The sequence below is a fragment of the Clostridium nitrophenolicum genome, assembly GCF_055391695.1.
In genome coordinates, this window is record NZ_AP042469.1 from 4,786,571 (window position 1) to 4,844,241 (window position 57,671).

Sequence of the window (57,671 nt, forward strand, 5' to 3'; positions counted from 1 at the left end):
AAAGAAAAGACCTGTAGATTAACGGATACGATCTCAAGAGGACAACCTTGAGATCGTGTATTTTTTATTATATAGGAATTTTCTATTTTTTGACCTAAAAAAATGCCCAAGAGGGCTTGAAGAAACTTATATCAAGTTCAGGATGACAATTCACCTTCACAAGTGTTACTGTCACCCTAACTCATGAGTTTGCTATTGCCACCAGTTTCAAGATCTGTTACTCATGATATTCTGCTTAAATATTATCTTATTATCCTCATTATCGGATTTATAAATCCAATTCTATATGTTATATCTCCATATCTATACTCGCTTTTCTTAACCAAAACACTATTTTCCCTAATGTAGTCGTGTATTTTTTTTATATCACTTGGATCGTACTGATATTTTTCACTAATATGCGCTCCCATACCTCCATTGGATGTATTAGTCCATTCTGTCATTGTAATTCCTGATGGCTCTAGTCCTAAATCCTTGGCAACTTCATTTATTAACCTTTTATTTGGATTATTATTAGTTTTATTATAAATTCCAGCTGCTTTTGCAATGTCTTCTGGAAGAATACCCTCTCCATATTGATATACCTCACACGTTTGTTCTAAATTGTAGTTCTCTCTTTCTATAATTTCCTTGTATTTTTTTCTCATTTCTATACCTCCATATAATTTTTATAAATAGTTACTAAACTTATCTTGTAAACTTATTAGAATTAGCATTTCTACCCTTATACTTCTTAGAATATCGATAATCTTTTTATTTTATTGTATATCTTAAAATAATATATGTCAACATATATATTTTAAGATATTGTATTTGTAAATACGCATTTACAAATATGCATTTACAAATTTGCTATGTTCATATAAAATATTGAAAAAGGAGATGATTTTTTGAAAATACATTTAAAAGAAATATTAGATTCTAAGAACATAAGTGTATACTCATTATCTAAAGAAATAGGTATAGCCCCTAATAATCTTAGCAAAATAGTTAAAGGTGAAACTTCATCTATTCGTTATGATATATTAGAAAACATATGCAATTCATTAAATATAACACCTAATGATATATTTGAAATTGAAAAATCCAATACTTCTTCAGCGTATCAGGCTTGGATGATAAGATTTAAATCAGATAATAAACTTTTCAATCAAATGAAAACTATTGCAACTCAATACAATCCTAATATAGAATTTATGAATTCAGATGAGCAACTAAAATTTGTAATTAATTTTATGCTTAATGAGGAATTTTGATTATAGTATTTGAAACCGCTTAGTATGTTTTTTTCTAATTAAATTCTATTTACGATCTGACTGTCTGAAATAAATGCAGAAAATTAGAAAGTCTGAGCAGAGATGAGGGTTTTCTCATTCATCGCTTTCCAGACTTGACTAAACTTTATTATAACTAAATATTTAGATGTTAAAAATTTAACTCTTTCATAAAACACCATACATTTTTTTACATCTCTAACTTCCATTATGTTCATAATAATAGCCTCCTGTATTTAACTTCAATTAGATTGTATATGTGTGATATTAAGTTGGATTTAAAATGATCTTAAGTTTAGCTATACGACTTAAGCTAAAACTATTCACTTTCAATCACCATCATAAGAAAAAGATAGCAAAACTTTATCACAAAGTTTTTACTATCTTGTTATAGTTATCCTAATTCTATTTTTTGTTATTGGTAACGAACTATACCTCATAAGTGAGGTATATCGAAATAATATCTAACACAAATTTTTCTTTTTCCACTTTTTATGTATACGGTTTATCATACCTTGCTTAATACTATGTTAAATATTTAAACAGTTGTCTCTAGCCAAACCAGCTATTCATTATATGGATAATGGGAAATTTGTAACTTTAGATATTATCTATACCCAATACTCATTTCATGCAGTTTAAACGTTCTTATGTTTCCACTTACAGGATGCCTTGAGTAGACAAAAATGATGTCGTTAAAACTCACTAGTTCCTTGGCAGAAGGGGAATTTCATTTTAGATAACCTTAATATAATTGTCCCACTAAGTGTAACCTATCCAAACATTCAATCGAAGATAAGGGTGTAACAATAATACACCAATTTTAAAAATAATTTTCATAACAATATCCATAAACTTATTCACCAAAAATCAATTCACTTGTGGTATGACAATATGGTTCATATCCAATTTCACTTACTAGCTTATTAAAAATCTCTTTCGATACAAGGAGTTGACTTCCTCTTAATACTGGAGTTCTTTCCTGTTCACCAGTCAAGTGTTTATACGTACACCAGTTTTGATACTTAAGAACGCATTTCCCCTCTGAATCCGTTCCAACTAACCCTTTATCAGTACTTGTCATTGTTATTTCCAATAAGCTAAGAACTTCGAAAGTAAGTGCTAAATAATCATATCGATAATATGTCATAAATGGGTTATATTCTATACTCGCATCCGTAAAAACAACGGTCTTTTTACCCTTAAGACCCATTGGATTACATATATGTTTAGGATATATATGACCAAGAACAGAACCTCTATAGGAATCATGATATAAAGGCAGCCTTTTACTTTTACTGAAACCCACAGCAGAATAGGTCTGGTAGATCTTGCAGTTATCACCAATATGTTTAGATCTCCATAAATCTTCCGCATACATATATTCTCGTTCAATATATGCTAACCTAATCCAGTCTTCTTCATCTACACTAGACACGCTATCCTTTACATCCGTCGGGTGTGGAATTTCATTAGGCCTTGCTATTGCTGAATTACTAATTGCATTTAGTAGTAATACATCTTCTCTAATACTGTGGTAAAAATATTCTTTGTCTTCAAGACTTCTCAATCTTGCAAAAACATTCCCAACTTCTTCTCCCCAACATAAATAATTTTCAACAGCATTCCCAATGGCCTTTAGGTAATCACTATGGATCTGGATATTATCTATCAACAAACTAGATACGTTGTCCATATACGTGTTAGATAAAATTCTCATATTACTTTCAGTATGAATTTCACTGAAAAATCCCAGAATATAATCATCAACCGATACGCCCCTACTTTCAAGCAACTTATATCTTTGATCTAAATTTTTAAACTCTCGAAGAATATAATCATTAAATGCTTGATCAGTATTCTGAACCTTTGGTTTTACTCTTTCCTCGATATCTCCACCCAACAAGAACTTTAATAAGAATTCATCATCTTCATATACATTGATGCAAATGTAATCATCAAGATCTATTAATTGATATTTCTCTCTTTCCTTATAAGAGTACATATCTTCAACCAATTGAATCAACATAACAATGCTCAAACTAATGTACTTAAAATGATTCGTCAAAACCCGCTTAAATGGTCTTATAAACATTGCCCTCTCTGCATCTTGTGTAAGCAGTGTTTCGAGAGAAGCAAAAACTGACTTATGAATATCTGCTGTTCCATAACGCAATCTCGCTAATAACACATGATACAACAACTCTTTAATACAGTATTCTTCAAATTCTCTTTCAATTTTCTCCCATTCAATCTCTACTCTGCAACTCAATCGTAAATTAATAACGTCATAAACTAAGTCCCACAATGCTAGAACTTCCTCTCGCCAATCATCAAGGTCAGATAGCATTTTTATTATGTTATCCGATAGCTCGTTAATCCCTTCAAAAGGCTTATACATACTCCCAAAATAATCAAAGTATGAATCAATAGTCACCTTTTCATCTAGATCAAAAGCCTTCGTGAAAAACTCATAACCACCATATTTATGGTACCAACCGTCCTTTTGAGTAAGATAGATTCGTAGATTGAGATACGCCTTTACACCATCTATAATTTCATCCATTTCCCCAAGACAGATTACTCTCTCTTGAATATTAGAATACTTTCTAGATACAGGACTTTCAAAAGCAAAATCAACAAGTTGATTAATAACAAACATAACATCTTGCGACACTTCTTCGTTATTTACCAGATATGTCTTTACAATACTGTTTACCTCTTCAGAATATCCATATGATTTCATAAAGCCTAAGACTTCATATATATTTTTCTCATCTACACCTTTATCACTAAACGTTTCTGTGATTTGGGCGTGATTATCTTCATCATTAGACGATGTCACTGGATACTCTTTAGATTCAATCAAATTACAATCAATATCATATTTTTCGCATAAATTTGTTACAGTTTCTATAAACCGTTCTTCAACTTCATATGCGTCATCGCTAAATTTAAATTTGCTTATCAGATCAACAACTGAAGTTCTTGCCAAGAGCACCTCTTCTTCCTTTTCTATCACTGCAATATTATTAAGGTAAGCTTGTATAAAATCACTGCTACTTTTATCGGGCATAGTCTTAAGCAGTGCGTTCCCAATTCTTGAGTAACTTGGCGTCAGCCAATTAGTAAGTATTGTCTCTAGTGTATTCTCACATAGCCAAGATCGTTTATAAATTTCCGAATCTACAATGAATTTCTTCAATGCCAGTTCTGGCTCATATTTACACAACAATTGTGACCACTCATTCTCATAATCACTTGTTTCTTTTCCATCAGTTTGTCTTACTACCGCAACGGACATTGCACCTAATCGCTTTATGCACTTTCTGCCTTTTTCAGAATCTATGCCATAAATATCTTCAACTGTATCCATTAACCTGCTAAGTGTTCGATCTCTACGTTGGCCATATGACATTATCATTCTTATAGCATTGCGAAATTCATGGATTCCCTGTTGTTCATTTCTATTCTTATACAAGAAAATGGACTTCTGCATATAATAATCGGCTAAATCCATATGTGTTCTTCTTGTCTTCTGCTCTTCAGTCACATCACCAAAATGCTTTAACACAAAATCATAGTTTTCATTATTAGATATCTCTGTAACCAGTTCAAATAACCTATCAGTCGTTAGTGGCCCCATCATTGCATTTTGAAAAGTTACCATTGTATCACTTGAAGATTCAACAATTATACTAAGGATTTTCTCCCATTCAGTCTTGCATAAAATGATACTTCTTAATGGTTTCTGGATAGTATCATAAATTTCTTGTCTTAGACCATATAAGTCCATGGTGCGTATACCATGATTTGCTACCGCTGTTACCCGGTTTAGATTCGAATAAAGTTCTATTAATTTATCTCCCTTGATTTCGCTTTCTTCTTCAAGCACACTGGCTTGAAATACAAAGATAATCCAATTGTGAAACCAACTTAAATCAGCGATTTCTTCAACCAGTGCATCTACATCACTAGAATATGCTTCATAAATCTTCGTAGCATTTGCAACTAAGTATTTAACTTTCCTTTCTGTATCACCATAAATACTATCAGCGGTTTTGACTGTATTGAGAATATCTTTTACATATTCTTCATTTAACCTCCCTTTGTCAGTCCCCTCTATCAACCCACGCCATTGTTCCATTAATTCCATATCTGTAAGAAGTGAGATGAGTTCATCTAATCTGCCTCTATGGGCATACTCATCCAGTACAATTTTCATGTATTCTATATATTCACTATCAGTTGCATAACGAACTACACCATTTTGGTTTCTATCCATATCAATCGCTGCAGCTGTCAAATATTTCAGTTGTTCTTTTCGTTCATCCGCATTGAGGTTTTTGTGAGATTTATTCTTCTCTAGCAATCCATTTATATATTTTTCCCACGGTGGAGTAACAAAGTTGCGTGAGCAGGAGTAACAAACTCTCAATCCTTCCTTCAAATGCATGCTCGCTTTTCCTTCGTAGATAAGCATTTTACTTAACCATTGAAATCCATGTATTTGTCCAATGCACATTGAGAACTTTTCCTCGTATATCTCATAATAGAATTCTGCATTTAACACTATATTGGATAACTCCGAAAGCACCACCAATTTTGAAAATGACTTTTTCTTAGTCGCCGCTTTCACTAAATAATCCGAATTTTTCTTTATTACATCAAATCCATAACCTCTAAAGAAACTTTCACTAATAAACTCCACATTAGCATATTCCAATAGCCTATCATACTGGCTTGATTCGTATAACAGCCTGAATAAATTGTTGAACGCCTTAATATTGCTATATAAACCAATACTCTCAAGCCACATGATAAGGTCTTTATATATATTGTCATAAATTGAGAGCCCATTCCCATCAAGCAATTCTAGTATATATCGTCGGAAACTTTCATGGTAAATTATGAATCCACCATTTACAGCACTTTCTTTAAGTATGCTGCGTAGTATCTTTATCCTCTTTTCAACATAATTGCCTAAACCAGTTATAGCCTTTAGTTCTCCAATACTCAAATAGAAAGATGCTCCAGATAATACATATACTACTTTATGATCTTCATCAATCTGTTCTAACAAATAGTCGTAGTAACCCTTTAAATCATCATTATAGTCTGGAATTGAAGCAAGCGTATCCACCCATGAATCTAGAAAACTGGACTTTGAAAGTTCATTGACCAAATAAGTAACGTACAGAGGATTACCATTGCTCTTATTAAACAAATAACTACTTAATGATACTTCATCTGCTTCTTCATACATACCAATACATCTAATTTCAAGGTACCTACCAATTGTATTTGTATCCCAGTTTTCAATTTCAATGAGTTTATAGTTTTGCTCACATAATTCTAATACTTCTGAAACCGGTTGTGATACAACGACAATTTTCACGTTTTTAGGAACATTAATCCTCTTGATTATCTCTATGATATCAGTCTTATTTGCCCCGATGGTAGATTCATGAGTTGACTTGATCCTCTCGATGTGATCAAGTCCGTCTATTATTAAGACAATCTCTTTATCAATATGATCAATTAGTGATTGAAGTTCGCTTTCGTCAACACCAAACCTCGATGCCTTTATATCCTTTAAATGCGGACAGACGAGCATAATATCGTTAATCAGATTTGCCAGAAATATATTAGAAGTGATTCTGCCTGTGTAAAATATATCATCCAAACTTGTATAGCAATAGTGCCTAGCAAATAGAACATTTTGTGATTTAAGGTACTTGATAAAATTAGTAACAAACCACGATTTCCCCGATCCTGGCTCACCAATTAATATAGTCTTGTTGTTCTTGCAGATGTTTGAGTAGAACTCTCCAAATGCATTTTCGTCATAGATATTGCTACTTGAATCAACAGGAAATAGTTGCTCTATGTTTCCATAGCCAACAACTAAACCCAAAGCATTAACTACCTGATCCGTTTTTAGTGTTCTCTGGTTAGCCCTTGCATTCTTAACTATATTCATCAACTTCAGAAGAACACCCTCTGGAGATATTTCATGGTTCGGATAAATTCCTACTCCAAAGTCCTTTAGACACTCGACTGCAATCCTTTCCATTTCACCTTTATTTACTATATCTAAACTTGCTTTTGGTAGGCATAGCTCTACTTTCAAATCTTGTAGAAATTCTTTAAAATTATCTCTAGATATGTTTGCCACATTATTTCTTAATCGTCTCCAAGAACTTATGGGCTTTTCTTCGCCCATAACCCAAATTTTATCTATATTAATCCTGTATTGTTTCACATTTGGTGATGTAAAATCATTGCTGGTTCCTACCTCTTGAAAAAAATCAATATCATCATTATAATCCCATGCAAGGAGTATTTTTATTGATACCTCTCTATCGCAATCCAGCTTTTCCCACGAATTGTATAGTACATCTAGTGCAAGGTCATAATCTATAGATGAAAAATCACTTTTTGCTACCGTTTTATCATCACTATACTTTATCTGTCGTTTGACAATCTCATTATTATTAATCACGGTAAGATCATCGAATTTATCATCATCATATTCCTTGATGTCAACCTTGAACTCTGAAGAATTGCCTTTGAGAAGGTCATTAATAATAAAATATGAAGTTAGTAAATCTTGATATTCATACCCCTTATGTGCATCTGATAATCCCATATGATCTCCTCCCCTTTATATTTTCATCTACATTTTTTCTATGTACATATTATCTGCATCAGGATGTTTCAATTTCAGCCGATCTTCATATTTATATCTAACTGAAGAATGATAAAATATGTATTTGCTTTCAGCATTTGCATTATCTATTGGAACTTATTTTATACTTTAGTTGAATTGCATTCTCAAATTCTTTTTTCATTAATCTGTTACTCATTATTTATCCCTCTATACTTCTTAAAGGTATTCATAATTATTAAAGTCTTGGGTCTCTATGAACTTCCCATTATAGACATAATCTACTTCTCCTAAATTATATTAAATACGACAAAATTTTTCTCATTTAATTATACCATATTAAACCATATTAGTATTTTTATTTACAAACAAATTTATATTCCTATAAAATAACACATACACAAACCAGGGTGGACTTGCCTTGTAACCTTGGCTATAAGGACAAGTCACCTTATGGCTTATACTTGAAGCCAAGAGTTAGAAGCATGTCCACCCTTGTGCCGGAGCGGAACTAAAAGTAACTAATTATTAAAAACTCGCTTCGTTGAGTTACCACAAAGGAATACCTCAGCAGGACCTAAGAGCGCTCCCCTAAACGCTTGTTTATTTTGCTAAACAATAGATTTGGCGAAGTCAGACAAGCCTTAATGGCTTGTTTTACTTACGCTAAATCTCCCTTTGTTTAGCGAAGTAGACAAGCGAAAGACCCTAGAGGAATACTACTGGGGTTTGGGATGCTCCCATTATATTTTGCTTTGGACAAGCTTATTATGGATGCACAAAGTTTGATTATAAGATTATATTTTGTGTTAGTTAAGACTTTCATTAACCTTAAAACTACTGCCATTATATGCTTGTCCAAAGCTTCCTTCGACTGTACAGGAGCCATTATAAAGACCCACGAAGCACTACTGCCTGGTTTGGGCGGAGCATCCATTATAATAAATGCCAATGGACCAGCTTTTCTTCTGAGGAAAGGAAGAGGAAAAGCTAGTCCATTGCTTCATTAGATAATGACACCTAAAAACTTCTTACTTACAATTATAATTTATGTTTCTCTAAATAATCTAAACATTCAGCTTCAGCTATAATAAGTTTTGCAATATATTCATCTATAGCATTAATAGCTTCTAAGCTCTTAATTAAGTTTTTAATCTTAGTTCTATTCTCTGCTGTTATACTAATAGGTGTATTTACAATAAATTTATCACTCAAGTTATTACCTCAGCTTAATTATAACCAAAATGCTAAAAATAATAACATTAGATAAGTATGTTTTAAAAATATAAATTCATCTAATATTTCAAAATAATAAGATGAAAGTACATATATCACAAATTTACAGTAGCTGAACTTCTTATTTGAAATGCGACACAAAAACACCACAAAATTCAAACTGAATAATGCGGTGCTCTAATAAATTATTCGTTTTTTCAGTTGTTACGTTAAAGATGAAGATTATGCCATTAAATTATATTAAGGCTATTCATATTTCTTTTCAAAACCCTTCCATCCTGTATACCCCATTAGCATTCCGAACAGAGGTGATACAATGCTAAAAATAATTAGTTTAGTTGTAAATGTTTCTTTGTAAATAAAGTTAAACGTATAACTACTTTCTATAAAAGGGACTAAAAATACCCATGTTAAGAAGAAAGATAATCCGTAGTAAAGTATTCCTGTTTTAAGTATATATGACATTAATCCTTTACTTTTTATTTTTTCCCATTTTGCTAAACGCTTTTCTTGTTTGTCCATATTCCTCCACCTCCATTTTTATCTTTTAAGATTATTTTACCATATATTACAACTTCGAACTAAACATATATAAATCATAACATATTTTCAATATTATTATATGGAAGTTTTCAACAAAGGAATAAGTACTTATTTTTTTACACCGCATTATTCGGTTTTCAAAGACCACTGTTTGTATTTCCATTTTCAGCAGTTACGTCGCAAATTTTTCATAATACCTAGTTATTATAAATTTATAGTAACTAGATATCATCTTGGAAATGCGACAAAAAACACTGCAACATTCAGTTTAGAATAATGCAGTGCTTAAGTAATAAGTACAGTATTAAAATGCTATTTTGTATTATATCTATCCTTTTGATTGAAAAATGTGATATCTGCATATCCAGCATAAATTTTACCATAGTGCTTTACACCCGATGTGATATAATATCTGTCACCTTTTACATAAGTATTCTTTATGCCACCAATAACTAGTTCAATCTTACCTTCAAGAACAATGCCATATTGACTTTCATGTTTATGTTCAGGCAAATCAACATCCTCTTCAAATTCCATAAATAATATTTGTTGATTCTCTCCTTGAGACAAAAAAGCTGTCACCCCTTTCAAAGGAATGTCTGCAAATGGTAAATTTTCAACTACTTCCGGAAAAATTTTTGACATAATCTCACAACTCCTTAATCATTTATTGACCTATACTATATAAGATGCATTAAAATAATTAAAGTTGTGCCATTTTTGTTCTTTTTAAAATATTTTTTTTAAATTTGATAACACATCTTCGTACCATTCATTAGATGGCTTATGGTCAGGCATATTAGCATACAAATATCTTAATTTTTTTTCTACATCTGAATCAATTATTTCTAAAGAACAAGTTAAATTACCTTTTCTATCATTCTTACTTTCCAAAAAATTTTTTTTCATCTTTTCTCTATGATTAGTGAACTCATTCCAAGCTTTGCAACTACATGGATTCTTAACATCTACCAAACTACAATTCCCTCCAAAGAACTTATCTAATTTAACTCTAGCACGATAGAGTAAAGCCTTTGTTGCTGATTCAGTTAAGTTTATTATTTTCGAAACTTCTTCTGTGCTTAAACCAAACATATCAACTAAAGAAAATACTATTCTTTGGTTCTCAGATAATCTATGAACCATTGTTAAGAAACATCCATTTTGAATTTTTTTAATAGTTTCTTCCACTATTATTTCATCTTCAATGCTCGGAATTGAATTATCAATATTTATCAAGTTTCCAAGTTGCTGTAACTCAAGTATTTCGCCGTATGGGATTTCTGCTAATTTTTTCAGCTTCCTCAGATTCATTAAATGAGTATTAAAGCATATTCTTCGAAGCCAAAACCTAATGGAATCTTTATCCCTTAATTGGGATATCTCTTTATATGCTTTAAGAAATGTCTCTTGTGTTAAATCTTCTGCTGATTCTTTATGGTTAGTTAATTTATATGCATAAGAATAAATATACCTATTATACTCTCTGAACACCTCGATAAAATTCAAATTTTCACCCTCTATTTAATATCCATCTATTATGCTTTAATAAATACAATTTTTCCCAACAATTATTGTATGATATTATATTCCTAATTTAATCTTTACAAAAATTATACCACTATATCTATATATTTTCATAGTTTTATGGAAAACATAATAATTTTTGACACCGCATTATTCGATTTTCAAAGGCCATCGTTCGTATTTCCATTTTCAATAGTTATGTCACATTAATTTCATAAAATATATCAATCATTACCTTACAATATATATAAACAATGTCTATATACATGTAAATTTTTTCAATATCATGATATTTGGGATGATATTTACATTAATAACTATTCTAAATTTCCACTCATCCAAGTATTAATTATAATCATAAAGCCTATCTAAACTTTTGCATTCAACTGTCTTTTTATATTTAATATTTAATCGAAATATGATATTATACTTATTAGGAAGTTTTGTATGTTAATGTATAAATTTACAATATTACTCCGAAAAATTAATGATTGAAGTTTTTTATTACCTAGGTTTATTAGATATAAAATTTAATAGGCTAAATATAATAGATTATAGTTTTAAACGTAACTATTTATAACTTGCAGGGTTAACCAGTCTTTACTTTTAGTATTAAGACTTACCCTCATATACATGAATTCTTAGATAAAGAGTGATTTATTAACATATACCATTTGATCTTGAATTCAATGTTTTCGGAGGGATGTTACTATGAAAGATTCAAATTTAACTAAAAATGTAATTTATACATCATTGCTAAGCTTTTTTATAAGTAAAATTGATGTTACTTATAACTTTATATCCAATATTGTAATTTACTAATCAATTTCAGAATAATTAAGATAAGGGCTATGGCTTTTCTTTTTTAAACTCTCTTTGTATTCTCTCCACACCATCTCTATAAATTCATCATATTCATTATGACGTTGGTAATCTGTTCCTCTTATAAATGCTTTTTTAAAGTTTTGATGTTCTTTATCTTTGTATAATTCCATCCTATAGGTTGTTCTTAAAGAAGCATTTGTACATTTATGAAATTTTTCATCATTCAAAAGATACTGATGAAATTCTTCTTTTATTTTTTTGCTTTCTTCTTCTTTTTCAAGTATATATTCTTTTATCAAGTCCTCATTTTTAGAAATAATATTTTCTAATGCATCTTCTGGTAGCATTACTTCGTTTTCTAAGAACCATAAATTAACTTCATATATTCCTATTTGTCGTCCTTGATAAAGGCAAAATATTAATATTGAATCTCATTTATTGGGTAACTTAGCATTTTTTCTACTCCCTCCACCACATCAAAAACATCTTGATCTGCTGCATTGAAGGCTATTTTTCCAAGTGTTGATTTTTTAAGTATTTCTTTGCCTTGTTTATCTACCCCAGTCTCAGTTACAATAACTAAATCAGAAGAAAGGTTCATTGATGATGCTGCCATGATATCCTCTCCTTTCTTTGTATTTACTTATATATATGCTATTTTAGATATTTTCTCAGCTTATTTAGTGCTTCTTTTTTAATTTCTATAGCTTTTCTATAGTTTAAATCACAATGAACAGCGACTTTTTTAGTGTTTTGCCTCCAATATTCAATTAAAGTATCCTGTATTACTGTAAGCTTTAGCAAATAAGACCATGTTAATTTTACAGATAGTGTCTGTAAAATGTTAGAATCATACTTTCTTTATATTAATGCTTATTGCTTTCTTTTACTACATTAAACAATCTATCGTTACAGTAGATTCTTTCTCTGCCAATTTTTTGTGAAGATAAAAATCCATTTTTCTCTAGCTGATTGAGATAACTGACTGCAGTTTTTCTAGTTACCCTCATACCTTTTTCAATATACTGTGTTTTAGTATAAAATTCGTAGAATAATAATTCTATTAGCTCCTTAGAATACAATGCTGGTAACTTTTGTTTCAAATCCTCACTATAATTATTTATTTCATCTACAATTGCTTTCACAAGCTTAAATGTCTCTATAGAAGTTTCTTCAATGCCAGCTAGTATAAATAGCACCCATTCTTCATAATCATCTGGATTATTTTGCAGAGAACCTAAAAGCTTATAATAGGATGCTTTGTTATCTAATATATATCTACTCAAGTAAAGGATTGGACTATCTAATAATCCTTTAAGTACCAAATATAAAACATTTAATATCCTTCCAGTCCTTCCATTGCCATCATAAAATGGATGAATAGCTTCAAATTGATAATGTATTACTGACAATTTTATTAATGGGTCCACCCCATCACTATCATCATTTATATAAAACTCTAGGTTGGATAAATATTCTATAATCTCCTGTTCAGATTGTGGAGGAGTATATACCACTTCTCCTGTTAACGCATTTTTAAGCGCTGTCCCAGGAAGTTTTCTAATTCCTGCTTTATTTTGTTCTATTACTCCCTGAATATCAATCAACATATTAGTAGTTAAAATTTCTCTCTCTTTAACCAATTCATATCCATGCCATAGAGCAGTTCTATAATTCACGACCTCTTTCGCAGCAGGCGTAGCAGCATTTTCATAAGTTAACGCCTTGTATAAATCGTCATGAGTTGTTATTATTTGCTCAATTTCAGAGCTGTCTTTAGCTTCATTTAGATTTATAGCATTAATTAGGATATGTTTATTTGGTATAGTGTCTGCGTAACCTTTGAGCTCTGCAAGCGCTCTATTAGTATTTGCAAGTTGTTTTAATATCCTAATTGTATCGAAATTTACATTTGGTGGTAATATTCTTAACATTCCCATCACCTCTTATAGGTAGTATACTACACATAATTACCTACTTCAATCAAACATAGGTAATTTTTTTAAAATTTTACCCATATTTAAAAATTATATACCCTATATGATATATTTTTACCTATAAGATTTAATTCAATTTCAAGTAACATGTTAAAACAAACCAATACAAAATAAAACATCGTAGATACAACTCATAATATTTAATTTATAGATTCAATTAAGATTGGCTGATTAAATTTTTCTAAATTCAATTTATCATGAGAAATATAATTATTATTACGAATAGCATAAAATCGTACGGTCACAGATGGTAAGACGTCATAATAATGTGTGTAGTATTACTGTACATAAACTACATTTTTTTTAATTAATCGGTAAAATTATTATTATAGAAATATAAAAAAGCACGATCGTGCCTTGTGATTTTTATAAATGAGTGCTTGTATACCTATTTTTCCTACATGACAAAGCATAAGTCTATCTTATATAATAGTAACATACTAAAAATTTTTGAGAGAAGGTTAAAGAGCAGATGAAAAGAATAAATGAAATTTTTAGTGATTATGAGTCAGTGGGTAACATAAATACTGCTATTGTAGAATCTGTAGTCTTAAGTAAAAAAACTAAAACCCTGGAAATGAAAATCAGCTCAGATAAATATATTGAAATAGGAGAATTTGAAAGCCTCAATAAGTTTATAAGAGAAAGATTTGCATTAAAAGATTCTAAGATCGCTGTAAAGTATGCTGATGGAACGGATAAAAAGCCCATAGAAGAGGAACTAAAAAATATTATACTCTTCGTGGCAGATAGCTATCCTGCCTTAAAAGCAGTGCTAAATAATAGTGAATATAAAGTGGTTGAAAACACCATAAATTTCAATTTTAATATGGCAGCATCAGACTTTTTAAAATCCATGGGTTATGATAAAAAAATTCATGATGCCATAAAAAACTTGTACGGCACAGCATATAAAGTAAATTTTGTTGATAATGTAAGCTGTGAAGAATTTATAAGAATGCAAGATGAAACATTTGCGAAGGAACTGCTTATTACTCAAAAGGAAGTTAAGGCCGCTCCAAGCAGTAATACCCCTAAACCGCCTAAGGAAGCAGCAGAAAAGAAACAAGTATGGAAATCGGAAAAGAAACAAGAAGGAAAGGCAGAGACTGCTGATAAAAAAGATGACCCATTCTTGATATTAGGCAGAAGCTCTAAAATTAAGGAACCTATAATAAAAATTACTGACATTACACCGGATGAAGGTAGAATAGTTTTAGAAGGTGAAATATCCAATATGGAAGCAAAGGAATTAAGAAGCGGAAAAACATTAGTTTCCTTTGACTTATATGACGGATCAAGCTCCATGACCTGTAAGTCTTTCTTAAAGCCTGGTGAAGAGGGTGAGGTAACATCTAGGCTTAAAAAGGCTAAGGGTGTTAGGGTTGCTGGAAATGCAGGCTATAGCCAGTTTTCTGGTGAAGTTGAGATGATCGCTAATATTATAATAGAAACAGAAGGTATGAAGAAGACTAAGAGGCAGGATAATGCTGAAGTGAAGAGGGTAGAGCTGCATATGCATACACAAATGAGTCAGATGGATGCTATGACCGGTGCCTCTGATTTGATTAAAAGAGCCATAAGCTGGGGCATGAAAGCTATTGCCATAACGGATCATGGAGTGGTGCAGTCATTCCCTGATGCACATAAGCTCCTAGGAAGAGATAATCCAGATATGAAGATATTGTATGGAGTGGAGGCTTATTTAGCACCAGATAAAAAACCTTCTGTAACAAATCCTAAGGGACAGAGCATCGATACTACTTATTGCGTACTGGATTTGGAAACTACAGGTTTTTCACCAGTAACTGAAAAAATTACTGAAATAGGAATTATGAAGTTTAAGGATGGAAAGGTAATAGACAGCTTTAGCTGTTTTGTAAATCCTGAAAAGCCTATTCCACCAAGGGTTGTGGAGGTTACAAATATAACTAATGATATGGTAAAGGATGCAGAAACCATAGATAAGGTATTCCCTAAAATGCTGGAATTTATTGAGGGAAGTGTCTTGGTAGCTCATAATGCTGGATTTGATATAAACTTCTTAAAGCATAATGCCAAAGTTTTAGGCTATGATTTCGACTTCACATATTTGGATACCTTGACTTTAGCTCAGGAGGTTTTCCCTGAATTTAAAACCTATAAATTAGGAAGAATCGCTAAAAACCTTGGCATAAAGGTGGAGGTTGCACATAGAGCTTTAGATGACGTAGAAACTACCGTTAAGGTCTTTAAGATAATGCTTGAAAAGCTAAAGGAAAGAGGAGCAAAAACTCTTGAAGATATAGACATATATGGTTCTGATGAAGTTGCAAAGAAGGAAGCCTATAAAAAGCTTAGAACTTATCATGCAATAATATTCGCAAAGAATTATGAGGGACTAAAGAATTTATATAGGCTAGTATCTTATTCTAATTTAGATTATTTTTATAAAAAACCTCGTATATTAAAGAGTATGTTAAAAAAATATTCTGAGGGCTTAATTCTTGGAAGTGCCTGCAGTGAGGGGGAATTGTATCAATCAATACTCCTAGGAAAATCCGATGAGGAAATTGAAGCTATTGCTGAGGAATATGATTATTTGGAAATCCAGCCTCTTGGAAACAATGATTATTTAGTAAGGCAAGAGCAGGTACCTAATAAAGAATATCTAAAGGAAATCAATAAAAAAATTGTAGCTCTGGGAGAAAAATTAAATAAACCTGTAGTTGCCACAGGAGACGTTCATTTCATAGACCCTGAGGATGAGATATATAGACGTATACTAGAGGCAGGTCAGGGCTTTAAGGATGCAGATAATCAGGCGCCTTTATATTTAAGAACTACCGAGGAGATGCTTAAGGAATTTGACTATTTAGGAGCAGAAAAGGCCTATGAGGTTGTTGTTACAAATACTAATTTGATAGCAGATATGTGTGAACAGATCAGTCCTATTTCACCAGATAAAGCTACACCACACATAGATGGCTGTGAGCAGACCATTAAGGATATTACCTTTGAAAAGGCTCATGAGCTTTATGGAGATCCACTTCCGGAACTTGTTCAGAAAAGACTAGAGAAGGAGCTGGATTCTATTATAAAAAATGGTTTCTCCGTGATGTACATTATAGCTCAGAAGCTCGTTTGGAAATCAAATGAGGATGGTTATCTGGTAGGTTCCAGAGGATCTGTTGGTTCCTCTGTTGTTGCGTATATGACCGGTATAACGGAAGTAAATGCCCTGCCGCCACATTACAGGTGTCCAAAATGCAAGTATTCAGACTTTGAGGATTACGGCATTAAACTTGGCTTTGATTTGCCTGATAAGGCTTGCCCTGTTTGTGGAGAAAACTTAGCTAAGGACGGCATAGATATTCCTTTCGAAACCTTCTTGGGATTCAATGGAGATAAGGAGCCGGATATAGACTTAAATTTCTCAGGAGAATACCAGGCAAAGGCTCATAAATACACAGAGGTCATCTTTGGAAAGGGCACAACCTTTAAGGCTGGAACCATAGGTACCATAGCAGAAAAAACAGCCTTTGGATATGTGAAAAAGTATTATGATGAAAAAAATATTTCAGTAAACAAGGCAGAAGTCCTCAGAATTTCAAAGGGCTGTACAGGTATAAAAAGAACTTCAGGGCAACACCCTGGTGGAATCATAGTTGTACCTAAGGGAAGAGAAATTTTTGAATTTTGCCCTGTACAGCATCCAGCTGATGATCCAAATTCGGATATTATAACAACACATTTTGACTATCACTCTATTGACCAGAACCTATTGAAGCTAGATATACTGGGCCACGACGATCCTACAGTAATAAGAATGCTGCAGGATTTAACGGGAGTGGATCCTCAAACCATACCTATGGATGATAAGGAGACTATGTCTATATTTTCATCCACGGAAGCTTTGGGAGTAGCGCCAGAGCAGATAAATTCAAAGGTAGGAACCTTTGGTATTCCTGAGTTTGGTACTAAGTTCGTAAGAGGAATGCTTTTAGATACAATGCCAAAAACCTTCATGGATTTAATATGTATATCAGGACTTTCCCACGGTACTGACGTGTGGCTTGGAAATGCTAAGGACTTGATTGATCAAAAAATAGTTACCAGCATAAGTGAAGCGGTATGTACCAGAGATGATATCATGGTTTATCTTATCAAACAAAATCTGCCACCAAATTCAGCCTTTAAGATAATGGAGTTGGTGCGTAAGGGAAAGGCACTAAAAGACCCAAAATTTCCGGAATATGAGGCTTTAATGAGGGAGCACGAGGTGCCAGAGTGGTACATAGGTTCCTGTAAAAAGATAAAATACATGTTTCCTAAGGCCCATGCTGCTGCCTACGTAATGATGGCATTCAGAATAGCTTGGTTTAAGGTTCACATTCCTAAGGCTTATTACTCAGCATATTTCTCTATCAGAGCAAAAGCCTTTGACGCAGAATTTATGATATTCGGCAAAGAAAAGGTTAAGGAAAAGATGAAGGAAATTGAAATGATGGGCAATCAAGCGGGACCTAAGGATAAGGATATGTTCGATGATCTAGAACTGGTTTTGGAAATGTATGAGAGAGGCATTAATTTCTTACCAATTGATTTATATAAATCTCATGCCATAAACTTCTTAATGGAGGAGGATGGCATAAGGCCACCTATAAACAGTATAGCCGGTATGGGAAATGTGGCAGCAGAAGGTATATATAACGCAGTACAAGAAGCAGAACAAGAAGGAAAGCCTATCAGCTCAATAGAAGATCTAAAGAAACGTGCTAAGATAGGAAATGCCGCTGTAGAATCGCTTAAAAAGTTTGGGTGCTTAAACGGTCTTCCGGAAAGTGATCAAGTGAGTTTTTTTGATGTAATCTAACTAGTAAAAGTCCTAGTGTAGGTTGATGGCATAAAGTACATGATTGATTACTAGTTCTCGAGCTTTATCCTAAGATGATTATCTTTGTAATGCCTAATAATATATCTTAGTACAGAAAGCCCTATAGTTAGAAAAAGTTCTAACTATAGGGTTCTATTTAAACATTAAATATTATATGCTACTCTTCACGTAATTCCTACCATTTTCTATTCACAATAGCATGAGTTGGACATTTTTCTATGCAAATTCCACAACCTACACACTTATCATGATTTATAACTGGAAGATTATTAACCATTTCAATCGCTTCTTCAGGACAGTTTCTTGCACAAAGACCACAAGATATGCATCCAACACTGCAGTTATTCTTAACTTCTATTCCTTTTGTTTTCGAATTACATCCTATCTCAACCTTTTTTGATACTGGCAGCAGATCTATAACTTTTTTAGGGCAAGTTTTTACACAAGCACCGCATCCTATGCACTTTTCTTCATCTATTACCGCAATATCATTAATAATATTCAATGCATCAAACTTACAAGCTTCAACACAGCTGCCAAGGCCTAGACATCCAAACTCACAGGCTTTTGAACCACCACCAGGTATATTCACTGCATCAATACAGCTCGCTATACCATAGTAGATCCCTTTTTCCTTAGCTTTATCACAAGTTCCTTTACATTTTACAAAAGCAACATTGGCCTCTCCTGCATTAATAGATACCCCCATTATTTCTGCAATTTTCTCAGCCCCTGCAGCCCCTGCAGCAGCACAACAATTTGTTGCAGCAATTTCATCTGCAACAGCTTGGGCATAGGCATCACAACCTGCATATCCACAACCACCGCAATTAGCTCCAGGTAAACATTCTTTTATTAATGGTACCTTTTCATCTACTTCAACTGCAAATTTCTTAGAGGAATATCCTAAGATTATTCCAAATAATAAGCCAAGTCCACCTAAAGTTATCACTGCTAATAATAATTCTTTCATTCATAGATACCTCCCCTCTTAATGTATTAACCCTTGAAATCCTAAAAATGCTATAGACATTAATCCTGCAGTTATTAATGATAATGGTAATCCCTTTAAAGCTTCAGGTATTTTATCATTAGCTTCCATTCTTTCTCTAAGCCCTGCAAGAAGTACTATCGCAAGCATATATCCAAGACCAGAAGCAGCACCAAAGACTAAGGATTCTACTAAAGTATATTTTTCCTGTACATTAATTAATACCGCTCCAAGAATAGCACAGTTTGTTGTAATTAGCGGAAGAAATATCCCCAGGGCAGAATAAAGAGATGGACTCATCTTCCTTATTACCATTTCAACGAATTGTACCAAAGAAGCAATAACTAAAATATACGCCATAGTAGTTAAATAAGTTATATTTAAAGGTATTAATATAAAATTACTGATTAAATAAGTAATAAGCGATGCAATGGTCATAACAAAAGTAACGGCAAGGCCCATCCCCTTTGCTGTTTCAATTTTTTTAGAAACTCCAAGGAAGGAGCATATCCCTAAAAATCTTGACATTACAAAGTTATTAACAAATAAAGCTCCAATAACTAAATAAAATAGTTTCATTGTTAAACATCCTTTCTTTCAATACACTGCTATTTGATAGAAGAACAAGCGGATTTATTAGGACAGTATGCACAGCCTTCAAATTCAGAAATTCTTTTGTTCCCTTTTCCACTCTTTTTAAGTTTTGAGTAATTAAGAAGGGCCATTAAAATTCCTAATGTAAAGAATGCACCTGGTGCAAGTATCATAATTAAAGCAGGTTCATATGAAATTGGAGCAATTTGAATATCAAATATTTTACCAGTACCCAAAAATTCCCTTATAATTCCTATAACTCCTAAAGCTAATGTAAAACCTATTCCTTGACCAAGTCCATCAAATATTGAAGAAATAGGATCATTTTTAGAAGCATAGGCTTCTGCTCTTCCAAGAATAACGCAGTTAACAACAATAAGTGGTATAAATATACCAAGAGACTTATATAATGAAGGTACAAAACCTTGCATCAAAAATTGAATAAGAGTAACAAATCCGGCTATTACAACTATAAAGCTAGGTATTCGTATTTTATCAGGTATAAATTTTCTAAGAAGGGATATAACAAAATTAGAACCCATTAATACTACTGTTGATGCTAATCCCATTCCTATACCATTTTTTGCACTTGTAGTAACAGCTAAAGTAGGACACATTGCTAAAACTTGTACGAATATTGCATTTTCAGTAAAGATACCATTTTTAAGCCTTTCCTTAATGCTTGCCATTATTTTTGTCCCCCTTTCAACTTGTTTTTGTAAAAATCTACAGCTTCGTTAACTCCAGTAGTAACTGCGTTTGAAGTAATTGTAGCACCTGTCATGGCTTCAATTTCATTCGGTTTTGATACAGCATGTTTTACTACTTCAAGAGCATTGGCTACGGGCTTATTCCTATATTGTCCTGAAAATTTTGGCTGCACAGCATTAGCACCAAGTCCTGGAGTTTCAGATTGAGATAATATTTTAATTCCTGTGATCTCTCCTTTAGTAGAAATACCTACCATAGTTTGTATTTCTCCACTATAGCCTTTGCTGGAAACTTTTATAGTGTATCCTATAGTTTTAGAATCTGCTATTGCTTCATTAACTTCTAAAATATTTTTTTCATTAATACCTTGGACTTTTTTAAAATCTTCTGCATCTGCAATTAGCTCTTTCATAGCCTCTTTATTAGTTTTAATATTTTGATTTTCTATAGGTTCCTTAGTAATTGAATAAGCACCTGCTAGTATAAAGCCTGCCACTGAGGCAATAATTAAAAGAATTAACCCTAATTTAACTATTTCTTTATCCTTCAATTACTTCACCTCCCCAAACACTCTTGGAGTTACATATTTATCTATTAGTGGAACAAACAAGTTCATAATTAATATAGAATAGGACACTCCTTCAGGGTAACCTCCAAAAATACGGATTACTGTAGCTAAAAAACCACAGCCTATTCCAAATACAATTTGTCCATTGGCTGTCATTGGAGATGTAGTATAATCCGTTGCCATAAAGAAAGCGCCTAGCATAAGACCACCAGCAAATAGTTCATAGATGCCGTTCCCAGTCATTAATCCATTTCTACCTACAATAGTTGTAAGTATTAAAACTGTAGCTATATAGGACACTGGTATATGCCACGTAATAATTCTTTTATAAAAAAGATATGCAGCACCAATTAGCAGTGCTAAAGCTGAAGTCTCACCTATACATCCACCTACATGGCCTATAAAAACACTATATAGGCTCGGTAAATTTCCTTGATGTGATTTTAAAATTGCAAGTGGTGTAGCTGAAGTAATTCCATCTATTTTCCATGTAGTCATAGCAACAGGGTAACAAGCAAGTAAAAATGCTCTTCCTGCTAGTGCTGGATTAACTATATTTTGTCCTATGCCTCCAAAAAACTCCTTAACTATAAGTATAGTAAAAACACTTCCTACAACCGCCATCCATAGAGGTAAAGTTGGTGGAACATTAAAGGCAAGTAAAAGACCCGTTACTACCGAACTATAGTTGCCAATAGTAATCGGACGTTTCGTAATCTTTTGCCATGCATACTCTGTGGCAACACAGGATATAACTGTTGTCAATATAACAAATAAAGCTTGAGTTTTAAAGAAATATACCCCCGCTATGGTTGCTGGTATCAAGGCAATTATTACATCCCTCATAATTGATTTTGTAGAATCATTATCACGAATATGTGGGGATGACGATAATGCAAAATTTGTTTTAATCATTATAGTGCCACTCCTTAATCTATTTTTTTCTATTTGCTATAATTCTTCTTTTTGCTGTACGTATAGATTGTACTAGATGACGCTTAGCTGGGCATGAGAAGGTACAGCATCCACATTCAATACAATCCATGCCATGAAGCTTTTCAAAAGCCTCGTCTTCTTTTCTTCTTGAATAAGAATCAAGAAAACTTGGAGTTAATTTCATAGGGCAAACTTGTACACATCTACTGCATCTAATACAACTTGATTCCTCTGGTATTACCGCTTGTTCTTTTGTTAAGCAAAGTATCCCTGAGGTTCCTTTAACAACTGGAACTTCTAAGGAGGATATAGTCATTCCCATCATTGGTCCTCCTCCTATAATCTTTATAGGCTCTTCCTTAAAACCTTCACAGGCTTCTATCAGTTCAGACCAAGATGTACCAAGCTTTACCTTTAAGTTTTTAGGGTTTTTAACAGCTTCCCCCGTTACAGTTACAACTCTTGTCATAACCGGCCTTCCAAGCACTACTGCATTATATATTTCACGAACAGTTGTAATATTTTGCACAATACATCCTACATCTGCTGGTAACTTACCTGAAGGAATTTCTCTTTTAGTAATAGCATATATTAGTTGTTTTTCAGCGCCCTGAGGATATTTTGTCTTTAAAAGAGCTACCTCCATATTAGGTATATCCTTAAGAGTTTTTTTCATTAACTGCACTGCATTCATCTTATTATTTTCAATTCCAACATATATTTTGGCTTGTGGAAATAAGAATGCTAGTACCTTTAACCCCTCAACTATCTCACCAGTTTCTTCAAGCATTAGTCTATGATCACAGGTTAAATAAGGTTCACACTCTGCAGCATTTATCACTATAGAATCAATAGGCTTATCTGGTGGAGGAGTTAGCTTTACATGAGTTGGAAAAGTTGCTCCACCCATTCCTACTACTCCAGCTTCTCTAATAAGACCTATTATTTCTTCTTTAGATAAATTGTGATACTCTTTAGGCTTTGGTATTTCTATTTCTTCATAAAGCTCATCATTATTAACAATTATAGACATAACCTTGCTTCCATTAGATGTAGGCATTTCAATAACTTTTTCCACTGTTCCAGAAACAGAGCTGTGCACTGGAGACGAAACAAAACCCTTTGCCTCACCAATCTTTTGTCCAGCTAATACTCTGTCTCCTTTTTTTACTAAAGGAGTACAAGGAGCACCAATATGTTGTAACATCGGATATATTAATAATCCTTTTGGAAGTAATTCCTCAATAGCTTTATTCTCAGTAAGGTATTTCCCATGTGGTGGGTGGATACCTCTTTTAAAAGTGAATATATTCATAAGTAAACCTCCCTTATATAAAATGTATTTAAGAATTCTTTAGGCCTCCATTTATCTTAATTCTAGAGTATTTTTTTTATTCTCTCCTCTAAAGTTTCAAACTAAATTTTAAATAGTTCTTATATTTAAAAAAATACCTAAAAGAAGAGAAAATTCTCTAAGGAAATATATTTTCCATGGTCTAAAAATACATTTCTTTAGAGAAAAATTTAAAGCACTTAGCAAAACAAATAAAAGAGTAAATTTAAACACTGGGTATTTCAAAAAATAAAAAAATGGGATACTCAAATAAGAGTTTCCCACCCTAGAAACAAATTTCTTGGAATCAAACTTTAGTTTGTCCAACCGATAAAAAATATTACATAAAGACTATACCATAAAATTTATATTAGTTCAATTTTTAAACAAAAAAAGTTCGATAATTACTCCTACCCCAATTCCTATAGCATAAGCTAGTAAGTCACTCCATAAAAATACATATCCTAATACCAACCCTCCTATTGCTGTTTTTCTAATACTATCTATCCAACTTGCATGGTATAACTGACTTAATTCAATAAAATAGCAAAATGCTATTGCTATTAATGCAACTTTCTTTGTTTCTATAGTTCTAAAAATAAAACCGAATGTAAAGAAAATCATTAACGCCCAAAGAGCATCACCTAAATATGTATTTAAAAATCCTGGTATAAGATTACTCATCCTTCTTGAGCATAATCCTAAAATAATTACAACTAGTACCATAAACCCATACAGCAGTCTATTGCGTTTATAAGTCATACTTAAACCTCATCTTAAATTACTTTTTTAAATTAATGAACTGATGATTAATATATAAATTTTTAAGATTTAAATGAACAATCTATTGTACTCATTTAAGCTACAATCTAGCATTTGGCTTGCTAATATCACTTCCGGATCAGTTAAACTGCCCTTTCTATTTATCAAGTCATGCATATAGTCTCTCATCTTTTCTATCCTTTTAATTTTTTCAATTAACTGCTTGTCCACTATAAGCACCTCCATTTTAAATAATAATATTCGATACGAATTACTATAAAGTTATTATTATTTTCTAATTATAATTATATTATACATGATTCAGAACAAACATTCAACCATTTTTTACAAAATTTAAGATATTTTTGAATTAAATCTGTATAAAAAACGGAATTTTATTTTTGGTTAACTACACATTTTAAAAGTACAAAATTTAATTTGATAACAAAATAAGCACCTGAATTTAACAGGTGCTTTACTGTAGTGACATTAAATGTCTATTTTTTATTATCTATTTGTTTTTTGTAATATCGTAATATTAATTTAATATATTTAGCTTAAGGGGGTTTTAGTGTGATGAATTATCATATATTTGCTATAGTAGGTATTCTCACTATGGTATTATTTATTTCGGTAATGGGATTACTTATATATTCGCTTATCCTATTTATTAGATTCGCTAATTTAGGAATAGAGTCATTTACTATTTACATTGCTAAGAATTCTAAAGGTAATGATTTAAACTAGTATATTAATAGTCTATAGGTAAATAAAAAGTCAGAGTTAATTTAACTCTGACTTTCATTTTAGTATATTATTATAAGCCTCTTTCATAAGCTTCTACCATTTTTTTAACCATTTGTCCTCCAACAGAACCATTTTCTCTTGAAGTAAGATCTCCATTATATCCTTCTTTTAGATTTACACCTACTTCTCTAGCTGATTCCATTTTAAATCTATCTAATCCTGCTTTTGCTTGTGGTACTAACACTCTATTTCCTCTACTTGCCATAATCTAGTTCCTCCTTTTAATTTATTAAATGTTTGATTGTAGTATAAGTTTATGTATTTTTCTATTTAATAACCTATTAAATTACATGCAAAAAATCTAGTTACTGTTAAAGGTTGTATTAAAAACTATTAATTAATGTTTGTGGCTTATTAGTATAAAACTTAAAATTTTGGCTAAAATATATAATGCCTTGATAATGTAACACTACCCATAAAATTATGATTAACATCTACTTAAAACATTTAGCCGCAGAATTAAAATAACTCTGATTAAATTCAGAGTTATTTTAATTTAAAATCGTAAAATATTATATCTACTTTCCAACTTACCTTATATAATTTAGTATAAAAACTTTTATTTGAGGTTAAACTGTACTTGAGATTGATAAAGTAATTAATCTCGCTATAATAAATTTCCTTCATTTAAAAAAGAAGCTAGGTTTAAAATCTAGCTTCTTTTAAGTTGTTTTATCTATGCTCAATTAAATCTATAGTTCCTAGTACTATATGGGCTAATCCAAATCCTAATGCAGCTGTTTCTGCCATAGGCAACATTTCTTTTCTCTTTATTCCTCTCTTTTTCATATCCATTGCCCTTAGAGCTACTGCTCCTGTGGTTACTGCAACACCTAAAACTGTAGGTACTAAACCTTCTCTCATATAGCTACCTCCTAAAGATTAAATGTATTATTATTTTTCCTAATACTACTTTACTTTATTCTAGATTTAAGTGCCTTGACTTCCACATTGTTTATTCATTTCTAGGATTATAATAATAATTTGTTATAATTTGAGTAGATATATAAGTATCGTCTCCATATGCTTGACTATCTATATCTGAGTCATTTTGTGGATCTAGACTTTTTACCTGTTTTCTATCAGGTTCTTGTTTTGAATATGTTTTTTTCATATAAACACCCTCTTCTAAACTTATTTTCTTATATAGAAAGTATTTTATACTTTCTAATAATATTTTAAATTAAAATGAATATCCCTGAGGTTAGTAAATATAACCTCAGGAATATTACACTATCTGTTTTGTTCCATGACCATAAAATAATATGTTGTACCAAATTCTTCATTAAACTTTTTTTCTAATTCCATCATTCTTTTTTCTTGATGTTCCTTTAAATCTGCATATTCTAGAACTTTTATGCTATTTATAAACTTATCTTCCATGTAAATACCTCCTAGTGTTCAAATATAATAAGATATTAATCTCTTATTATTTTAATAATTATATTAAACTTTTATACAATAACTTTACATTATAAAAAAAGCCAGATGGTAAATGACCCATCTGACTCTTCTATATATATCTTTATCTTAAGCCTCTTTCATATGACTCAACCATTCTTTTAACCATTTCTCCACCTATTGAGCCATTTTCTCTAGATGTTAAATTTCCTTTATCTATATTCTCATAATTTGGTAATCCAAAATCACTTGCTACTTCTATCTTAAATTGATCTAATGCATATTTAGCTTCTGGTACTAATACTCTATTTCCTCTGCTTGCCATAAAATATTACCTCCTCTTAAACCTTTATAAGTTTTTATGTGGTTGCATATAATATTTACTTGTATTATAAGTTTGCTCCATTACAGATTTATTAATCTATTTAATTAGATGAAAAGCAGCTATTATTTTTCAAAATTGGGACAGAATATTATTATATTAATAAACAAATCTATATATTAAATAAAGAAGGGAGCCTTATATTTATGGTTGGTTTCATAACAAAAATTATAATTTTTCCCGTTATATTATTACTATCTAACTATATATTTACAGATATATCTTATCCATATTTTTATCAATCTATATTTGTTGGTGTTATACTTGCCGCAATAACTCATTTGATAGATTTGGCTCTATTAAGACCAGGCTTTTTAATAATAAATACAATAGGTGAGTTTTTAGTAGCATTTGCGGTTATTTATTCTACACAGTTTTTACTTCCAGGTGCTTCAGTTAACTTGATTGGAACTTCAATAGCCGCAACTATTCTAACAATTTTTGAATTTTTTATTAATAGATATTTATTAGCTAATACTAAATTAAAAAAGCTTGAATAATTAACTCTAGCTTTATATATTAATAAAATAAAAGAGCTTTTCAGCTCTTATTTGTCTTTTATGCCATTTAATTCGTACATAAATGGCTTTATTTCTTCTTCTTTTATTGTTCCATCTTTATTATACCCTGTTTGCATTGTAGGTTTAATTTCTATTGTTTTTATCTCATCTGCAGCTCTATTAGCTTCATTAATATCTTTTATTTCTTTAAGTCTTTCCTCACTTATTTGTTGTCCTATCATATGTCTTTTCATAACATTCACCCTCTTTACAGCTTATATGATTCCTTAGATAGGCATTGAAAACCTCAGTTATATCTTCTGAGGTTTTCAAGTTTTCTTTAATTTATTTACATATCTTTATTTTTTATTCTTAATATTTCTGTATGACTTAACTGGGTTTGTTGTATAGTCTGCGAAATACTATTTCCTTTATCAAGTAATCTTTTTGCATGCCTAATAGCTTGTGCATGCGGAAGCTTTTGATTTTTTTTAACCATAGCATATCCTCCAAACGTAAACTAATGTGGTTTTACATTATCATTTTTCTTTTGTTTTTCTACTCTATCTTTTTCGTGTCTATTTTGACCATTATCCATTGTATCTAATCCTATGGCTGCAGCTTGCTTATTTGTCAATTTACCTTTAGCACTCATAAAAAAACACCTCACTCCCAAATTTATTTTTTCCAAAGCAAAGTGTTTTATGCTTTTATAATTAAAGCATAAATACCAGATGCATGTAACTTTTATATGCATCTGGTATTTTTCATTAATTTAAACTTATAGAACCTGTAATTATGATTATCGAAAGATTGTTCTAGTAAAGTATCATTGATAAATTTCTTTTTATTAATATAATCATCAAAATCGTAAGCACACATTATAGAGATATTCTTCCCTTCAACAGCCTCAGTTAACACCTTTTCGAAATCTAAAAAATCTTCATTTGATACTTTTTTTAATAAATAACTTACTTGATTAACGATTCTTATGCCTAAATAACCTTTATCTTTCGCCTTTCTTTCACAATCAAGAAAATAATCAGCTAAACATTTTATTCCTTCATTATGATAAATTTGCATTAAATGTGGGATATTAAAAGTTTCTATCTGAAAACCTTCTTTATATAAGCTTTCGGAAATAACTTTATGCAACTCTGGTTCTACATGTAAATATACTAATTGTTTCTCTTCACTTCCCTTATTTACATAATCGTAAATATTGACAAGCATATGTTCTATTCCACAGTAATATAAAACACAATGCACTCCGTACACCCCATAATTACCCATAATAGTTATCCTTTTCATAATATAGTTTTAACAAATATATTCTACAATTTATACATATATTCCTTCTAAAACTTAACTATAGTTTATACACTTTTATTTACTTTTTCTATAATATTTTGACAAGTTCTATCTAGATTTACTTGAGGTAATTCATCACATTTAAACCATTTTCCTCCGCATTCTACATCAACATTATAATCATCAGATATCTCAATGTAAATTACATCTGTTTTATATAAAATTCCATTGCTTTCACTTAAAAAAAACCCTATATCATTTGCTAATTTGTTGTTAAGATTTTTAGTATATTTCGATATAAATTGATTTTTTTGAGAAGGTAACTTAAATTGTTGATTTTTTTCGTTATAAAATAATAAACAATACTTAGTTTTGTTTGCTATTTTGCATATAAAAAATTCCTTTTTTTTAATAAACTTATCCGAATTCATAATATTTCTTAATGGAGCTATATCATTATAAGTTATTCTCTCTAAATCACTATCATCATAAAAATCTTTCCACTTAATATCCACTAATCTATAATATTGTTTTAGCTCTGGTTCTGGTTCATATCCAAGCTTAGCCTTTCCCTCAGTAGGATATGCTAAAAAAGTCACTACTCGGTTATACATAGAAGTTTTTATTTGAGGCACCCCTTCTATTTTTATAGGTAAGAGTTTAACCTTTAATCCAGTTTCTTCATATGCCTCTCTTATTGCAGCTTCTTCATCAGTTTCACCAAGCTCCCTTCCCCCTCCAGGAACTCCCCAAAAGTATAAATCTCTTTTTATATCATGATGCTTTAGTAAAATATACTTTCCATTTTCTACAATAAAAATTTGAACTCTTGTATCTCTTTTAAGCATTTCATTCACCGCCTCGTAAGCTTATTCTATAACTCGAAACTATTCTGTTATATTTATTATACAATATTCTTCAAGGTTTATATCATAAATTTACATAAATAGGATTCTAAGCTCTATATTAATAAAAAGTGTTAAACTTAAACTATTTGCCGGTAAATCAACTAGAAAGTTAACTTTCGACCAAGTAACCCTATATAAATTAAAGGCTAATGAATTTATAGTTCATCAGCCTTTAATTATAATTTAAAAGTGTTTTGTTATATCCTTCTGTACTCTTTTTATATCCTTTTCTCTTAGATGTGTTTCCTCTCTAATTTTATCTCCAGTCTCTCCATCTAAAAGCATCTCTCTAGCTCTCTCCTTTAGGTTATCTACTTTATCACTCATAGCTAGACCTCCTTTTATCTGTTACCATTCATTTTATCCTTAGCCTTTATTACATCCTGTTCATTAAGCTCAGTTATTTCTTTTATTTCTCCCATGCCCATTCCTTTGTCAAGCAAATCTTTAGCTGTTTCCATTGCTTCTTCATGATGCCCTTTATTTCTCCATCTTCCCATAAATAAACACCTCTATCTATCTATATTAATTATTTTCCTTGTATCTACCAAATCATCTACTGGAACATAAACGTTTTCTCGCATATCCAAAATTCTAATCTTAACTCTCCCGGTTTTATCATCTACACCATCAAGCCATACTGAATGACGATTATACAGTACTTCTATATTCTCCGGTGAGCTCATTATTTCTTTAACTCTTTCTATATCCATAATAAATTACCTCCACCTTTTGCAAATATATCCAAACAGTTTAATCTGCACTCCAATTTTCCTTAGTATTTTTCCCATTTTTATGCTCTGCCTTATATTTTGCACTTCTTGAATGATATTTCGCACTATTAGGGTCATCTGACCACTTTTTAGGTTGCTTGTTTCTATTTTCCATAAAAACTCTCCTTTTACTCATTATTTATATAAAAATTATATTTCTGTATAATAAATTACTACTCTTCATCTAATCTTACTAATGAGTCCAAATGTTTTTCCGATTGTGTGCCAAACTTTGCTCTTGAACTTTCATCTTGTGGACTGTGATCTATATGTTTTTTTCTAAATCTTCCATCTTCTTTTTTATTATTATTTGTGTACTTCATTTTGTTTTGCATACACATCTCTCCTTTCTAGTACTAGCTTTTCCTCTATGGTTGTTTTTATGCTTAAAGAATAAACCTTCAAGTATAGTTAAAGAATATAATTATATTGGTCATATGTATTAACATTTTATATATTTTATATATTTTATATTTACTACTAAACAGTACTTTGATAAAATTTTATCTACTAGATACTATATTAAATAAGTTAAACACTTAAATTTTTTATATGGAGGTACTTTTATGAGCTTTAAATTACCTGAATATCATTCACCAAATTTTGCAAAAGAACCTTTTATATCAGCTCCTAACGTTAAAACTGAAAGAGTTACATTAAAAGGAATAGCTCCTGATAACTATCACGCAACATCAATATATCCTGAATACTTTAAGATAGATGAAGAGTGGATTCTTGCTTCTGAGAGCCGCATGGATTGTGTTGTAGTTGTTAACGAAAATAAAAAATTAGATATTAAAGAATTTAGGAATTTAAATGTTGGAGACAATGTTGTTATAGGTAGAAGAGAAAATGCTGAAGATGGAATATTTGTATATGTTGATGGTTTTAAACATGATTCAGCCGAAGAACAGTCTTTTGCATTTAGATCTGGCAGAACAAGAGAGAGTTCATATTCAAAGGATTATGATAGTTTGTATGAACTATTAAAATATGAAAAGGATAACGGATACATATTATGGGTTTTAGGACCTGCAGTTATATTTGACCATGATTCAAAAAATGCTATGTCTCAATTAATAGATAATGGTTATGTTGACGCCATTTTTGCAGGAAATGCATTGGCAACACACGATTTAGAAGGTTCAGTATTAAAAACTGCTTTGGGCCAGGACATCTATACACAATATTCAGTTTTCAATGGTCATTATAATCATATCGATATTATTAATAGAGCTAGACGTGCAGGTTCATTAGAAAAATTCGTTGAAAGTGAAAATATTACAGATGGAGTAGTTTATACCTGTATAAAAAACAATATTCCTCTGGTATTAGCTGGCTCAATAAGGGATGATGGGCCTTTGCCTCCTGTCATTGCAAATGTTTATGATGCCCAAGATGCCATGAGGATTCACTGTAAAAAGGCTACCACTGTTATCTGTCTTGCAACACAACTTCACACTATAGCTACAGGAAATATGACACCAATGTATAAAGTTGAAAATGGCAAAATAAGACCAGTTTATATATATACTGTAGATATATCAGAATTTGGAGTAAATAAACTTAGAGATAGAGGAAGTTTGGAAGTAACTTCAGTTGTTACCAATGTTCAAGATTTCCTCGTTAATATAGCTAATAATTTAGTTTAAAGAAAAATAGATTTTAGAGCAATTGAAATATTTAACTCTAAAATCTATTTTTTGTTTAAATTGAATTTTTTAGATTTAGTAATTGACATAAATTAAATTATTGGTTACTATTATAATATAATTAAAAAAAGTCAAAAAATTTTTAACTTAAGTTGCAATATTTAGTATTTATATTATCTTTATAATTAGTCACATTACTGGCGGAAGTGGAGTTTACCATGGGGAGTGTGATTTGTAAAAAAATGCCGACTGCCTGGGCAAAATGTCCAGGTGGTATTACGCTTTTTGATGCCTTCTATACTACTAGTAAACTATTTTTAATAAGAGTTTCAGAATATGCTGTTCACTTCAATAGATTAACTAAAGAACAACAAAAAGAAGTTATAAGCAGAACTTTCCACGAAAAAAATTTAGCCCAAAAATTAAACTTTCCAATCCCCTTCCGGAAAGTTTAATTTAACCTAATAAAACCTAAAACCTAAAAATACATCCTTAAGCTACTTTGTTTAAGGGTGTATTTTTAATTTTAATAATTGGATGTCTGCTTATATGAATTATTATCCACTTGATATATAATAATAGTGATATAAAATGCAACTTTGGGATGTTAAAGTCCTAAATGGACTTTAATGGGTAATTTTGCTAGGTAAAAGTTCTAAATGAACTTTTACGGGTAACTTGTGAGCGGAAGCGAAAATATTAAGTTACCCAGTACCCGAAGGGAAACAAGCAAAATTACCCAGTGTTCCGACTAAAAGGAGGATTCAATATGTTAAAATCAAGTCTTACATCTGAACTGGTTAAGAAGTTTACTAAAGCCTTGGAAAAAATATTAGAGTATAAAAATAATGATAAGAATGAAGAAGCACTTTCCGTAATTGATGACACTTTTAAGGAAATATTCAGACTTAGTTCTAAGTTTTTCAGTTCTTTTTCAGACGAAAACTTAATGGATATGATTAAAACTGATGGAACATTAAATGCAGATAAGTGTATAATGATGGCAAAACTTTTGGAGGAAGAGGGAGAAATCTATGAATCTCAAGGTAACCATAATGAAGCCTTTTATTTAGATTTAAAAGCTTTAAATTTATTATTAGAAGCATACATAAATAAGGATAACAATTGTGATCTTCAAAGCTACTTTTCAGATATAGATTTAATAATAGAAAAGATATCAGATTATAAATTACCAATTTCACTTGAAAATAAAATATTAGATTATTATATTAAAATTGATAAGTATGATAAAGCAGAAGATATGCTTTATGATATTCTTAAACACAATAATTTTGATGAAGATTCTATAAAAAAAGGAATTGCTTTTTATGAGCTTTTACTTACAAAAGACGATGAATCTTTAGATAATAGCAACCTTCCTAGAGAAGAAATAAACGACTCTTTACAACAGCTAAAAAGAAAGCTATAGTGAAATTCACTAGAAAGTTAACTTATACATAGGGATATGTCTCCAAAGCTGAAGTAGATTTAAAAACTTTGTGCCAGTCTTAGTGAAGGGTTTTAAGACAACCTAAGAACTTTAGAATTGTTTGAGCACAGCGAGTTCTCGAAAGTTCTTAGGTTGTCTTGAAACACGCACTCTGTGTAAGCGATTATCACCAAATCAAAGATTTGGGATATCTGCTTAAGCTTTAGATTGGCTAAAAGTTTCTAACGTGCTGAAGCTTGGAAACATATACCGACGTATAAGTTAACTTTCGGTCAAGTAACCCTATACTTCAGTTACTTTTTGTTGTTTTCCTCTGAATGTTATAAACGAGCCTATCAAAATGAATGCTGATAACATAATATATAAATATTCTTTTTTCATAACATATTCCCCCGGTCATAAAAAAACAAAATAAAACCCCACCACGCCGTATCCTGAGCTATGTTTGAACCCGCTCTCGCAGGTGGGCATCTCCTTTTTACTTCTTGTTCTCAGGGAAAACTGCCTGAGCATCACATTCCACAAAAAGAGTCCGATTCCCATTTCAACATTGTTGGGTCAATATAAACTCATTCTACGCACATGGTAGGAACTTTTACATTAATTATATATTTCCTTTGAGAATATTATATCATATTTTTCAGAATTTATCTACAATTCATTCAGTTAAACTATTCATTTTTTTCTTCTATTATGCCTATTCCTAGATCTTTTAATTGTCCTTCATCTACAACATTAGGCGCTTCAGTTAAAGGACAGAATGCATTTTGGTTCTTAGGGAATGCTATAACATCCTTTATGTTGTCTGTGCCAGCAAGGAACATAACCATTCTGTCAAAACCATAAGCAAGACCGCCATGTGGTGGTGGACCAAACTTAAATGCATCTAATAAGAATCCAAACTTTTCTTGAGCCGCTTCTTTTGAATGACCTATAACATTAAACATTTTTTCTTGAAGCTTTGTATCATGTATTCTGATACTTCCTCCTCCAAGCTCCTCACCATTTAAAACTATATCATAAGCTTTAGCTCTTACCCTTGCTAAATCAGTATCTAAATATTGAATATCCTCATCTATTGGCATAGTGAATGGATGATGTTCCGCCTGGAATCTTCCTTCTTCTTCATTATATGAGAAAAGAGGGAACTCTGTTATCCATACAAATCTAAACTCTTTATTATTTTCAAGAATTCCTAGTTCCTTTGCCATATGAAGTCTTAAAGCACCAAGACTTTGGAAAACTGTACTATTTTTATCTGCAACTATTAATATTAAATCCCCAACTTTAGCATCTATGGAATTTAAAATATTTTTAGCTTGCTCTTCTGTTAAAAATTTACTTATAGATGACTTAATTTCATCTTCTTTATAAGCTATCCATGCTAATCCCTTAGCTCCATATGTTTTTACAAATTCAACCAACTTGTCAATTTGCTTTCTTCCCATACCTGCACTGTTTCCAGCCTTTATAGCTCTTACTGATCCACCATTTACGATTGCATCCTGGAATACTTTAAAGTCTACATCTTTCACAGCTTCAGTTATGTCGTTTATTTCCATTCCAAATCTCAAATCTGGTTTATCTGAACCATACTTCTCCATAGCTATCTTATATGGCATTCTTTCTATTGGAAGTTTAACCTCTACTCCTAGAATATCCTTAAAAACTCTTTGAATTAGTCTCTCATTCAATTCCATAACATCATCTTGTTCAACAAAGGATAACTCCATGTCTATTTGAGTAAACTCTGGTTGTCTATTAGCTCTTAAATCTTCATCTCTAAAGCATTTTGCTATTTGGAAGTATCTATCATAGCCTGACACCATTAACAGCTGCTTAAATAGCTGTGGAGACTGTGGAAGAGCATAAAACATTCCTGGATAGTTTCTACTTGGCACAAGATAGTCTCTTGCTCCCTCTGGCGTACTCTTTGTAAGTATAGGAGTTTCCATTTCTAAAAATCCATTCTCGTCTAAGAAATCTCTTACCACTTTAGCTGCCTTATGTCTTGTCATAAGAATTCTCTGCATATCTGGTCTTCTTAAATCTAAATATCTATATTTTAATCTAACATTTTCACCAGCATCTAGATCTTCTTTTATGTATATAGGTGGTGTTTCTGATTCTGATAATATCTTTATGGACTCACCCTTTAATTCAACCATTCCTGTAGGAATCTCTGTGTTTGGAGATTCTCTTTTAACTAAAGTTCCTGTAACAGCTATGCAGTATTCTGATCTTAATGAATCAGCTTTTTCAAAAGCATCCTTGTTTATTTCCTCTCCAAATACTACTTGAAGAATTCCTGTTCTATCTCTTAAATCTACAAATATAAGTCCTCCAAGATTTCTTCTTCTTTGAACCCATCCCATAACAGTAAATTGATTATCTACATGGGATTCTCTTAATTGTCCACACATAATCGTTCTTTTAAGTCCTCTTAATGCTTCTCCCATTTTTTATTCCTCCAAATTCATAATTGATTTTAGTTGTTATTTATAAGCTCTACTATAGCATTTAAGTCATTAAGGTTTACTTCAATTTGCTCACCGTCAACCATTCTTTTAAACTTTGCCATTCCTGATTGTAATTCATCATCACCGAGAATCACAGAAAATTTAGCTTCTATTTTATTTGCATATTTCATTTCAGCCTTCACTTTTCTGTTCATGTGGTCACACTCACATTTGACGCCCTTTTCTCTTAAAGAATTAACAAATCTTAAAGCTTCTATTTTAGCATCCACGCCTACTGCACCTACATATAGTTCGATGTAAGAATCTTTTGGTATTTCAATTCCATGCTCTTCAAGGGTTAGAAGAGTTCTTTCTATTCCCATACCAAATCCCATTGCAGGCATAGATGGACCTCCTACTTCTTCTATAAGATAGTCGTACCTTCCACCACCACAGACAGTAATGTTCTTATCTATTATTTCAAATACAGTTTTACTATAATAGTCTAATCCTCTTACTATATGTGGGTCTATTTTAAACTCTATTCCTAATACCTTTAGATACTTTTGCAGACTTTCAAAGTGCTCATTACATTCATCACACAAATAATCTAGGATAATTGGAGCACCCTCTACTATTTCCTTGCAATTTTCAACTTTACAATCAAGTATTCTCATAGGGTTTTTATCAAATCTTGTTTCACAAGTCTTACAAAGATTATGTAAGTTATCCTTAAGAAAGGCTTTCAAAGCATCATTGTACTTCTTTCTGCAATTCGGACATCCTATGCTGTTTATGTTAAGGGTTAGTCCCTCTACTCCTAGCTCCTTATAAACTCTCATGGCAAGGCTTATAACTTCTGCATCTGCTGAGGCCTCTTGTGCACCAAATACCTCTATACCAAATTGGTGATGTTCTCTAAGCCTTCCCTTTTGAACATTCTCATATCTTAATACTGGAGTAAAATAATAAAGCTTCGTTGGTTGTGCTTCGTTATATAAGCTGCTTTCTACAAAGGCTCTCACCGCTGGTGACGTTCCTTCCGGCTTAAGTGTTATACTTCTATCAGCTTTATCATTAAAAGTATACATTTCTTTCTGAACAACATCTGTAGTTTCACCTACTCCCCTTTCAAAAAGCTCCGTATACTCAAAAACTGGAGTTCTAATTTCTCTATATCCATAGGATGCTGCAATGTTTTTAAATTTTTCTTCTAGGTAATGCCACTTATATGAGTCTCCAGGCAATACATCTTTAGTCCCCTTCGGTGCCTGTATAATCATCTTATCTCCTCCTCCGTCTCTGCAGCTAAAGATATTATCTATAAAGAGTATCCAAAAGATTTAGTTTTTTTTCTACCATTTCTTCTACTCTATTTATATATTCTCTAACATCTTTAACATTAGCGTGTCTCTCTATTCTATTTTCATCTAAAAATACGACTTTAGTTACTGCATCAGCTCCGCAAGCTATGATGGTCTGTTTTTCTTCAATCATTTGAATATTATATAAACCTTCTTTTCCAGACTCACAATAGCCTACATTTTCCATATTACCTACCATGTTCTTTTGTCTATACATGTAGTATGGATTTATATTCAATCTTTTAGCTAAATTTACTGTTTCCTCATACATAAAATTAAGCTCTTCCTGCTCTGGCACATGAAAATCCATCTTATTAATAATATTTTCATGTAGCTTTGATCCTCTTTTTACTGACATACCATGAACAGTAATACTATCTGGTGTAAGATCAAAAATTTTATCGCAGGTTTTTCTTATATGACTTAAATCTTCTCCTGGAAGTCCTACGATTATGTCCATATTTATGTTGTCTAATCCACATTGCCTTGCCAAATTAAATTTGTCAATTACCTCATCTACACTATGTCTTCTACCAATCAACTTTAATGTATCATCATTCATTGTTTGTGGATTTATACTTATTCTATCTACCTTATATTTTTTCATGCTTTCCAATTTGCTTAGAGTTATACTATCCGGTCTACCACATTCCACTGTAAACTCTTGAATTTTATTTTCTCTTACAAAACTATTATATATATGTGCCATAATTTTTTCAAATTGTTCATCATTTACCGCTGTAGGAGTTCCCCCTCCAAAATAAACACATTCAATATCTAACTTTTTTTCTTTTATGTATCTTGCAGTTTTTTCTATCTCAAAATACAAACCTTTTAAATAAGGCTCAACAATACTTTTACAACCTTCAATTGGGTTAGATGTAAATGAGCAGTATAAACATCTTGTAGGGCAAAAAGGCATACCAACATAGACACTAATTTTATTAGTATTTTCATTTACTAATTCTTTTTCAACCTTTGCAATCTTTATGCATAATTCTACTTTATCTCTTCTAGTATAAAAGTGTTTATCAAAATAGCCTACGATATATTCATCATCTTTTCCTTCATTTATTAAAGATAAGGCTATCTTGCTTGGCCTGATTCCCACTAATGTTCCCCATGGCATAATCTTGCCGCTTCTCTCTGAAAAATATTTAAATATAAATTTTTTAATATTTTCTTTATGTGTTAAATCACTTTCAAAAAAATATTCTCTATGTAGTTCTTCTTTATCTTTTACAATAACACTTTCTTCATTAACATCAATATAAAAATCCCAATTATCATCAACAAATTCTACATCTACAGAGGCATAGAATATGTTAACCATCAGGTATACATCATATCTATAGTTCATATTATTTAATTTTATACTAATTTTCATTGCTGCTTATTTATTTAAGCCTCCTTTTAAATTAAAAATGGAGAATACTCTCCATTCTTAACGTACATTTTACAAAAATGGGTTATGAACTCTTTCTCTTCCTATACTGCTTTGTGGTCCATGCCCTGGAAATACTGTAATATTATCTGGTAATATCATAAGCTTATTTTTTATATTGCTTATAATTGCATCAAAGTCTCCTCCTGCAAGATCTGTTCTTCCTATAGACCCTGCAAACAATGTATCACCTGTAAATACAACATCCTCTACCATAAAACAAATTCCACCTGGTGTATGACCTGGTGTGTGAATACATTTAATTTCAATGCTTCCTATTTTGAAAGTATCACCTTCATTTAAAAACTTATCTACTTTCCCAATGACATCACCATAGATATATTCACCATTTTCCATCATTCTATAATCTTTTTCACTAATATAAATAGGTACATTATACTCTTCTTGTAGCTGAACTGCTGCTCCAGTATGATCTGTATGACCATGAGTTAACAATATATATTTTACTTTTGCATCCATTTCATTGACAGCTTTTATTAGATCCTCGGAGTCTCCACCTGGATCAATTACTGCTGTTTCCTTTGTATCCTCATCCATTAGTATAAAACAATTAGCCGCATAAACTCCCGCAGGAATTCTTTTTATTTTCATAACATTCCCCTCCTGAAATTACTGACAACCTAATCTTAGGCACATGAAAATAAATATCAAGTCAAATAGACTACCATACCGGTTTTTATTTATTTTCACATGCCTTATTGCTATACAATAATTAAATGAAACTCCTTCTCCTTTCGTCGAATGAGTACTCGCTGAGTAAGCGATTCACTTCATATCAAAGATTTGAGTTCTCTGCTTAAGCGATCATCACAAAATCAGCACTCTGTGTAAGCGACTATCTCCAAATCAGCACTCTGTGTAAGTGATCATCTCAAAATCATAGATTTTGGATGCCTACTTAAGATTTGGGATATCTGCTTAAGATTTTGGATGCCTGCTTAAAAGTTTTTCTTACTATCTATCATAATAGTAACAGGACCATCATTTTCTATTGTCACTTTCATATCAGCGCCAAACTTCCCTGTTTCTACCTTGGAAACTTCCTGCTTGCACTGTCTTACAAATTCTTCATACATTTTTTCTGCATCATCACCGCCTAAAGCTTCTATAAAGCTTGGTCGGCGACCTTTTCTGCAGTCTCCATATAGAGTAAACTGTGAAACTACTAGTAATTCACCAGATATATCCATAAGTGACTTATTAAGTTTTCCATCTTCATCTTCGAATATTCTTAAATTTAATATTTTATCTTTCATGTAACTTATGTCTTCAGCGGTATCTTCTTTAGATATACCAAGCAAAACATTTAATCCTTTTTGTATTTCTCCAATTTTCTCCCCATTTACTTCCACTTTAGAGTATTTAGCTCTCTGCACTACTGCGCGCATATAATCACCCCTTATAAGCCTTTCACATATTAATTTTTTGTTCTATAAACATCAAGAACCCCTTTAAGTCTTTTTATCTTTTTCATTACATCCTTGAGGTCTTCAATAGCAATTATTTTTAATTTAATATTTATTAGAGCTATCCCATTTTTAGCAGGTTTAGCATTTACCGCATAAAGTGATGTTTTACTACCACTTATTATTTCCATTGACTCAGCTAGCAGGCCTTCTCTATCTTCAGCCTTAATCTGTATTTCCGCTACATATTCAGCACCCTTTGGCCTACCCCAGCTTACTTCAACAAGTTTATTGTCTTCATTTTTTAATAAGTAATCAATATTTTTACAGTCTTCTCTATGGATTGATACTCCCCTACCTTTTGTTATATAGCCAACAATCTCATCTCCCGGTACTGGATTGCAGCATTTTGCAAACCTTACAAGTACATTTGTCTCACCTTTGACAATTATACCTGGTGCTTTAACTTTTGATTTATTATTATGTTGCTTATTGTTTCTATTCAGCTGCTCTTGTATAACTCTCCATTCATTAACATCAGGCTTAGCAGACTTTGAATAAAGCTCCTTTAGTTTTCCAACTACAGTAGATGAAACAACAGCTCCTATTCCAACGGCTGCATATAAATCATCTATAGAATTCATGTTGTATTTTTTTAATATGTTATCTAAAATTTCACCTTTGGCAAATTCTCCAAAGTTGCATCCCTGCTTTTTAGTTTCTCTTTCTAAAAGATCCTTACCCTTTTCAATATTTTCTTCTCTCTTTGCTCTTTTAAACCATGCTCTTATTTTACTTTTGGCCTGATTGCTTTTAACAAGACTCAACCAATCTATACTAGGCCCCTTTGGAGTGCTGGATGCAAGTATTTCAACAATCTCTCCCGTTTTAAGGTGATATTCCAGCGGAACCATCTTTCCATTTACCTTTGCACCAACGCATCTGTTTCCAATATCAGTATGAATCTTATATGCAAAGTCTATAGGCGTAGCATCATTAGGTAAATTTATTACACTACCTTTAGGTGTAAATACAAATACCTCATCTGAAAATAAATCAATTTTAAAGCCTTCCATAAATTCTTCTGCATCAGAGGTTTCTCCTTGCCATTCAAGAATTTCTCTAAGCCATGTAAGTTTCTTATCTATATCTTCAGCATTTTCAACGCCTTCTTTATATTTCCAATGGGCTGCTATACCATATTCTGCTGTCTTATGCATTTCAAAAGTTCTAATCTGTATCTCAAAAGGTTTGCCCTGCGGCCCTATTACTGTTGAGTGAAGAGACTGGTACATATTAGGCTTAGGCATAGCGATATAGTCTTTAAATCTTCCCGGTATAGGCTTATATATAGTATGAACTATTCCTAGAACTGCATAGCAATCCTTAACTGTATCAACAAGTATTCTAAATGCAGTTAGATCAAATATTTGATCTATAGTTCTATTTTTCTTGACCATTTTTCTGTATATGCTGTAAAAATGCTTTGGCCTTCCATCTATATCTGATGGTATCCCTGACTTATCAAGACTTTCTCTAAGCTGATTTAATACTAACTGTATATAGTCTTCTCTTTCAACTCTTTTTTCAGCTATTTTTCTTACTATAAAGTAGTATTCATTCGGATTCATATATCTAAAAGCCAAATCTTCTAATTCCCACTTTATCTTAAACATACCCAATCTGTGCGCAAGTGGAGCATAAATATCAAAAGTTTCCTTTGCCTTCTCTTTTTGCTTTTCCACAGGCATGTATTTTAAGGTTCTCATATTGTGAAGTCTATCTGCTAACTTGATTAGTATTACTCTAATATCCTTAGCCATAGCAAGCAGCATCTTTCTTACGTTATCCGCCTGCTGCTCTTCTTTTGTTTTGTATTTTATTTTTCCGAGTTTAGTTACACCTTCCACAAGATTTGCAACTTCCTCGCTAAACTCTTTACTTATTTCTTCGTGAGTATAATTTGTATCTTCTATTACATCATGCAGCAGTCCTGCTGTAATAGTGCTGGTATCCATGCCCATATCTGCCAATATGCCTGCTACTTCTACTGGATGCATTATATATGGCTCGCCTGATTCACGTCTTTGATCCTTATGTGCATCATAGGCAAGATTATATGCTTTTTTTACCATATCTTTATCTATATTACTACAATTCTTATCAATTTTTTCTATCAATTTTACCAGCATATTACTACTCCCTTAAAATTAAAATCAATGGCTGGTTAACAAAACCAGCCATTATTTTTTATTAATATTATATTATATACTGTAGAAACTTGCAATTTTAAATTTGATACACTTAAATTTCATATTGAACTAGAGATTTTATATCGTATTTTTTTAATTTTTCTCTTCCATTTAACTCTGTTAACTCCATTACGAAATCTATAGATACAACCTCTCCTCTAACTTGTTCTACAAGTTTTGCAACGGAAGATATAGTTCCTCCAGTAGCCAACAGATCGTCTACTATTGCAACTCTCTGTCCTGGTTTTATTGCATCCTTATGTATTTCCAGTTCATCGCTGCCATACTCTAAATCGTAACTCATGCTTATAGTATCATAAGGAAGCTTTCCTTTCTTTCTTACCGGTATAAAACCTACACCTAGAGCATAAGCTACTGGCGCTCCAAATAAAAATCCTCTAGCTTCAGGACCAATAACAACATCTATGTTTTTATCCTTTAAATGTTCTGCTATTTTGTCTATTGTATATTTATATGCATTACCATCCTGTAATATTGTAGTCACATCTTTAAAGCTTATGCCTTCCTTTGGAAATCCTTCTATAACTCTTATTTTTTCCTTTAAATCCACTTGTATTCCCCCTCTAAATAGCATATACACAATTTTGAAAATATTAACAAAAACACTTTCTAATTTATATATTAATTATTGACATGTATTCAAGTTTTTAAAATGCTTTCCTATAGAATGAATAGTTCATTTCCTCTTATTTCATTTTTTAAGTATTTAGCTATTTGTTCAGCCCTATCCATATTGGCAGTGGTAAAAAGCTCTATTGCTATTCTAGCATTGTCCACATATCTTCTATTTTTCATTGAAGGTATTATGCTATGTGCTAACATATAGAGGTTTTCTTTGTTTATGTTAGCAACGTTATATATCTTTATTAAAGCTTTAAACCCATAATTATTTGTATAGTTTAAGTGATACATCCCTTGACTAACCATTATCTTATTTTCACCTTTTACTGAAGCACATTTCGAAAGAGTCCCTAACATAACTAAATCCAGATATTTATTGATACATTTCATTTGATAGTACATAGATACTGCTTGTGCAAGCTTAAAAGCAATTCCAACTGCAGTTAAATCTTTAAAAGGATACCTACATCCTTTTTGATTGGGATTGATTACAACAGTCTCAGGTAAAGCACCTTTACATTTATGATAATCTGTTATAATAACATCTATTCCTAATTCTTTACACAATTCTACTTCATCTACTGAATTAATACCGCATCCTACAGTAATTATTAAACTTGCCCCTAAAAAATTTATGTGATTTTTTATAATATCAGAATTTATACTAAAGTCTTCGTCCATGTCATCTGAAATAAAATATTCAACATCTGCATTTAAATATTTTAGAACAAGCAGTAATAAGGATACAGACGTTATGCAATCTAGATCATAGTAACCATAAATTACAATTTTTTCTCTTTCGTTTACTGCTTTTATTATTCTTTTTAGGGATTCTCCCATCCCTTTTAAAAGGAACGGATCACGTCTGCCAAAAACCCTAGAATAATATATATTTCTTTCGTGTCTCTCCATCATATAATCCTCCAAAATTATCGAAAGCATATATATTATATATGATATTGTCGTTTTTTACAATTACTTTGTAAATAGAATATTAACGGTAAAAAGATCTAGAGCATTTTATACTCTAGATCTTTCCAGTTTATGATAACAAAATAATACTTTAAATACATTTTTTAATTTGTAGGCTTTAATTCTCCAACCTTTCTCTTCTTAGCAAAACGTTTCTTTAGTATTACCCAGAAAGGTGTAGCTATACACAAAGATGAATAACAACCTGTAATGATACCAATCAAAATAGGCTCTGAAAAGTTTCTTACGGAAGGTACTAATATATACACAGATGTTAATGTTATTACAACTGTTAATACTGTATTTATAGACCTTGCCAGAGTCTGAGTTAAACTAGCATTTGCAACTATTGTAGCATCTACTCTTCTCATACTCTTTTCATTTTCCCTTATTCTATCAAAAACAACTATAGTATCATGCACCGAGAAACCAATAACTGTAAGTGCTGCTGCTATAAAGCTTGAATCTATAGGTACTCTAAGTACAGCATAAACAGACAACATTACAAGTACATTATGAATAAGAGAAATAATCGCTGCCGCACCAAACTTAATTTCAAATCTAAATCCTATATATATAAATATAAACACGATAGCAACTGCCACTGCTTGCAGTGCTTTAACTCTAGCTTCTTTTCCTATAGCAGCTCCTATTTGTTCTTGATTTATAAGACTGCTATCTTTATATTTAGCTTTTACATCTTTTAATATATTGCTAACATCATCACTGGTTAAAGTAGCACTTTTTATTTCTATTGATGTATTGTTGACTTTATTGGATTGAATATCAGAGGCATACTTTTTAGTTATGCTGTCTATATCTGATTTATTGAAATCTTTTCCAACACTTATTTCCACCACAGTACCGCCTTTGAAGTCTAGACCATATTCTAAGCCTTTTGTGACCATGGTAAACACACCTATTAGAATTACTATGAGGGATATTGAAAACCATATTTTTGTTTTTTCTATGATTTTAAGCATATTATTTTACCCCCCTTCTAAAGTCATGTACTCCAAAGGTTCCTATTGTCCATTCTTTCTTAAACCAACCCATATCTGCTACCAAATTCATTAATGTTCTCGTTACTGTTATAGCTGTAAACATACTTAACGCAACACCTATTATTAGTGTAAGCGCAAATCCTTTTACAGAACCTGAACCAACACTGTAAAGTACTAAACCTGTAAGAATAGAAGTTATATTAGAGTCAAGTATTGATGTCATAGCTCTATGGAATCCTGAATCTATAGAAGCTTTAATAGACTTTCCACTTTTAAGTTCTTCTTTTGTTCTCTCAAATATAAGTATATTAGCATCAACCGCCATACCTACTGTAAGAAGGAATCCAGCGATACCTGCCAATGTTAAAGTAACATTTACACTAGCAAAAGCAAAAAGTACTAAGTATATATATAATGTTAATGCTATACTAGCAATAATTCCTGGAACTCTATAATATAAAATCATAAATAGCATTACTAATCCTATACCAATTTCACCAGCCAATACACTTAACGGAAGAGCATTAGCACCTAAGGATGCACCTATTACTTTACTTTGTACATTTTTAATTGGAACAGGTAGTGCTCCTGAATTAATTATATTAGCCTCTTTCTTTGCTTCATCAAGGCTTTTACTACCGGAAATTTCAGCTTTACCATCAGTTATATGTGCATCAACTCTTGGAGCTGTAAGTTCCTGATCATCCATAGTGATTGCTATAGTTTGACCCATAAACTTTTGTGTAGCATCAGCAAATTTCTTTTTTCCTGTATCATTAAGCTCAAGACCAACTTTAGCTTGGCTATCCGAACCTATATATGCTGAAGCCTTTTTAACATCTTTACCAGTAAGAATGACCTGCTTATCAGGACCTACAAATTTTAATTCACCAGTTTTAGCAATACCATCTACTACTTCTTTAGCATCAAATTTTCCTGGTATTTCTATTCTTATTCTTTTTTGTCCTTCTCTTGTAACGACAGTTTCACTTACCCCTAACTTGTTAACTCTCATTGATAAAAGCTCTACAGTTCTATTTATAGTATCTTCATCAACTTTGTCAGCCTGAATTTCTTCTAAGACAGAAACTCCTCCTTGAAGATCTAGTCCTTTATTTATAACTTCATTAAAAGACTTAAGCCTATAATCTCCTATTGTAACACCGTATGCACCTGAGTAAGCTAAAAAGCCTATTACAAGTATACATAGGAAAAACAAAGCGGTACTTCTTCCTGCTGAACTTTTTCCTCTATTTCTCATTTTTATCCTCCTTTGTTAATAATGGGATATTCCTTTTTTACATGTATTTACATTAGCCATTATATTACTTATAAACAAACCAGTCAATATATAGAAGTGTAACTTCTATGTAAAAACATGACTTAATAGAAATAATGTCGCTATTACTTTTGCATAATTTTTGATTTTAATGCAATAGCACATTCAATTCTCTTCTTCTGCATTTTACAACCAATATGATATGGAACATTCATATCTTTATTAAAATTATAGTTATTTGCCTGACATCCTCCACTGCAATAGAATCTTGCCCAACAATTCTTACACTCTGGTTTATTATAGATATGTGCAGCTTTAAATTTATTAGCTATTTCCTTATTTAGGTCACAATTTGTTAAAACATCTCCCATTTTAAAATTTTCATTACCTACAAATTGATGACAAGGATATATTTCTCCATCTGGAGTTATAGCTACGTACTCATGACCTGCTCCACAACCAGATATTCTTTTATATACACAAGGTCCACCTTGTAAGTCTATATTAAAATGATAGAATTTAAATTCTGTACCCTCTTTATGACGTTTTATCATTTCTTCATAAAGTTTATCATACTGTTCAAATATAACGGTTAGGTCTTCTTCTCTTAATGATAGCGGATGCTCATCTGGAAGTACTACCGGTTCTACTGAAACCTCATCAAAACCTTGGTCTGCTAAATATTTTACATCTTCAAAGAAATCAGTATTTTCTCTTGTAAATGTTCCTCTAGCATAGTATTGTTTAGATTTATCTCTCATCTCTACCATTTTCTTTATCTTAGGCATTATTGCATCATAGGAACCGCTTCCATCTACTCTAACTCTAACTTTATCATTTATCTCTTTTCTTCCATCTATGCTTAAGACTATATTTCCCATATTTTTATCTAAGTAGTTCATTATTTCATCATTTAATAATGTTGCATTAGTTGTCATTGTAAATCTTATATTTTTATTATGAACTTTTTCCTGTTCTTTTGCATATTCCACTATCTCTTTAATTGTATCAAATGCCATTAATGGCTCTCCACCGAATAAATCTACTTCTATATTCTTTCTAGGTCCAGATTTTTCTATGACAAAATCAATAGCTTTCTTACCTATTTCTGGTGTCATTAATTTTCTGCAACCTTTATATTCTCCCTCATCAGCAAAACAATATTTACATCTTAAATTACAATCGTGAGCTATATTTAAACATAAAGCTTTAATAAATGATTCAGACTTATCAGTGCTTAAAGCTATACTCTCATATAAATCTTTTGAATACAAAATTCCATCCTTTATTAACTGTTCTAATTCGTCATAAGCTTCCTCAATATCTTCTACCAGATACTTGTCCTTATATTTGTTAACAAGCTCATTCTTGTCTCTCAATCCCTCTTCATCTAAAATATCATATACTAATTCGTCTACTATATGTACTGATCCAGAGTTCACATCTATCACATAATACTCTCCACCCTGGATAAACTTATGAATATCTGCCAAGTTCTTTTCCTCCCTAAACTAAATAGTCATTATTATTCTGAAAATTATTCCACAAATGTCCACTTAAATTTAAAGCAGTAACATAATGTTACTGCTTGAATTTATATTAATTTTCGCAAGCTAAGTTAGCAACTGTACAAGAAGTTTTACATGCTGATTGGCATGAGTTAGCACATTCTTTGCATCCTGGCTTCTTTAAGCTATCTTTTATATTTGTTCTGTTTATAGTTTTTATATGTTTCATATAAAATTCCTCCATTCATAAAGTTTTCCGTTTGATTATAACACAAACTTTCAACAAAATAAAGTTAATTAATAAACAAGTTGTTTAATATTAACAGTTCGTTAAAGGTTTATTCCAAGCATTCCAGACATCATACCTACTAGTATTGCAAGTGAAAATCTCTCTATTCTATTGACTCCTATCACTGCAGAGTTGCCGGATATTACAGAAACCAAATAAAGTATTAATAAGTATAGAACAGTAACCATCATGCCTATAAGCCAGCCTCGTCTCTTCACCTTTTTTACTGCATATATAGACCCATACATTATGCTAAGTAATGTTGTAATTAGGTAAAAAGCTGAACTTGTTTTTTCATTGATATCAATGAACGTCATTATTACTGCAAAAATCAGTAATAATACTACAGTTAAAATAAATCCCCTTAGCACGCCTTCTGCGGCAGGAAGATAGCTTATGTTTTTTTCCACTTTAAAACACCCCCATCTAATAGTATCTATGTAGAGAGAAGGTGTTTTATGATTAAATCTAAGCTTCTTTTTTATTTTCAGTTTTAGTATTATCTACTTTTTTATTATCTTCATTTTTATTTGAAGATTCATAAGGTTCAACTTCTGAAAGTAGGTTTAAAACTCCTGTTTTATCTAGTTTTATTCTAACTTTATCTGGACCAGTTTGTAGTATTATAAATCTATCCTGCACATTTATTATTTTCCCTATTATACCACCTTTAGTCATAATTTCATCATTAACTTTAAGGTTATCTAGCATTGCTCTGTATCTCTTTTTTCTCTTGCCTTCTGGTACAAATATCATTAAGTAAAATACAACAATAGCAAATATCCATGGACTAAACTGCATTAATGTCTTAGTCATTTAACTCACCTCCCTTTTTATAAGTTTATGTTATTAAGCTGAACATTAACTGTCTAACTTAGTAACTATTACAAATTTCAGAATTTTAATAGCCGCTTAATAGATTTTCTACATATAGGATTAAAAATCCTCTATTAAGCAGACATCTAAAATCTGTGATTTTGTGATGATCGCTTACTCATTCGACGAAAGGAGAAGGAGTTTCATTTATATAACCACTATTCTAAGCTCTTCCGCCCCACTGCTCAAGTTTCTGCTTCTTATATTCCTTAAAATAGTTACCATCAATAGCATCTCTTATCTCTTGCATAAGATTATTATAAAAATATAAATTGTGTAATACGCAAAGTCTCATAGCAAGCATTTCTTTTGCTTTAAATAAATGCCTTATATAAGCTCTTGAGTAATGCCTACAGGTTGGGCACTGACATCCTTCATCTATAGGACTATCATCAAGCTCAAATTTTGCATTTAGCAAGTTTATCTTTCCCTCTTTAGTAAATACATGCCCATGTCGTCCATTCCTTGCAGGAAGTACACAATCAAAAAAGTCTACTCCTCTATCTACCGCTTCAAGTATATTACTTGGTATTCCAACCCCCATCAAATATATAGGCTTATCTTCTGGAAGATACGGAACTACTGCATCTATAATTCTATACATTTCTTCATGGGTTTCACCAACCGCTAACCCTCCTATTGCATATCCATCAAGATTCATTTTAGTTATTTCTTTAGCATGCTCTATTCTTATATCTTCATAAACTCCGCCCTGATTTATACCAAAAAGCATCTGCTTCTTATTTATAGTTTCCGGTAAGGAATTTAATCTATCCATCTCATCTTTGCATCTTTTAAGCCATCTAGTAGTTCTTGCTACTGATTTTTCTACATAATCCCTTGGAGAAGGGTTTGGTATACATTCATCAAAAGCCATAGCAATAGTTGACGCTAGATTACTTTGTATTTTCATACTTTCTTCTGGTCCCATAAATATTCTTTTTCCATCTATATGAGAATTAAAGTATACACCTTCTTCTTTAATTTTTCTCATTTGCGACAAGGAAAATACCTGGAATCCACCTGAGTCTGTTAATATAGGTCTATCCCAATTCATAAACTTATGCAATCCACCCATTTTACTAACTACATCATCACCTGGTCTTAGATGAAGATGATATGTATTGGAAAGTTCAACTTGACACCCTATTTCTTTTAAATCCATACTTGATACTGCACCTTTTATGGCTGCTAAGGTTCCAACATTCATAAATACTGGAGTCTGAACTACACCATGAGGAGTAGTAAACTCACCTCTTCTAGCCTTTCCATCTTTCTTTAGTAACTTATACATTTAAACACTCCTTCTTGCGTATTACTTACTTGATAAACATAGCGTCTCCGAAACTAAAAAACCTATATTCTTCTTTAACTGCTGTTTCATAGGCTTTCATAACATTATCTCTTCCAGCCAAAGCACTCACTAGCATTATTAAAGTAGATTGAGGAAGATGAAAATTTGTAATTAGATTATCTACAACTTTATATTTGTAACCTGGATATATAAATATATCGGTCCATCCAGACTGCTCTCTTACCTTACCACTTTCATCACCTATAGTTTCTAAAGTTCTGCTAGATGTAGTTCCTACTGCTATTACCTTTTTTCCATTTTCCTTTGTACTATTTATTATATCTGCTGTTTCTTTAGACATGCTATAGTATTCTGAATGCATATTGTGCGCTTCAATCTCTTCAACTTTTACAGGTCTAAATGTTCCAAGTCCTACATGAAGTGTTAAAAATGCTAATTTAACACCTTTTGCTCTGATTTTATCTAAAAGTTCTTCAGTAAAGTGTAACCCTGCAGTAGGCGCTGCAGCAGATCCCTGTTCCTTAGAATAAACAGTTTGATACATCTCTTTATCTTCTAGTTTTTCCTTTATGTAAGGAGGTAATGGCATTTGTCCAAGTTTATCAAGCACCTGTTCAAATATGCCTTCATACTCAAATTTAACTATTCTGCTGCCTTCTTCTCCCATACCTATAACTTCTGCCGTAAGTTCTCCGCATCCAAATTGAAATCTCGTTCCAATTTGAGCTCTTTTCCCTGGTTTAACTAAAGTTTCCCAAGTATCTATATCAACTCTTTTTAATAGTAAAAATTCTATTTTTCCACCAGTACCTTCTTTAGAACCAATCAGCCTTGCAGGAAGTACTCTTGTATCATTTAATACAAGACAATCTCCAGCTTCTAAGTAATTAATTATATCTTTAAATACTTTATGTTCAATTTCACCTGTCTTCTTATCCAATATCATTAATCTAGCTTCATCCCTTTTTTCTATTGGATATTGAGCAATTAATTCTTCAGGCAAATAAAAATCAAAATCTGTAACTTTCAAAGTTTTTCATCCTCCGCTTCTCTTATCTAAGGCATCTAAAAAGTTATTTTTTGAAGATGCCTTAGAGCATTCTTAACTGTTATTTTCTCTATTATCAAAGATAGAGAACTGCTCATCTGTCTTTTGACTTACACTAGAGGATTTTTTGTTTCTTTTTAGATGCTTATATGCCATATCTGAAACAACCCTTCCCCTTGGTGTTCTTATTATAAAACCTTTTTGAAGAAGATAAGGTTCATATACATCTTGAATTGTATCTAGTTCTTCTCCAATAAAATAGGACAATGTTTCTATACCTACAGGACCTCCATTAAAATTATCTATTATAGCCGTCAAAATTTTATTATCTATACTATCAAAACCTTCAGTATCAACATCCAGAAGTTCTAATGCCTGTTGAGCGATCTTCATGTCTATTATTCCATTTCCTTTAACTTCTGAATAGTCTCTGACTCTTTTTAATAACCTATTTGCTATTCTTGGAGTTCCTCGGGATCTTCTTCCTATTTCAATGGCAGCCTCATCATCAATCTCAACATTAAGTATTTTAGCTGATCTTACTATAATCTCTTTAAGCTCGTCAGTATCATAATACTCCATTGGACATAATACACCAAATCTATCTCTTAATGGTGATGTTAAAAGTCCTACTCTTGTAGTTGCTCCAATAAGAGTAAACTTAGCCAAATCAAGTCTTATAGATTTTGCCGATGCTCCTTTTCCTATTATAATATCTAACGAATAATCCTCCATTGCAGGGTATAATATTTCCTCAACACTTCTATTTAATCTATGTATTTCATCAATAAATAGAACATCGTTATCATTTAGACTTGTAAGAATTGCAGCTAAATCACCGGCTCTTTCAATGGCTGGTCCGGAGGTTACTTTTAACGTTCCTCCCATCTCTACCGCTATAATGTTGGCCAAAGTAGTTTTACCTAAACCTGGAGGACCATAGAGCAATACATGGTCTAAAGCCTCTTTTCTTTTTTTAGCTGCTTCTATAAATATCTTTAGCTTTCCTTTTACCTTTTTCTGACCAATATACTCACTAATTTTTTGAGGTCTTAAGCTGTATTCATTATCCTTATCTTCATCTATATTTACAGGTGTTACAATCCTATTCTCCATAAGCTATCCCACCAATCCTAACTCATTAAAAACTTTAATGAACTTTTTATTATGTTCTCTAATGATTCTTTTTTATCTACAGATTCTAAAGCTTTTTTCGCTTCTTTTTCCGAATATCCCAGTGTGACAAGTGCCTCTAGTGCCTCTGAAACACTTTCTCGGTTTTCAGCTATAATTATTTCTTTATTATCCAGCGATAAAAGTTCGTTCGGCATTATTTTATCCTTAAGTTCTAATATAATCCTCTGAGCCATTTTCTTGCCTACGCCTTGAGCTTTAGTTATTGTTTTTTCATCGCCAGATAAAATAGCATATTTCAAATTACTTACATTACTTATCGATAAAAGAGAAAGTGCTGCTTTAGCTCCCACTCCACTTATAGTTAGAAGTAATTTAAACATATCGAGTTCTTCTTTAGTTAAAAATCCATATAATCCAATAAAATCTTCTCTTACAATTTGTTGAAGGTAGAGTAGTGCATCTTCTCCATTTTTCGGAAGCTTAGCTAAAGTACTTCCAGAGGTATGTATCTTATATCCAATACCACTATTTTCAACTACTATGTAATCCTTATTCATTCCTACATATGTTCCTTTTATATATTCATACATAGTATTTCCTCCTTTTAGTCGGAACACTGAGCAATTAAGATTACTCGCTCCCGCTCGCTAATTGCTCGTTAAAGCCCATTTAGGGCTTTAACCTCCTAAAACTATATTAATTGGGTTCCCTGCTTATATTACTTTACCATTTTAATAAGTTTAATTCAAGTAAACAAAAACACCTTGAGGCCTATTATTCATAGTCCTCAAGGCGTGCCTCTGCATCTTCTCGTGTGTCACACTGGAAGTATTTATCTCCCTTGGTTAAAAGCTGAATATCCGCTTGTTTTAATTTATCAATCTTAATATCTGTAATATCTCTCTTTTCGTTTTCTATGGTCATATTGCCATCTTTATCTGTCTTATATATAGCAATAAACCCATCTTTTATACCTAAAACATATTTATTCGGAGCGTATTTATCAACTTTCTTCATTAAAATAACCTGTAGAGAGTTTATATTTTGTACTTCATATCCATCATCCTTATACATTTCTTCGATATCGCTTTTCTTCTTCCCAGCTAGGCTTCCAACAGGTTCTTCTTTTTCTACAACAACATCTCCACTTTTATCATATTTAATTTTAAATACCATGCTAGCATTACGTGAAACTATTCCATCTCCATTAGAGTTTGCAGCTAAGCTATCTACTCCGCCTTCTTTGCCAGCATTTATTTCATATTTATTATTCCTTATATTTGCATTTCTTAGTTTATTTATACATATATAATAGCTTAAAGTAAATATTGAAATAGTCAGCATAACTAACATAAATGTTCTTATTTTTCTTTTATCCATAATATCCCTCCTTGTGAATATTATGGACAATTACCTTGTATGTTATTCATTTTTATGCATGTTTTTATAACAAATTAATTAGTAACAAAATATCTGACGCATCTTTGACTTGTTATTTTATTTCAGATGCCTAAGTAATAAAATTATTTTTTAAAGAAACAATATTTATATAACATTATTATATATACGGAGGTTAAAGTCCTAAATGGACTTTAACGGGTAATTTTGCTGGTGGGAACGAGCAAAATTACCCAGTGTTCCGACTAAAAGGAGGAATAAATCATGAAACAAAAATATTCTGTAATAATTGTAGATGATAATAACTCTTGTACAGTTAAGCAAGTAAGCCAAAATACCTATGATCACATACATAACATGGTAAAAAAAGATGCAGATGACATGAAAATTCTTAACAGTCTTACAGAAATAACTACCACAGAAGATAACATTTTATTAAATGGTGTCAGCACAAATGAAGCTATAGATTATTTGTCAGATGCTGGTCAAAATTATGTTATAGTTCGCTCTCGTTAGCACTCATATGTAAATAAGAAAAACACTCTTTTATTTAGGCTATATACCAATATAAAAGAGTGTTATATCTATTCATTCCTAACCTTCAAATTCCTCTGGGAACTCAGCGTTATGATAAACGTCTTGAACGTCATCATCATCCTCAAGCTTATCTATAAGCTTTTGAACTAAAGCTGCTGTTTCCATATCTACTTCACTAGTAGTATCAGGTATCATTGTTACTTCTGCTGATAAAAATTCATATCCAGCGCCTTCTAAGGATTCTCTAACTGTACCAAAATCCTCTGGAGCAGTAGTTATTTCAAATATTTCTTCTGTTGCATTGAAATCTTCTGCACCTGCATCTAAAGCTTGCATCATTATTTCATCTTCATCTATGCTATCTTGTCTTTCTATAACAATTTGACCTTTCTTTTGGAACATGAAAGATACACATCCGCTAGAACCAAGATTTCCTCCACACTTTGTAAAAGCTGATCTTACGTTTCCCGCACTTCTGTTTTTGTTATCAGTTAAAACATTTACTATAACTGCAACTCCTGCTGGACCATATCCTTCGTAAACTATTTCTTCATAGTTTACACCTTCCATTTCTCCAGCACCTTTTTTAATTGCTCTCATTATTGTATCTTGAGGCATATTATTTGCTTTTGCCTTAGCAACAACGTCTCTTAGCTTACTATTAGTATCTAAGTTTGATCCACCATTCTTAGATGCTATTGCTATTTCTTTACCTATCTTAGTAAATATTTTACCTTTTTTAGCATCCATTTTACCTTTTTTAGCTTGTATATTATGCCACTTTGAATGTCCAGACATCTTAATTACCTCCTAGATTTACGGTTTATATAAAATTATTTTAAATTAAGTTTAAATTAAAAAACAGTTAAAACTAATGAAACTCCTTCTCCTGTCGTCGAATGAGTAAACGATCATCTCAAAATCATAGATTTTGGATGCCTGCTTATGTATATTATTGTTGGCAAAATGCCTAAATAATTATATCATATAAAACCTTGTAGATACAAATATTAAAATTTATATATTTTCTTTGAATAGCCTGTTATCTAATTTAAAATAATACTCTTCATCCCCTACAATAATTTCACACTTTCCATTGGTAGCTTCTATTATTTCACTTTGTACCTCTTCCAATTTATCTACTTCACAATACATCATGAGCTTTACCTTATCAGTATAATCAGTACTTTCTATGTACCATAACTTTTGTTCAAATAAATACTGAACCTTACCTAGCATATCGTACTCAAGAATAATATCAACTATAGCGCCTTTAACTTTTTCTACTATTCCACCATCATTTATAGCCATGGCGGCACCTTTAGAATAAGCTCTTACAAGTCCACCTTTCCCTAATAAAATTCCACCAAAATATCTTGTTACTACTACAACTACATCTGTTATTTCATTTTTCTTTATAACTTCAAGTACTGGAATTCCACCAGTTCCCTGTGGTTCTCCATCATCACTGTATCTCTGTATGCCCATATTCTGTCCTATAACATAAGCATATACATTATGTCTTGCTTCCTTTTGTTCATTCTTGATTTTATTTATAAAATCCTTTGCATCATCTTCACTATAAACTCGTTTAACATGACCTATAAATATAGATTTCTTCTCTTCGAATTGTGAGCTCACTTCATCTTTTATGGTAAAATAACCCATACAAATCCCACCCTTCTAAACATCTTAGTATATTTTAAGTGCTCAGTTCTCTGACATATTCTTCCGCTATTCTCTTTATATAATCCTTTTCTGAATTTATAAAAATTTCCCTAATTTTTTCAAGTGCCTTTTCACTCTTTATCTTTTTCAGAGATTTTATAGAATACATTACCACCTGAGGATTGCTATCTTCAAGTGCCCTGATAAGCAGTATTTCCATATTTTTATCACCAATTTTACCCGCAGCAGAAACTGCCATACGCCTTACATTAACATGCTTATGCACTGATGCCTTCATAAGTATATCTAAAACATCCTTGTCTCCAATTTCTCCAGCTATCCATATGGCATTTTCTTTATCTTTAGTTTTCATGTGTACATAATTATCCCTTATAAATTGAAGCATTCTACCTTTATTATTTTCATCTAGGCATTTCAATGCCTCTATTTTATCTTGTTTCCCTGAGCTAGATATAGTTTGAAAAAGAGCTTCGATACTACTGCTCTTTGCTAGAATTCCATACTTTATTTTACCATCCAATATATGCTTTTGAATAGTTTCTTTATTTAAATTCCTTATCTTACATAAGCTTTCTATAGACTTTCCCTCTAAAAATAAAAAATAGGTTATATCTTCTTCTGTATAGTTAATAATATCATTCCAATTGACATGAACCATTCCTCTTCCTGACAGAATCGTCACCCCCTTCACGTCTCTATTAAATTATTTATTATTTTTATGCCCTTTTCAATATTACTTTCATCTGTTTGAGAAAAACCTAATCTAAAATATTTCTCTCCATCTGAAGGGTTTTTATAAAAAAGTGTTCCGGGCGCTAATAATACCTTTTTATCTTTAGCTCTTCTGAAAAGCTCAATAGAGTTAATATTTATATTATCCTTTATTTTTATATAAAAATGAAGCCCTCCACCTGGACTTATAAAATCTATCTTGTCTCCTAAATAATCCTTTAGACACTTTTCCATAAATAAGTATCTATCCTTATATAGAAACTTTAGTCCAC

65 protein-coding genes, 1 other RNA gene, 1 riboswitch and 1 other annotated feature (1 of these 68 cut by a window edge) are annotated in these 57,671 nt (G+C 31.6%); of the genes, 9 read left to right on the forward strand and 57 right to left on the reverse strand.

The window, feature by feature from the left end:
* Positions 1 to 242 precede the first annotated feature (242 nt).
* Positions 243 to 647 (reverse strand): hypothetical protein, encoded by a 405-nt coding sequence (locus ACZ5N4_RS22670; RefSeq protein WP_464204749.1) that lies wholly within the window; start codon positions 645 to 647, stop codon positions 243 to 245.
* Positions 648 to 890: 243 nt separating this feature from the next.
* Between ACZ5N4_RS22670 and ACZ5N4_RS22675 the strand changes: the two genes are divergently transcribed.
* Positions 891 to 1,256 carry a helix-turn-helix domain-containing protein gene (locus tag ACZ5N4_RS22675; protein WP_464204750.1) on the forward strand — a complete coding sequence of 122 codons (366 nt, stop codon included), beginning with the start codon at positions 891 to 893 and terminating at the stop codon, positions 1,254 to 1,256.
* A gap of 83 nt (positions 1,257 to 1,339) precedes the next feature.
* Here the strand turns inward: ACZ5N4_RS22675 and ACZ5N4_RS22680 are convergent, their stop codons facing one another.
* Positions 1,340 to 1,492: a hypothetical protein gene (locus ACZ5N4_RS22680; RefSeq protein ID WP_464204751.1), complete on the reverse strand. Its 153-nt coding sequence runs from the start codon at positions 1,490 to 1,492 to the stop codon at positions 1,340 to 1,342.
* 638 nt (positions 1,493 to 2,130) lie between these two features.
* A complete protein-coding gene (locus tag ACZ5N4_RS22685) occupies positions 2,131 to 6,891 on the reverse strand; it encodes a hypothetical protein (RefSeq protein WP_464204752.1) in 4,761 nt (1,586 codons plus the stop codon).
* Between the two features lie 1,787 nt (positions 6,892 to 8,678).
* Here ACZ5N4_RS22685 and ACZ5N4_RS22690 point away from each other — a divergent pair.
* Positions 8,679 to 8,954: a hypothetical protein gene (locus ACZ5N4_RS22690; protein WP_464204753.1), complete on the forward strand. Its 276-nt coding sequence runs from the start codon at positions 8,679 to 8,681 to the stop codon at positions 8,952 to 8,954.
* A gap of 31 nt (positions 8,955 to 8,985) precedes the next feature.
* Here ACZ5N4_RS22690 and ACZ5N4_RS22695 read toward each other — a convergent pair whose 3' ends face one another.
* From ACZ5N4_RS22695 to ACZ5N4_RS22725, 7 genes are all read right to left on the reverse strand, one after another.
* Positions 8,986 to 9,159 carry a hypothetical protein gene (locus ACZ5N4_RS22695; RefSeq protein WP_464204754.1) on the reverse strand — a complete coding sequence of 58 codons (174 nt, stop codon included), beginning with the start codon at positions 9,157 to 9,159 and terminating at the stop codon, positions 8,986 to 8,988.
* A 267-nt stretch (positions 9,160 to 9,426) separates the two neighbouring features.
* Entirely contained in the window at positions 9,427 to 9,702 is a 276-nt protein-coding gene (locus ACZ5N4_RS22700; RefSeq protein WP_464204755.1) for a hypothetical protein, read from the reverse strand.
* A gap of 333 nt (positions 9,703 to 10,035) precedes the next feature.
* The gene (locus tag ACZ5N4_RS22705; protein ID WP_464204756.1) at positions 10,036 to 10,368 is read right to left on the reverse strand and encodes a cupin domain-containing protein; all 333 of its coding nucleotides are present in this window, start codon (positions 10,366 to 10,368) and stop codon (positions 10,036 to 10,038) included.
* Between the two features lie 84 nt (positions 10,369 to 10,452).
* A complete protein-coding gene (locus tag ACZ5N4_RS22710; RefSeq protein ID WP_464204757.1) occupies positions 10,453 to 11,232 on the reverse strand; it encodes an RNA polymerase sigma factor in 780 nt (259 codons plus the stop codon).
* A gap of 836 nt (positions 11,233 to 12,068) precedes the next feature.
* Entirely contained in the window at positions 12,069 to 12,422 is a 354-nt protein-coding gene (locus ACZ5N4_RS22715) for a hypothetical protein (protein WP_464204758.1), read from the reverse strand.
* Between the two features lie 71 nt (positions 12,423 to 12,493).
* Positions 12,494 to 12,691, reverse strand: a complete 198-nt coding sequence (locus ACZ5N4_RS22720) for a DUF1659 domain-containing protein (RefSeq protein ID WP_464204759.1) — start codon at positions 12,689 to 12,691, stop codon at positions 12,494 to 12,496.
* A 250-nt stretch (positions 12,692 to 12,941) separates the two neighbouring features.
* Positions 12,942 to 14,009 (reverse strand): Fic family protein, encoded by a 1,068-nt coding sequence (locus ACZ5N4_RS22725; RefSeq protein ID WP_464204760.1) that lies wholly within the window; start codon positions 14,007 to 14,009, stop codon positions 12,942 to 12,944.
* Positions 14,010 to 14,544: 535 nt separating this feature from the next.
* Between ACZ5N4_RS22725 and polC the strand changes: the two genes are divergently transcribed.
* Positions 14,545 to 18,927 carry a DNA polymerase III subunit alpha gene (polC, locus tag ACZ5N4_RS22730; protein WP_464204761.1) on the forward strand — a complete coding sequence of 1,461 codons (4,383 nt, stop codon included), beginning with the start codon at positions 14,545 to 14,547 and terminating at the stop codon, positions 18,925 to 18,927.
* Between the two features lie 196 nt (positions 18,928 to 19,123).
* Here polC and ACZ5N4_RS22735 read toward each other — a convergent pair whose 3' ends face one another.
* The 8 genes from ACZ5N4_RS22735 to ACZ5N4_RS22770 all read right to left on the reverse strand — a co-directional run bounded on the left by ACZ5N4_RS22735 (position 19,124) and on the right by ACZ5N4_RS22770 (position 25,074).
* Complete coding sequence (locus ACZ5N4_RS22735; protein ID WP_464204762.1) at positions 19,124 to 19,921, reverse strand: RnfABCDGE type electron transport complex subunit B; 798 nt, start codon at positions 19,919 to 19,921, stop codon at positions 19,124 to 19,126.
* 18 nt (positions 19,922 to 19,939) lie between these two features.
* Positions 19,940 to 20,518, reverse strand: a complete 579-nt coding sequence (rsxA, locus tag ACZ5N4_RS22740; RefSeq protein WP_178905973.1) for an electron transport complex subunit RsxA — start codon at positions 20,516 to 20,518, stop codon at positions 19,940 to 19,942.
* Positions 20,519 to 20,547: 29 nt separating this feature from the next.
* On the reverse strand, positions 20,548 to 21,222 hold the full coding sequence (gene rsxE, locus ACZ5N4_RS22745) for an electron transport complex subunit RsxE (RefSeq protein WP_464204763.1): 675 nt from the start codon (positions 21,220 to 21,222) through the stop codon (positions 20,548 to 20,550).
* Positions 21,222 to 21,794 carry an RnfABCDGE type electron transport complex subunit G gene (locus ACZ5N4_RS22750; protein ID WP_464204764.1) on the reverse strand — a complete coding sequence of 191 codons (573 nt, stop codon included), beginning with the start codon at positions 21,792 to 21,794 and terminating at the stop codon, positions 21,222 to 21,224. The genes rsxE and ACZ5N4_RS22750 overlap by 1 nt, the downstream gene beginning before the upstream one ends.
* Positions 21,795 to 22,727, reverse strand: coding sequence for an RnfABCDGE type electron transport complex subunit D (locus ACZ5N4_RS22755; protein WP_464204765.1), 933 nt, complete (start codon positions 22,725 to 22,727; stop codon positions 21,795 to 21,797).
* A 19-nt stretch (positions 22,728 to 22,746) separates the two neighbouring features.
* Positions 22,747 to 24,063, reverse strand: a complete 1,317-nt coding sequence (gene rsxC / locus ACZ5N4_RS22760) for an electron transport complex subunit RsxC (protein ID WP_464204766.1) — start codon at positions 24,061 to 24,063, stop codon at positions 22,747 to 22,749.
* Positions 24,064 to 24,356: 293 nt separating this feature from the next.
* Positions 24,357 to 24,410 (reverse strand) — a sequence feature (sodium ion sensor (DUF1646 type); this cis-regulatory element may regulate processes involved in with the transportation of sodium ions).
* Between the two features lie 46 nt (positions 24,411 to 24,456).
* Entirely contained in the window at positions 24,457 to 24,843 is a 387-nt protein-coding gene (locus ACZ5N4_RS22765; protein WP_464204767.1) for a ribosomal maturation YjgA family protein, read from the reverse strand.
* A gap of 69 nt (positions 24,844 to 24,912) precedes the next feature.
* Positions 24,913 to 25,074 carry an aspartyl-phosphate phosphatase Spo0E family protein gene (locus tag ACZ5N4_RS22770; protein WP_464204768.1) on the reverse strand — a complete coding sequence of 54 codons (162 nt, stop codon included), beginning with the start codon at positions 25,072 to 25,074 and terminating at the stop codon, positions 24,913 to 24,915.
* Between the two features lie 342 nt (positions 25,075 to 25,416).
* Here ACZ5N4_RS22770 and ACZ5N4_RS22775 point away from each other — a divergent pair, with 342 nt between their 5' ends.
* A complete protein-coding gene (locus tag ACZ5N4_RS22775) occupies positions 25,417 to 25,590 on the forward strand; it encodes a hypothetical protein (RefSeq protein ID WP_464204769.1) in 174 nt (57 codons plus the stop codon).
* A 70-nt stretch (positions 25,591 to 25,660) separates the two neighbouring features.
* On the opposite strand, the gene ACZ5N4_RS22780 is transcribed toward ACZ5N4_RS22775, so the two are convergent.
* From ACZ5N4_RS22780 to ACZ5N4_RS22800, 5 genes are all read right to left on the reverse strand, one after another.
* Positions 25,661 to 25,855 (reverse strand): alpha/beta-type small acid-soluble spore protein, encoded by a 195-nt coding sequence (locus ACZ5N4_RS22780; RefSeq protein WP_464204770.1) that lies wholly within the window; start codon positions 25,853 to 25,855, stop codon positions 25,661 to 25,663.
* Between the two features lie 467 nt (positions 25,856 to 26,322).
* Positions 26,323 to 26,514, reverse strand: a complete 192-nt coding sequence (locus ACZ5N4_RS22785; protein WP_464204771.1) for an asparagine synthase — start codon at positions 26,512 to 26,514, stop codon at positions 26,323 to 26,325.
* 91 nt (positions 26,515 to 26,605) lie between these two features.
* Positions 26,606 to 26,764, reverse strand: coding sequence for a hypothetical protein (locus ACZ5N4_RS22790; protein WP_178905963.1), 159 nt, complete (start codon positions 26,762 to 26,764; stop codon positions 26,606 to 26,608).
* A 119-nt stretch (positions 26,765 to 26,883) separates the two neighbouring features.
* Positions 26,884 to 27,033 (reverse strand): polynucleotide phosphorylase, encoded by a 150-nt coding sequence (locus ACZ5N4_RS22795; protein ID WP_464204772.1) that lies wholly within the window; start codon positions 27,031 to 27,033, stop codon positions 26,884 to 26,886.
* Positions 27,034 to 27,175: 142 nt separating this feature from the next.
* Positions 27,176 to 27,376 (reverse strand): small, acid-soluble spore protein, alpha/beta type, encoded by a 201-nt coding sequence (locus tag ACZ5N4_RS22800; RefSeq protein WP_464204773.1) that lies wholly within the window; start codon positions 27,374 to 27,376, stop codon positions 27,176 to 27,178.
* A gap of 203 nt (positions 27,377 to 27,579) precedes the next feature.
* On the opposite strand from ACZ5N4_RS22800, the gene ACZ5N4_RS22805 reads away from it, so the two are divergent.
* Complete coding sequence (locus ACZ5N4_RS22805; protein WP_464204774.1) at positions 27,580 to 27,933, forward strand: DUF2512 family protein; 354 nt, start codon at positions 27,580 to 27,582, stop codon at positions 27,931 to 27,933.
* Between the two features lie 47 nt (positions 27,934 to 27,980).
* Here ACZ5N4_RS22805 and ACZ5N4_RS22810 read toward each other — a convergent pair whose 3' ends face one another.
* The 10 genes from ACZ5N4_RS22810 to ACZ5N4_RS22855 all read right to left on the reverse strand — a co-directional run bounded on the left by ACZ5N4_RS22810 (position 27,981) and on the right by ACZ5N4_RS22855 (position 31,260).
* Entirely contained in the window at positions 27,981 to 28,187 is a 207-nt protein-coding gene (locus ACZ5N4_RS22810) for a hypothetical protein (RefSeq protein ID WP_211141081.1), read from the reverse strand.
* 95 nt (positions 28,188 to 28,282) lie between these two features.
* Positions 28,283 to 28,432, reverse strand: coding sequence for a hypothetical protein (locus ACZ5N4_RS22815; protein ID WP_464204775.1), 150 nt, complete (start codon positions 28,430 to 28,432; stop codon positions 28,283 to 28,285).
* A 21-nt stretch (positions 28,433 to 28,453) separates the two neighbouring features.
* The gene (locus tag ACZ5N4_RS22820) at positions 28,454 to 28,588 is read right to left on the reverse strand and encodes a hypothetical protein (protein ID WP_464204776.1); all 135 of its coding nucleotides are present in this window, start codon (positions 28,586 to 28,588) and stop codon (positions 28,454 to 28,456) included.
* A gap of 92 nt (positions 28,589 to 28,680) precedes the next feature.
* Complete coding sequence (locus ACZ5N4_RS22825; protein ID WP_464204777.1) at positions 28,681 to 29,244, reverse strand: MEDS domain-containing protein; 564 nt, start codon at positions 29,242 to 29,244, stop codon at positions 28,681 to 28,683.
* 65 nt (positions 29,245 to 29,309) lie between these two features.
* Entirely contained in the window at positions 29,310 to 30,092 is a 783-nt protein-coding gene (locus ACZ5N4_RS22830) for an NUDIX domain-containing protein (RefSeq protein ID WP_464204778.1), read from the reverse strand.
* A gap of 243 nt (positions 30,093 to 30,335) precedes the next feature.
* Positions 30,336 to 30,479 (reverse strand): hypothetical protein, encoded by a 144-nt coding sequence (locus ACZ5N4_RS22835; RefSeq protein WP_464204779.1) that lies wholly within the window; start codon positions 30,477 to 30,479, stop codon positions 30,336 to 30,338.
* 14 nt (positions 30,480 to 30,493) lie between these two features.
* Positions 30,494 to 30,652, reverse strand: coding sequence for a hypothetical protein (locus ACZ5N4_RS22840; RefSeq protein WP_464204780.1), 159 nt, complete (start codon positions 30,650 to 30,652; stop codon positions 30,494 to 30,496).
* Between the two features lie 12 nt (positions 30,653 to 30,664).
* Positions 30,665 to 30,865, reverse strand: coding sequence for an H-type small acid-soluble spore protein (locus ACZ5N4_RS22845; RefSeq protein WP_464204781.1), 201 nt, complete (start codon positions 30,863 to 30,865; stop codon positions 30,665 to 30,667).
* Positions 30,866 to 30,905: 40 nt separating this feature from the next.
* Positions 30,906 to 31,040: a hypothetical protein gene (locus ACZ5N4_RS22850; RefSeq protein WP_464204782.1), complete on the reverse strand. Its 135-nt coding sequence runs from the start codon at positions 31,038 to 31,040 to the stop codon at positions 30,906 to 30,908.
* 58 nt (positions 31,041 to 31,098) lie between these two features.
* Positions 31,099 to 31,260 carry a CPC_1213 family protein gene (locus ACZ5N4_RS22855; RefSeq protein ID WP_464204783.1) on the reverse strand — a complete coding sequence of 54 codons (162 nt, stop codon included), beginning with the start codon at positions 31,258 to 31,260 and terminating at the stop codon, positions 31,099 to 31,101.
* A 231-nt stretch (positions 31,261 to 31,491) separates the two neighbouring features.
* On the opposite strand from ACZ5N4_RS22855, the gene ACZ5N4_RS22860 reads away from it, so the two are divergent.
* The 3 genes from ACZ5N4_RS22860 to ACZ5N4_RS22870 all read left to right on the forward strand — a co-directional run bounded on the left by ACZ5N4_RS22860 (position 31,492) and on the right by ACZ5N4_RS22870 (position 34,006).
* On the forward strand, positions 31,492 to 32,577 hold the full coding sequence (locus ACZ5N4_RS22860) for a putative NPN-dependent ornithine cyclodeaminase (RefSeq protein ID WP_464204784.1): 1,086 nt from the start codon (positions 31,492 to 31,494) through the stop codon (positions 32,575 to 32,577).
* 183 nt (positions 32,578 to 32,760) lie between these two features.
* A riboswitch (ZMP/ZTP riboswitch) is annotated at positions 32,761 to 32,843 on the forward strand.
* Entirely contained in the window at positions 32,820 to 33,032 is a 213-nt protein-coding gene (locus ACZ5N4_RS22865) for a hypothetical protein (RefSeq protein WP_464211087.1), read from the forward strand. It overlaps the preceding riboswitch by 24 nt.
* A 314-nt stretch (positions 33,033 to 33,346) precedes the next feature.
* Complete coding sequence (locus ACZ5N4_RS22870) at positions 33,347 to 34,006, forward strand: DUF6483 family protein (protein WP_464204785.1); 660 nt, start codon at positions 33,347 to 33,349, stop codon at positions 34,004 to 34,006.
* Positions 34,007 to 34,439: 433 nt separating this feature from the next.
* On the opposite strand, the gene ssrS is transcribed toward ACZ5N4_RS22870, so the two are convergent.
* From ssrS to ACZ5N4_RS22970, 20 genes are all read right to left on the reverse strand, one after another.
* Positions 34,440 to 34,622, reverse strand: a non-coding RNA gene (ssrS, locus tag ACZ5N4_RS22875) — 6S RNA.
* 76 nt (positions 34,623 to 34,698) lie between these two features.
* Entirely contained in the window at positions 34,699 to 36,486 is a 1,788-nt protein-coding gene (gene aspS, locus ACZ5N4_RS22880) for an aspartate--tRNA ligase (protein ID WP_464204786.1), read from the reverse strand.
* A 29-nt stretch (positions 36,487 to 36,515) separates the two neighbouring features.
* Entirely contained in the window at positions 36,516 to 37,769 is a 1,254-nt protein-coding gene (gene hisS / locus ACZ5N4_RS22885; RefSeq protein ID WP_464204787.1) for a histidine--tRNA ligase, read from the reverse strand.
* Between the two features lie 34 nt (positions 37,770 to 37,803).
* Complete coding sequence (locus ACZ5N4_RS22890; RefSeq protein WP_464204788.1) at positions 37,804 to 39,237, reverse strand: coproporphyrinogen III oxidase; 1,434 nt, start codon at positions 39,235 to 39,237, stop codon at positions 37,804 to 37,806.
* Positions 39,238 to 39,306: 69 nt separating this feature from the next.
* Positions 39,307 to 39,906: an MBL fold metallo-hydrolase gene (locus ACZ5N4_RS22895; RefSeq protein WP_464204789.1), complete on the reverse strand. Its 600-nt coding sequence runs from the start codon at positions 39,904 to 39,906 to the stop codon at positions 39,307 to 39,309.
* Positions 39,907 to 40,253: 347 nt separating this feature from the next.
* Positions 40,254 to 40,703: a D-aminoacyl-tRNA deacylase gene (dtd, locus tag ACZ5N4_RS22900; RefSeq protein ID WP_464204790.1), complete on the reverse strand. Its 450-nt coding sequence runs from the start codon at positions 40,701 to 40,703 to the stop codon at positions 40,254 to 40,256.
* 29 nt (positions 40,704 to 40,732) lie between these two features.
* Positions 40,733 to 42,913, reverse strand: coding sequence for a RelA/SpoT family protein (locus ACZ5N4_RS22905; protein WP_464204791.1), 2,181 nt, complete (start codon positions 42,911 to 42,913; stop codon positions 40,733 to 40,735).
* Positions 42,914 to 43,025: 112 nt separating this feature from the next.
* Positions 43,026 to 43,568: an adenine phosphoribosyltransferase gene (locus tag ACZ5N4_RS22910; RefSeq protein ID WP_464204792.1), complete on the reverse strand. Its 543-nt coding sequence runs from the start codon at positions 43,566 to 43,568 to the stop codon at positions 43,026 to 43,028.
* Between the two features lie 86 nt (positions 43,569 to 43,654).
* Positions 43,655 to 44,527, reverse strand: coding sequence for a DHH family phosphoesterase (locus ACZ5N4_RS22915; RefSeq protein WP_464204793.1), 873 nt, complete (start codon positions 44,525 to 44,527; stop codon positions 43,655 to 43,657).
* Positions 44,528 to 44,691: 164 nt separating this feature from the next.
* On the reverse strand, positions 44,692 to 45,570 hold the full coding sequence (secF, locus tag ACZ5N4_RS22920) for a protein translocase subunit SecF (RefSeq protein WP_464204794.1): 879 nt from the start codon (positions 45,568 to 45,570) through the stop codon (positions 44,692 to 44,694).
* A 1-nt stretch (position 45,571) separates the two neighbouring features.
* Positions 45,572 to 46,852: a protein translocase subunit SecD gene (secD, locus tag ACZ5N4_RS22925; protein WP_464204795.1), complete on the reverse strand. Its 1,281-nt coding sequence runs from the start codon at positions 46,850 to 46,852 to the stop codon at positions 45,572 to 45,574.
* A gap of 143 nt (positions 46,853 to 46,995) precedes the next feature.
* Entirely contained in the window at positions 46,996 to 48,363 is a 1,368-nt protein-coding gene (gene scfB, locus ACZ5N4_RS22930) for a thioether cross-link-forming SCIFF peptide maturase (RefSeq protein ID WP_464204796.1), read from the reverse strand.
* A gap of 106 nt (positions 48,364 to 48,469) precedes the next feature.
* Positions 48,470 to 48,607, reverse strand: coding sequence for a six-cysteine ranthipeptide SCIFF (gene scfA, locus ACZ5N4_RS22935; protein ID WP_178905865.1), 138 nt, complete (start codon positions 48,605 to 48,607; stop codon positions 48,470 to 48,472).
* A 101-nt stretch (positions 48,608 to 48,708) separates the two neighbouring features.
* A complete protein-coding gene (locus ACZ5N4_RS22940; protein ID WP_308039985.1) occupies positions 48,709 to 49,077 on the reverse strand; it encodes a TIGR04086 family membrane protein in 369 nt (122 codons plus the stop codon).
* 58 nt (positions 49,078 to 49,135) lie between these two features.
* Entirely contained in the window at positions 49,136 to 49,483 is a 348-nt protein-coding gene (gene yajC, locus ACZ5N4_RS22945; RefSeq protein WP_464204797.1) for a preprotein translocase subunit YajC, read from the reverse strand.
* A 223-nt stretch (positions 49,484 to 49,706) separates the two neighbouring features.
* Complete coding sequence (tgt, locus tag ACZ5N4_RS22950; RefSeq protein WP_464204798.1) at positions 49,707 to 50,837, reverse strand: tRNA guanosine(34) transglycosylase Tgt; 1,131 nt, start codon at positions 50,835 to 50,837, stop codon at positions 49,707 to 49,709.
* A gap of 25 nt (positions 50,838 to 50,862) precedes the next feature.
* On the reverse strand, positions 50,863 to 51,888 hold the full coding sequence (gene queA / locus ACZ5N4_RS22955) for a tRNA preQ1(34) S-adenosylmethionine ribosyltransferase-isomerase QueA (protein WP_464204799.1): 1,026 nt from the start codon (positions 51,886 to 51,888) through the stop codon (positions 50,863 to 50,865).
* Between the two features lie 72 nt (positions 51,889 to 51,960).
* Positions 51,961 to 53,022 carry a Holliday junction branch migration DNA helicase RuvB gene (ruvB, locus tag ACZ5N4_RS22960; RefSeq protein WP_464204800.1) on the reverse strand — a complete coding sequence of 354 codons (1,062 nt, stop codon included), beginning with the start codon at positions 53,020 to 53,022 and terminating at the stop codon, positions 51,961 to 51,963.
* Between the two features lie 17 nt (positions 53,023 to 53,039).
* Positions 53,040 to 53,633: a Holliday junction branch migration protein RuvA gene (ruvA, locus tag ACZ5N4_RS22965; protein WP_464204801.1), complete on the reverse strand. Its 594-nt coding sequence runs from the start codon at positions 53,631 to 53,633 to the stop codon at positions 53,040 to 53,042.
* 184 nt (positions 53,634 to 53,817) lie between these two features.
* Positions 53,818 to 54,423, reverse strand: coding sequence for a hypothetical protein (locus ACZ5N4_RS22970; protein WP_464204802.1), 606 nt, complete (start codon positions 54,421 to 54,423; stop codon positions 53,818 to 53,820).
* 282 nt (positions 54,424 to 54,705) lie between these two features.
* On the opposite strand from ACZ5N4_RS22970, the gene ACZ5N4_RS22975 reads away from it, so the two are divergent.
* A complete protein-coding gene (locus tag ACZ5N4_RS22975; RefSeq protein ID WP_464204803.1) occupies positions 54,706 to 54,957 on the forward strand; it encodes a hypothetical protein in 252 nt (83 codons plus the stop codon).
* A gap of 78 nt (positions 54,958 to 55,035) precedes the next feature.
* Here the strand turns inward: ACZ5N4_RS22975 and ACZ5N4_RS22980 are convergent, their stop codons facing one another.
* The 4 genes from ACZ5N4_RS22980 to pdxR all read right to left on the reverse strand — a co-directional run.
* On the reverse strand, positions 55,036 to 55,776 hold the full coding sequence (locus ACZ5N4_RS22980) for a YebC/PmpR family DNA-binding transcriptional regulator (protein WP_464204804.1): 741 nt from the start codon (positions 55,774 to 55,776) through the stop codon (positions 55,036 to 55,038).
* Between the two features lie 219 nt (positions 55,777 to 55,995).
* A complete protein-coding gene (locus ACZ5N4_RS22985) occupies positions 55,996 to 56,646 on the reverse strand; it encodes a YigZ family protein (protein ID WP_464204805.1) in 651 nt (216 codons plus the stop codon).
* Positions 56,647 to 56,680: 34 nt separating this feature from the next.
* The gene (locus ACZ5N4_RS22990; RefSeq protein WP_464204806.1) at positions 56,681 to 57,325 is read right to left on the reverse strand and encodes a HEAT repeat domain-containing protein; all 645 of its coding nucleotides are present in this window, start codon (positions 57,323 to 57,325) and stop codon (positions 56,681 to 56,683) included.
* Between the two features lie 29 nt (positions 57,326 to 57,354).
* Positions 57,355 to 57,671: the 3' portion of a MocR-like pyridoxine biosynthesis transcription factor PdxR gene (gene pdxR, locus ACZ5N4_RS22995; protein WP_464204807.1), read on the reverse strand. The gene runs 1,093 nt beyond the window's last position; only the last 317 of its 1,410 coding nucleotides appear in the window; the start codon falls outside the window, past its right edge; its stop codon occupies positions 57,355 to 57,357.

Coding starts and splice junctions, on each gene's coding strand:
- ACZ5N4_RS22670 (WP_464204749.1), bottom strand. CDS start 647: ATGAGAAAAAAATACAAGGAAATTATAGAAAGAGAGAACTACAATTTA.
- ACZ5N4_RS22680 (WP_464204751.1), bottom strand. CDS start 1,492: ATGAACATAATGGAAGTTAGAGATGTAAAAAAATGTATGGTGTTTTAT.
- ACZ5N4_RS22685 (WP_464204752.1), bottom strand. CDS start 6,891: ATGCTCGTCTGTCCGCATTTAAAGGATATAAAGGCATCGAGGTTTGGT.
- ACZ5N4_RS22690 (WP_464204753.1), top strand. CDS start 8,679: ATGCTCCCATTATATTTTGCTTTGGACAAGCTTATTATGGATGCACAA.
- ACZ5N4_RS22700 (WP_464204755.1), bottom strand. CDS start 9,702: ATGGACAAACAAGAAAAGCGTTTAGCAAAATGGGAAAAAATAAAAAGT.
- ACZ5N4_RS22705 (WP_464204756.1), bottom strand. CDS start 10,368: ATGTCAAAAATTTTTCCGGAAGTAGTTGAAAATTTACCATTTGCAGAC.
- ACZ5N4_RS22715 (WP_464204758.1), bottom strand. CDS start 12,422: ATGCTACCAGAAGATGCATTAGAAAATATTATTTCTAAAAATGAGGAC.
- ACZ5N4_RS22720 (WP_464204759.1), bottom strand. CDS start 12,691: ATGGCAGCATCATCAATGAACCTTTCTTCTGATTTAGTTATTGTAACT.
- ACZ5N4_RS22725 (WP_464204760.1), bottom strand. CDS start 14,009: ATGTTAAGAATATTACCACCAAATGTAAATTTCGATACAATTAGGATA.
- polC (WP_464204761.1), top strand. CDS start 14,545: ATGAAAAGAATAAATGAAATTTTTAGTGATTATGAGTCAGTGGGTAAC.
- ACZ5N4_RS22735 (WP_464204762.1), bottom strand. CDS start 19,921: ATGAAAGAATTATTATTAGCAGTGATAACTTTAGGTGGACTTGGCTTA.
- rsxA (WP_178905973.1), bottom strand. CDS start 20,518: ATGAAACTATTTTATTTAGTTATTGGAGCTTTATTTGTTAATAACTTT.
- rsxE (WP_464204763.1), bottom strand. CDS start 21,222: ATGGCAAGCATTAAGGAAAGGCTTAAAAATGGTATCTTTACTGAAAAT.
- ACZ5N4_RS22755 (WP_464204765.1), bottom strand. CDS start 22,727: ATGATTAAAACAAATTTTGCATTATCGTCATCCCCACATATTCGTGAT.
- rsxC (WP_464204766.1), bottom strand. CDS start 24,063: ATGAATATATTCACTTTTAAAAGAGGTATCCACCCACCACATGGGAAA.
- ACZ5N4_RS22765 (WP_464204767.1), bottom strand. CDS start 24,843: ATGACTTATAAACGCAATAGACTGCTGTATGGGTTTATGGTACTAGTT.
- ACZ5N4_RS22780 (WP_464204770.1), bottom strand. CDS start 25,855: ATGGCAAGTAGAGGAAATAGAGTGTTAGTACCACAAGCAAAAGCAGGA.
- ACZ5N4_RS22785 (WP_464204771.1), bottom strand. CDS start 26,514: ATGAGAGAAGGTTTAGTACCTACAGTTTTAGGTGTTGCAGTAACCACA.
- ACZ5N4_RS22790 (WP_178905963.1), bottom strand. CDS start 26,764: ATGAAAAAAACATATTCAAAACAAGAACCTGATAGAAAACAGGTAAAA.
- ACZ5N4_RS22795 (WP_464204772.1), bottom strand. CDS start 27,033: ATGGAAGATAAGTTTATAAATAGCATAAAAGTTCTAGAATATGCAGAT.
- ACZ5N4_RS22800 (WP_464204773.1), bottom strand. CDS start 27,376: ATGGCAAGCAGAGGAAATAGAGTATTAGTACCAGAAGCTAAATATGCA.
- ACZ5N4_RS22805 (WP_464204774.1), top strand. CDS start 27,580: ATGGTTGGTTTCATAACAAAAATTATAATTTTTCCCGTTATATTATTA.
- ACZ5N4_RS22810 (WP_211141081.1), bottom strand. CDS start 28,187: ATGAAAAGACATATGATAGGACAACAAATAAGTGAGGAAAGACTTAAA.
- ACZ5N4_RS22815 (WP_464204775.1), bottom strand. CDS start 28,432: ATGGTTAAAAAAAATCAAAAGCTTCCGCATGCACAAGCTATTAGGCAT.
- ACZ5N4_RS22820 (WP_464204776.1), bottom strand. CDS start 28,588: ATGAGTGCTAAAGGTAAATTGACAAATAAGCAAGCTGCAGCCATAGGA.
- ACZ5N4_RS22825 (WP_464204777.1), bottom strand. CDS start 29,244: ATGAAAAGGATAACTATTATGGGTAATTATGGGGTGTACGGAGTGCAT.
- ACZ5N4_RS22830 (WP_464204778.1), bottom strand. CDS start 30,092: ATGCTTAAAAGAGATACAAGAGTTCAAATTTTTATTGTAGAAAATGGA.
- ACZ5N4_RS22835 (WP_464204779.1), bottom strand. CDS start 30,479: ATGAGTGATAAAGTAGATAACCTAAAGGAGAGAGCTAGAGAGATGCTT.
- ACZ5N4_RS22840 (WP_464204780.1), bottom strand. CDS start 30,652: ATGGGAAGATGGAGAAATAAAGGGCATCATGAAGAAGCAATGGAAACA.
- ACZ5N4_RS22845 (WP_464204781.1), bottom strand. CDS start 30,865: ATGGATATAGAAAGAGTTAAAGAAATAATGAGCTCACCGGAGAATATA.
- ACZ5N4_RS22850 (WP_464204782.1), bottom strand. CDS start 31,040: ATGGAAAATAGAAACAAGCAACCTAAAAAGTGGTCAGATGACCCTAAT.
- ACZ5N4_RS22855 (WP_464204783.1), bottom strand. CDS start 31,260: ATGCAAAACAAAATGAAGTACACAAATAATAATAAAAAAGAAGATGGA.
- ACZ5N4_RS22860 (WP_464204784.1), top strand. CDS start 31,492: ATGAGCTTTAAATTACCTGAATATCATTCACCAAATTTTGCAAAAGAA.
- ACZ5N4_RS22865 (WP_464211087.1), top strand. CDS start 32,820: ATGCCGACTGCCTGGGCAAAATGTCCAGGTGGTATTACGCTTTTTGAT.
- ACZ5N4_RS22870 (WP_464204785.1), top strand. CDS start 33,347: ATGTTAAAATCAAGTCTTACATCTGAACTGGTTAAGAAGTTTACTAAA.
- aspS (WP_464204786.1), bottom strand. CDS start 36,486: ATGGGAGAAGCATTAAGAGGACTTAAAAGAACGATTATGTGTGGACAA.
- hisS (WP_464204787.1), bottom strand. CDS start 37,769: ATGATTATACAGGCACCGAAGGGGACTAAAGATGTATTGCCTGGAGAC.
- ACZ5N4_RS22890 (WP_464204788.1), bottom strand. CDS start 39,237: ATGAAAATTAGTATAAAATTAAATAATATGAACTATAGATATGATGTA.
- ACZ5N4_RS22895 (WP_464204789.1), bottom strand. CDS start 39,906: ATGAAAATAAAAAGAATTCCTGCGGGAGTTTATGCGGCTAATTGTTTT.
- dtd (WP_464204790.1), bottom strand. CDS start 40,703: ATGCGCGCAGTAGTGCAGAGAGCTAAATACTCTAAAGTGGAAGTAAAT.
- ACZ5N4_RS22905 (WP_464204791.1), bottom strand. CDS start 42,913: ATGCTGGTAAAATTGATAGAAAAAATTGATAAGAATTGTAGTAATATA.
- ACZ5N4_RS22910 (WP_464204792.1), bottom strand. CDS start 43,568: ATGCTATTTAGAGGGGGAATACAAGTGGATTTAAAGGAAAAAATAAGA.
- ACZ5N4_RS22915 (WP_464204793.1), bottom strand. CDS start 44,527: ATGGAGAGACACGAAAGAAATATATATTATTCTAGGGTTTTTGGCAGA.
- secF (WP_464204794.1), bottom strand. CDS start 45,570: ATGCTTAAAATCATAGAAAAAACAAAAATATGGTTTTCAATATCCCTC.
- secD (WP_464204795.1), bottom strand. CDS start 46,852: ATGAGAAATAGAGGAAAAAGTTCAGCAGGAAGAAGTACCGCTTTGTTT.
- scfA (WP_178905865.1), bottom strand. CDS start 48,607: ATGAAACATATAAAAACTATAAACAGAACAAATATAAAAGATAGCTTA.
- yajC (WP_464204797.1), bottom strand. CDS start 49,483: ATGACTAAGACATTAATGCAGTTTAGTCCATGGATATTTGCTATTGTT.
- tgt (WP_464204798.1), bottom strand. CDS start 50,837: ATGTATAAGTTACTAAAGAAAGATGGAAAGGCTAGAAGAGGTGAGTTT.
- ruvB (WP_464204800.1), bottom strand. CDS start 53,022: ATGGAGAATAGGATTGTAACACCTGTAAATATAGATGAAGATAAGGAT.
- ruvA (WP_464204801.1), bottom strand. CDS start 53,633: ATGTATGAATATATAAAAGGAACATATGTAGGAATGAATAAGGATTAC.
- ACZ5N4_RS22970 (WP_464204802.1), bottom strand. CDS start 54,423: ATGGATAAAAGAAAAATAAGAACATTTATGTTAGTTATGCTGACTATT.
- ACZ5N4_RS22975 (WP_464204803.1), top strand. CDS start 54,706: ATGAAACAAAAATATTCTGTAATAATTGTAGATGATAATAACTCTTGT.
- ACZ5N4_RS22980 (WP_464204804.1), bottom strand. CDS start 55,776: ATGTCTGGACATTCAAAGTGGCATAATATACAAGCTAAAAAAGGTAAA.
- ACZ5N4_RS22985 (WP_464204805.1), bottom strand. CDS start 56,646: ATGGGTTATTTTACCATAAAAGATGAAGTGAGCTCACAATTCGAAGAG.
- ACZ5N4_RS22990 (WP_464204806.1), bottom strand. CDS start 57,325: ATGGTTCATGTCAATTGGAATGATATTATTAACTATACAGAAGAAGAT.